Source organism: Salipiger mucosus DSM 16094 (assembly GCF_000442255.1).
In the GTDB taxonomy this organism is placed as follows: domain Bacteria; phylum Pseudomonadota; class Alphaproteobacteria; order Rhodobacterales; family Rhodobacteraceae; genus Salipiger; species Salipiger mucosus.
The window spans coordinates 124079-165091 of record NZ_KE557285.1 but is presented as its reverse complement, the minus strand read 5'-3'; the positions used below and the strand labels follow the sequence as shown (position 1 = coordinate 165091).

The 41013-nt window shown below is 71.2% G+C and carries 39 protein-coding genes; 20 read left to right on the top strand and 19 right to left on the bottom strand.

Annotated features, from left to right (window positions below):
- Positions 1-846 (bottom strand): magnesium chelatase ATPase subunit I (locus SALMUC_RS25040; protein ID WP_037372922.1); only part of this gene is annotated, 846 nt, incomplete at its 3' end.
- Entirely contained in the window at positions 843-1550 is a 708-nt protein-coding gene (gene crtA / locus SALMUC_RS25035) for a spheroidene monooxygenase (protein WP_037372907.1), read from the bottom strand. The genes crtA and SALMUC_RS25040, both read right to left, overlap by 4 nt.
- Positions 1551-1651: 101 nt before the next feature.
- Here crtA and SALMUC_RS25030 point away from each other — a divergent pair, with 101 nt between their 5' ends.
- The 3 genes from SALMUC_RS25030 to tspO are packed head-to-tail and all read left to right on the top strand — an operon-like array spanning position 1652 to position 4721.
- Positions 1652-3202: a phytoene desaturase gene (locus SALMUC_RS25030; protein ID WP_020042482.1), complete on the top strand. Its 1551-nt coding sequence runs from the start codon at positions 1652-1654 to the stop codon at positions 3200-3202.
- Complete coding sequence (gene crtB / locus SALMUC_RS25025; RefSeq protein ID WP_020042483.1) at positions 3199-4251, top strand: 15-cis-phytoene synthase; 1053 nt, start codon at positions 3199-3201, stop codon at positions 4249-4251. The genes SALMUC_RS25030 and crtB overlap by 4 nt, the downstream gene beginning before the upstream one ends.
- Positions 4248-4721 (top strand): tryptophan-rich sensory protein TspO, encoded by a 474-nt coding sequence (tspO, locus tag SALMUC_RS25020; RefSeq protein ID WP_020042484.1) that lies wholly within the window; start codon positions 4248-4250, stop codon positions 4719-4721. Before crtB ends, tspO begins: the two co-directional genes overlap by 4 nt.
- Before the next feature lie 7 nt (positions 4722-4728).
- On the opposite strand, the gene crtC is transcribed toward tspO, so the two are convergent.
- Both crtC and crtD read right to left on the bottom strand, forming a co-directional pair.
- Complete coding sequence (crtC, locus tag SALMUC_RS25015) at positions 4729-5568, bottom strand: carotenoid 1,2-hydratase (RefSeq protein ID WP_084514086.1); 840 nt, start codon at positions 5566-5568, stop codon at positions 4729-4731.
- On the bottom strand, positions 5556-7124 hold the full coding sequence (gene crtD / locus SALMUC_RS25010; protein WP_020042486.1) for a 1-hydroxycarotenoid 3,4-desaturase CrtD: 1569 nt from the start codon (positions 7122-7124) through the stop codon (positions 5556-5558). Before crtD ends, crtC begins: the two co-directional genes overlap by 13 nt.
- 115 nt (positions 7125-7239) lie before the next feature.
- Between crtD and SALMUC_RS25005 the strand changes: the two genes are divergently transcribed.
- The 13 genes from SALMUC_RS25005 to dxs all read left to right on the top strand — a co-directional run bounded on the left by SALMUC_RS25005 (position 7240) and on the right by dxs (position 20276).
- Entirely contained in the window at positions 7240-8103 is an 864-nt protein-coding gene (locus tag SALMUC_RS25005) for a polyprenyl synthetase family protein (RefSeq protein ID WP_020042487.1), read from the top strand.
- 28 nt (positions 8104-8131) lie between these two features.
- On the top strand, positions 8132-9235 hold the full coding sequence (locus SALMUC_RS25000; protein WP_020042488.1) for a methyltransferase: 1104 nt from the start codon (positions 8132-8134) through the stop codon (positions 9233-9235).
- Positions 9236-9338: 103 nt separating this feature from the next.
- Positions 9339-10280, top strand: a complete 942-nt coding sequence (bchC, locus tag SALMUC_RS24995) for a chlorophyll synthesis pathway protein BchC (RefSeq protein ID WP_020042489.1) — start codon at positions 9339-9341, stop codon at positions 10278-10280.
- The gene (locus SALMUC_RS24990; RefSeq protein ID WP_020042490.1) at positions 10277-11278 is read left to right on the top strand and encodes a chlorophyllide a reductase iron protein subunit X; all 1002 of its coding nucleotides are present in this window, start codon (positions 10277-10279) and stop codon (positions 11276-11278) included. The genes bchC and SALMUC_RS24990 overlap by 4 nt, the downstream gene beginning before the upstream one ends.
- A 36-nt stretch (positions 11279-11314) precedes the next feature.
- A complete protein-coding gene (bchY, locus tag SALMUC_RS24985; protein WP_020042491.1) occupies positions 11315-12877 on the top strand; it encodes a chlorophyllide a reductase subunit Y in 1563 nt (520 codons plus the stop codon).
- A 115-nt stretch (positions 12878-12992) separates the two neighbouring features.
- Positions 12993-14465, top strand: coding sequence for a chlorophyllide a reductase subunit Z (bchZ, locus tag SALMUC_RS24980; protein ID WP_020042492.1), 1473 nt, complete (start codon positions 12993-12995; stop codon positions 14463-14465).
- A gap of 2 nt (positions 14466-14467) precedes the next feature.
- Positions 14468-14692 (top strand): cytochrome PufQ, encoded by a 225-nt coding sequence (gene pufQ / locus SALMUC_RS24975; protein WP_020042493.1) that lies wholly within the window; start codon positions 14468-14470, stop codon positions 14690-14692.
- A 137-nt stretch (positions 14693-14829) separates the two neighbouring features.
- A complete protein-coding gene (gene pufB / locus SALMUC_RS24970) occupies positions 14830-14979 on the top strand; it encodes a light-harvesting antenna LH1, beta subunit (protein WP_020042494.1) in 150 nt (49 codons plus the stop codon).
- A gap of 13 nt (positions 14980-14992) precedes the next feature.
- Positions 14993-15160, top strand: coding sequence for a light-harvesting antenna LH1, alpha subunit (gene pufA / locus SALMUC_RS24965; protein WP_020042495.1), 168 nt, complete (start codon positions 14993-14995; stop codon positions 15158-15160).
- Between the two features lie 124 nt (positions 15161-15284).
- Complete coding sequence (pufL, locus tag SALMUC_RS24960; RefSeq protein ID WP_020042496.1) at positions 15285-16109, top strand: photosynthetic reaction center subunit L; 825 nt, start codon at positions 15285-15287, stop codon at positions 16107-16109.
- A 14-nt stretch (positions 16110-16123) separates the two neighbouring features.
- Complete coding sequence (gene pufM / locus SALMUC_RS24955) at positions 16124-17110, top strand: photosynthetic reaction center subunit M (RefSeq protein ID WP_020042497.1); 987 nt, start codon at positions 16124-16126, stop codon at positions 17108-17110.
- 3 nt (positions 17111-17113) lie between these two features.
- Positions 17114-18250, top strand: coding sequence for a photosynthetic reaction center cytochrome PufC (pufC, locus tag SALMUC_RS24950; protein ID WP_020042498.1), 1137 nt, complete (start codon positions 17114-17116; stop codon positions 18248-18250).
- Positions 18251-18350: 100 nt separating this feature from the next.
- Positions 18351-20276: a 1-deoxy-D-xylulose-5-phosphate synthase gene (gene dxs / locus SALMUC_RS24945; RefSeq protein WP_020042499.1), complete on the top strand. Its 1926-nt coding sequence runs from the start codon at positions 18351-18353 to the stop codon at positions 20274-20276.
- An 85-nt stretch (positions 20277-20361) separates the two neighbouring features.
- Here the strand turns inward: dxs and SALMUC_RS24940 are convergent, their stop codons facing one another.
- The 15 genes from SALMUC_RS24940 to bchF all read right to left on the bottom strand — a co-directional run bounded on the left by SALMUC_RS24940 (position 20362) and on the right by bchF (position 36360).
- Positions 20362-20805, bottom strand: a complete 444-nt coding sequence (locus tag SALMUC_RS24940; protein WP_020042500.1) for a c-type cytochrome — start codon at positions 20803-20805, stop codon at positions 20362-20364.
- 82 nt (positions 20806-20887) lie between these two features.
- Positions 20888-22102, bottom strand: coding sequence for a 5-aminolevulinate synthase (hemA, locus tag SALMUC_RS24935; RefSeq protein ID WP_020042501.1), 1215 nt, complete (start codon positions 22100-22102; stop codon positions 20888-20890).
- Positions 22092-22907 (bottom strand): putative photosynthetic complex assembly protein PuhE, encoded by an 816-nt coding sequence (puhE, locus tag SALMUC_RS24930; RefSeq protein ID WP_020042502.1) that lies wholly within the window; start codon positions 22905-22907, stop codon positions 22092-22094. Before puhE ends, hemA begins: the two co-directional genes overlap by 11 nt.
- 49 nt (positions 22908-22956) lie before the next feature.
- Positions 22957-24090, bottom strand: a complete 1134-nt coding sequence (gene acsF, locus SALMUC_RS24925) for a magnesium-protoporphyrin IX monomethyl ester (oxidative) cyclase (protein ID WP_021120963.1) — start codon at positions 24088-24090, stop codon at positions 22957-22959.
- Positions 24087-24383: a hypothetical protein gene (locus SALMUC_RS24920; RefSeq protein ID WP_020042504.1), complete on the bottom strand. Its 297-nt coding sequence runs from the start codon at positions 24381-24383 to the stop codon at positions 24087-24089. The genes acsF and SALMUC_RS24920 overlap by 4 nt, the downstream gene beginning before the upstream one ends.
- Positions 24383-24868 (bottom strand): photosynthetic complex assembly protein PuhC, encoded by a 486-nt coding sequence (puhC, locus tag SALMUC_RS24915; RefSeq protein ID WP_020042505.1) that lies wholly within the window; start codon positions 24866-24868, stop codon positions 24383-24385. Before puhC ends, SALMUC_RS24920 begins: the two co-directional genes overlap by 1 nt.
- Positions 24869-24881: 13 nt before the next feature.
- On the bottom strand, positions 24882-25514 hold the full coding sequence (gene puhB, locus SALMUC_RS24910; RefSeq protein WP_020042506.1) for a photosynthetic complex putative assembly protein PuhB: 633 nt from the start codon (positions 25512-25514) through the stop codon (positions 24882-24884).
- Positions 25515-25530: 16 nt separating this feature from the next.
- Positions 25531-26304 (bottom strand): photosynthetic reaction center subunit H, encoded by a 774-nt coding sequence (gene puhA / locus SALMUC_RS24905; RefSeq protein WP_020042507.1) that lies wholly within the window; start codon positions 26302-26304, stop codon positions 25531-25533.
- Between the two features lie 27 nt (positions 26305-26331).
- A complete protein-coding gene (locus tag SALMUC_RS24900; RefSeq protein ID WP_021120961.1) occupies positions 26332-27771 on the bottom strand; it encodes a PucC family protein in 1440 nt (479 codons plus the stop codon).
- Positions 27768-28448, bottom strand: a complete 681-nt coding sequence (gene bchM / locus SALMUC_RS24895) for a magnesium protoporphyrin IX methyltransferase (protein ID WP_020042509.1) — start codon at positions 28446-28448, stop codon at positions 27768-27770. The genes SALMUC_RS24900 and bchM overlap by 4 nt, the downstream gene beginning before the upstream one ends.
- 58 nt (positions 28449-28506) lie before the next feature.
- Positions 28507-29403, bottom strand: a complete 897-nt coding sequence (gene bchL / locus SALMUC_RS24890) for a ferredoxin:protochlorophyllide reductase (ATP-dependent) iron-sulfur ATP-binding protein (protein WP_020042510.1) — start codon at positions 29401-29403, stop codon at positions 28507-28509.
- Between the two features lie 106 nt (positions 29404-29509).
- Positions 29510-33076 (bottom strand): magnesium chelatase subunit H, encoded by a 3567-nt coding sequence (locus SALMUC_RS24885; protein WP_020042511.1) that lies wholly within the window; start codon positions 33074-33076, stop codon positions 29510-29512.
- The gene (gene bchB / locus SALMUC_RS24880; RefSeq protein ID WP_020042512.1) at positions 33066-34598 is read right to left on the bottom strand and encodes a ferredoxin:protochlorophyllide reductase (ATP-dependent) subunit B; all 1533 of its coding nucleotides are present in this window, start codon (positions 34596-34598) and stop codon (positions 33066-33068) included. The genes SALMUC_RS24885 and bchB overlap by 11 nt, the downstream gene beginning before the upstream one ends.
- Positions 34595-35875, bottom strand: a complete 1281-nt coding sequence (locus tag SALMUC_RS24875; RefSeq protein WP_020042513.1) for a ferredoxin:protochlorophyllide reductase (ATP-dependent) subunit N — start codon at positions 35873-35875, stop codon at positions 34595-34597. Before SALMUC_RS24875 ends, bchB begins: the two co-directional genes overlap by 4 nt.
- Positions 35872-36360 (bottom strand): 2-vinyl bacteriochlorophyllide hydratase, encoded by a 489-nt coding sequence (gene bchF / locus SALMUC_RS24870; protein WP_020042514.1) that lies wholly within the window; start codon positions 36358-36360, stop codon positions 35872-35874. Before bchF ends, SALMUC_RS24875 begins: the two co-directional genes overlap by 4 nt.
- Before the next feature lie 328 nt (positions 36361-36688).
- Between bchF and SALMUC_RS24865 the strand changes: the two genes are divergently transcribed.
- The 4 genes from SALMUC_RS24865 to SALMUC_RS24850 all read left to right on the top strand — a co-directional run.
- The gene (locus SALMUC_RS24865) at positions 36689-37489 is read left to right on the top strand and encodes a cobalamin B12-binding domain-containing protein (protein WP_020042515.1); all 801 of its coding nucleotides are present in this window, start codon (positions 36689-36691) and stop codon (positions 37487-37489) included.
- A gap of 36 nt (positions 37490-37525) precedes the next feature.
- Positions 37526-38965: a transcriptional regulator PpsR gene (gene ppsR / locus SALMUC_RS24860; RefSeq protein ID WP_020042516.1), complete on the top strand. Its 1440-nt coding sequence runs from the start codon at positions 37526-37528 to the stop codon at positions 38963-38965.
- Between the two features lie 128 nt (positions 38966-39093).
- Positions 39094-39999: a chlorophyll synthase ChlG gene (chlG, locus tag SALMUC_RS24855; protein ID WP_021120957.1), complete on the top strand. Its 906-nt coding sequence runs from the start codon at positions 39094-39096 to the stop codon at positions 39997-39999.
- Positions 40000-40003: 4 nt separating this feature from the next.
- Positions 40004-41013: BCD family MFS transporter (locus SALMUC_RS24850; protein ID WP_037372903.1), on the top strand; the 1010-nt coding region annotated here is incomplete at its 3' end.

Sequence of the window (41013 nt, the reverse complement as noted above, 5' to 3'; positions counted from 1 at the left end):
CGCCGCGCGCAGCAGCGTCAGCTCGCCCCGCAGCCCGTCCGTGCCAAGCGCCAGGCTCAGCGCCGCGCAGTCGCGCAGCACCGCCTCGGGCGCCGTCACCAGGGGCAGCGCAGCGCGCGCCCCCACGATGGCCGCGCGCACCTTCGCGTCCTCGGCCTGCCAATGCGCCATGAAACACGCGGGGTCCGTCTCGAAGGCATGCCGCCGCCGGATCACCTCGATCCGCTGCTCGATGTCGGCGGGCGAGCCCACCTCGACCGAGAGCCCGAAGCGGTCCAGCAGCTGCGGCCGCAGCTCGCCCTCCTCGGGGTTGCCCGAGCCCACCAGCACGAAGCGCGCGGCGTGGCGCACCGAGAGCCCCTCGCGCTCGACCGCGTTCACGCCGGTCTGCGCCACGTCGAGCAGCAGGTCGACGATGTGATCCTCCAGCAGGTTCACCTCGTCGATATAGAGGAACCCCCGGTTCGCCCGCGCCAGCAGCCCCGGCTCGAAGGCCTTCTCGCCCCGCGTCAGCGCCCGCTCGATATCCAGCGCGCCGGTCACGCGGTCCTCGCTCACGCCCAGCGGCAGGTCGACCACCGGCGTCGGCACCTCGATCATCCGGCCCGGGCGCGCGGGCGCCCAGTCGGGGCAGTCCTCGGGCGCGGGCGCGTTGACCGGGCAGCCCTCGACCACGGCGATCGGCGGCAGCAGCGCCGCCAGCGCCCGCACGGCCGTCGACTTGCCCGTGCCCCGGTCGCCGAAGACCAGCACGCCGCCGATGCCCGGATCGACCGCGCAGAGCACCAGCGCCAGTTTCATGTCGTCCTGACCGACGATGGCGGAAAAGGGGAAGGCTGCGCTCATGCCGCCGCCTCCGCGCCGCGCAGCGGGCTGCCCCTCGCCCATGTGCCGGCCTCCTCCAGCACGGCGAAGCGGGCGTAGAGCTCCTCGCGGAACCAGCCGCCCTCCCGCACCGCGCGCACGGCGCGGGCATGCGGGCCGTCGGCCCGGGCAAAGCGCGCCATCGAGGCGGCATCGGGCCAGACCGAGAAGGTCACCTGGTGCAGCAGCGGCACCTCTCCGATGCCGATCTTGAACAGCACCTCGCGGTTGGCGCCGATGGCTGCGCTGACACCGGGCGCCCTCCGCCAGAATCGCACTGCCTTCGCCGGGCGCAGCGTCGCCCGCGTCAGGGCCGCGACCGGCCCGCCGGCAGGCGCGGGGCCGGGACGAAAGGGCCGCACCCCCGACCAGGCCCCGCGTGCCGAGACCGGACCCAGGAACAGCGTCCAGGCCTCGCAGGCGCGGCGGCGGAACCTCTCGAAGCCGGGGCTGTCGGCCACGCGCATACGCGCCGTCGCAAGATCGGGCCAGGTCGCGAGGATGGCATAGACCGAGGTTTCGGGCAGGGGGGTGAAGCCCTCTCCGGTGCCCGAGCCGCAAAGCTTCCAGAAGCCAAGGTCCGGCGTGCGGCGCAGCGCGGGCCGGGCGAGGCCCATCAGCGCGAAGGCCCGCAGCCGGTCCATCCCGGCATGGAAGCGAAAGAGGCTGAGGCTGACCGTCTGAATGGCTCGTCTCCCTGTTCGACCACCCTGACACGGGCAGGGCCGTCCTCCAAAGGCTTTCTGTGCCTATTGTCATAATTCACGGACGGGTCTACTGTCTACATATGTTGACACATGATCCGGACCTCGCCAAGACGGCACGCGCGGGCCGCCCGCCGCACGCGGTGGTCGTGGGCGCCGGTCTCGGCGGGCTCGCGGCGGCGATGCGCCTCGGCGCGCGGGGCTACCGGGTCACGGTGCTCGACCGGCTCGACGGGCCGGGCGGGCGCGGCTCCTGCCTCTGGCGGGACGGCCACCGCTTCGACCTCGGGCCCACCATCGTCACCGTGCCGCAGGTCTTCCGCGACCTCTGGCGCGCCTGCGGGCGCGACTTCGATACCGACATCGACCTGCGACCGCTCGACCCCTTCTACCAGATCCGCTGGCCCGACGGCAGCCGCTACGCCGCCCGGCAGGACCCGGAGGCCATGCGCGCCGAGGTCGCCCGCCTCTCGCCCGGCGACCTGCGCGGCTTCGCGCGGTTCCTGCGCGACAGCGCGGCGCGCTACCGCTTCGGCTTCGAGGATCTCGGCCGCCGGCCCATGCACCGCGCCGCGGACCTGCTCAAGGTGCTGCCCCGCTTCGCCGCCCTGCGCGCCGACCGCTCGGTGTATGCCCATGTCGCGCGCCGCGTGCGCGACCCGCGCCTGCGCATGGCGCTCTCGTTCCATCCGCTCTTCATCGGCGGCGACCCGTTCCGCGTGACCTCGATGTACACGCTGGTCAGCCACCTCGAGTCCGCCTTCGGCGTGCACTACGCGATCGGCGGGGTCGCGGCGATCGCCCGCGCCATGACCCGCGTGATCGAGGGGCAGGGCGGGCTGCTGCGCTTCGGCGCAGAGGTCGACGAGATCCTCCTGCGCGAGGGCCATGCCGCCGGGGTCCGCCTGACGGGCGGCGAGATCCTCGGCGCCGACATCGTGGTCTCGAACGCCGACGCGGGGCACACCTACGACCGCCTCCTGCGCAACGCCCCGCGCCGCCGCTGGACCGCCCCGCGCCTCGCGCGGGCGCGCTGGTCGATGGGGCTCTTCGTCTGGTACTTCGGCACCCGCGGCACCCGCGATCTCTGGCCCGACGTCGGCCATCACACCATCCTCAACGGCCCGCGCTACGGCGGCCTCGTGCGCGACATCTTCCGCGAGGGGCGGCTGGCCCAGGACATGTCCCTCTACATCCACCGCCCCAGTGTGACCGAGCCCGGCGTCGCCCCCGAGGGCGGCGACAGCTTCTACGCGCTGAGCCCGGTCCCCCATCTCGGCCATGCCGATCCGGTCGACTGGGCGACGCGGGCCGAACCGTACAGAAAAGCCGTACAGGACGTACTTGAAGCCCGGCTCCTTCCGGGGCTCGGGCAGCACCTGTCGGCCAGCGAGGTCTTCACCCCCGAGACCTTCCGCGACCGCTATCTCAGCCCGCACGGCGCGGGCTTTTCCATCGAGCCGCGCATCCTGCAAAGCGCCTGGTTCCGCCCCCACAACGTGAGCGAAGAGGCCCGCGGCCTCTACCTCGTGGGCGCCGGCACCCATCCCGGCGCGGGCCTGCCCGGCGTCATCGCCAGCGCCGAGGTGCTCGAGCGGCTGGTTCCCGATCCCGTCACCGCGAGGGCCCCATGACCACACCCGCCGACATGGCCCATTGCGCCGAGGCGATCCGCCACGGCTCGCGCTCCTTTCATGCCGCCTCGGGCCTGTTGCCGCGCCGCCTGCGCGAGCCCGCGCTGGCGCTCTATGCCTTCTGCCGGCTGGCCGACGACGAGGTCGATCTCACCCCCGACGGCAAGGCCCGCGCGGTCGCGGGCCTGCGCGCGCGGCTTGACCTGTGTTACGCAGGAACGCCCCGTAACGCCCCGGAAGATCGTGCTTTTTCCGACATCATCCAGGGCTTCGGGATGCCCCGGGCGCTGCCCGAGGCATTGCTCGAGGGGCTGGCATGGGACGCCTCCGGACGGCGCTACGCCACGCTGCCCGAGCTGCGCGCCTACGCCGCGCGGGTGGCCTCTGCGGTGGGGGCGATGATGTGCGTGCTGATGCGCGTGCGCGACCCCCACGCGCTGGCCCGCGCCTGCGACCTGGGCGTCGCGATGCAGCTCACCAACATCGCCCGCGACGTGGGCGAGGACGCCCGCGAGGGCCGTCTCTACCTGCCGCTCGACTGGCTCGAAACGACGGGCCTCGACCCTGCTGCCTTCCTCGCGCAACCCGCCATGTCGCCCGAACTCGGCGCACTGGTCCAACGCCTGCTGCGCGAGGCCGACGCGCTCTACATCCGCGCCGAGGCCGGCATCCGCGCGCTTCCCCTCGACTGCCGCCCCGGCATCTTCGCCGCCCGCTACATCTACGCCGGCATCGGCACCCAGCTGCGCCGCGCGCACTGCGATCCGGTCAGCCAGCGCGCCCGCACCACGGGCGCGCAGAAGCTGGGCTGGCTCATGCAGGCCGGGCTGCGCGCAGGCCTCGCCTCGGTCATGCCGCGCTCGCCTGTGATCTACGCAAGGCCCTTGCCCGAAACGGTTTTCCTGGTCGAGGCGGCGGCGGATCGCGCCGCGCGCGGCCCCGCGCCGGGGGACGTGCTCTTCTCGGCGCTCGCCCAGATGAAGGCCCGCGACGCGGCCGAGCACGCCGCGTTGGTCGGACGCGCCGGCCGCGCTAGCTCTGCTGCATGATCTGGATCTGCTTCGCCATCTTCCTTGCCGCCTGTTTCGGCGCCGGCGCCACCGGCGGCCTCTTTCCGCCCGGCAAGTGGTACGAGGGGCTCGCCAAGCCGTCGTGGACGCCGCCCAACTGGCTCTTCCCGGTCGCCTGGACGACGCTCTACCTCTGCATGGCCGCCGCCGGGGCGCGCGTCGCGGTGGCGCCGGGCAACGGCATCGCCATGGCGCTCTGGTCGCTGCAGATCGCGCTCAACGCCTTGTGGACGCCCGTCTTTTTCGGATTGCGCCGGATGCGGCTGGGGCTGCTGGTGCTCTGCGCGCTCTGGCTCGCGGTTGCGGCGACGATGGTGGCGCTCTGGTCGGTCGACACCGTCGCGGGGCTGCTCTTCGTGCCCTACCTCGCCTGGGTTTCGGTCGCGGGCGCGCTGAACTATTCGGTGATGCGCCTCAACCCCGAAGAGGCCCGCGCCCCCGCCGAGTGAGGCGCGCTCAGTCGAAACGCCAGCGCGCCCGGCGCGGCACCCGCAGCGCCAGCATCGGCTTCAGCAGCGGCGAGCGAAAGCGCCGCAGGTCCAGCGCCTCGTGCACGCCGGTGGTCTCCTCGCCGTCGATGCAGGTCCGCACCGCCGCGCGGCAGTAGAACGGCGCGTCGAGCATCGCCTTCACCTGCCGGGGCGCATAGCCGGCATCCGCCCGCGTCTCGCGCCGCAGCGCCCAGAGGCTGCGCGGCAAGCGGGCCGGCGGCGGAGGCGTCACGGCCTCGGCCTTGCCCTCGGCATCGAAGCGAAAGCCCGCCGCCAGACGGCTGCCGTCGCGCCGCCGCGCGTCGTAGAAACAGGTCGCGCCGCCGCCCGTGGGGAAGCGGCCCCAGGTCCAGTCGGTGAAGTCGCGCTCCAGCGCGCGAGTGCCGAAATTGGCGTCGAAATAGCCGTGCCCGGACCAGTGCCAGCCTGCCGCTTCCAGCGCGACCTCGATACTGCAGGACGGGGCGAAGGGCCGCCAGACATGCGCGCCGTCGGGCGTGAGCGGCAGCTCGACCCCGGAAATCGCCTTTGGTGTCAGCACGATGTGCCCGCGCAACCGGCCGAAGAGGGGCGGCGCGCCGCGCTCGTCGATCTCGATCTCCAGCCTGTCGCCGCGCCAGTGCATGGACGAAGGGCCCACGGTCAACGCGTCGCGGCTCTGCCGCAGGGCGCCGCGTCCACGGTCGGTCATGGCAAAGCGCCCGCCGGGTCCGTAGGTGGCGACGTTCAGGCAGACATGGTTCTCGGGCGCGCGCCGGCCGGACCAGGCGTACCAGGGCGAAAAGACCGACCCTATGAAGCCGATGACGCTGACGGCCCGCGCCCCGTCGTGGCTGAGCCCGTCGACGTACCACCAGGCGTAGCCGTCGGGCGGGACGGCAAGCGAGAAGTCCGGTCGCTCAAGATCGCCTCGGCCGCGTGCCGGGCGGAGAGCGCCGCCATCGGCAGGCCCGCCCCCGGGTGCGTCCCCCCGCCCGCGAGGTAGAGCCCCGGCAGCGCCGTCCGCGCCGTCGGGCGCCGGAACGCCGCCATCAGGCCATGCGGGCTTTGCCCGTAGAGCGCGCCCTCCGAGTGCGGGAAGAGCCGCGCGAAGCCCTCGGGCGTGGTCAGCGCCGCGTCCGGTGGATGCGGTGTCAGCTGCAGGCCGAAGCCCGCGAGGGTTCCGAAGATCCGGGTCCGGCATTGGGCGGGCTCCTCTGCTGGGGCGCCTGTCGTGAGGGGCGGGGCGTTGGCGATGATCTCGAAGCGCTCGAGGCCCTCGGGCGCGTCACCCTCGGCGCGGTCCATGGCGCAGAGGTAGAGCGTTGGCCGGGGCGCGCGTTCGCCCCGCGCCAGGGCCGCGAACTCCGTCGCCGGATCGTCGCGGAAAAAGACGTTGTGATGCGCAAGCTCCGGTCCCTCGGCCCGCGCGGCGAAGGCCCAGACATCGGCCGAGAGGCTGCGCGGCGCGGCGCGAGTTTGCGGCGCGAGCAGCGCGGCCTCTGACCCCAGCGCCCCCATTGCCAATGCGCGGGGATCGCCGTTGAAGAGCACCGCCTCGGCCGCGATGCGCTCGCCCGTCTCCAGGACGACGCCGGAGGCGGCGCCGTCGCGCGTCTCGATCCGGGCGACGTGGGCGCCGTAGTGAAAGACCGCGCCGCGCGCCTCGGCCAGCCCGGCCAGCACGATGGCCAGCCGGTGCAGTCCGCCGCGAAGCGTCCAGACGCCCGAGGCCTCGGCGTGCCAGATCAGCGCAATCAGCGCGGGGCTGTGAGCAGGCGTGCCGCCGACATAGGTGGCGTAGCGCCCGAAAAGCTGCGCGAGGCGGGGATCGCTGAAGCTGCGCTGCAGGAGCCGTGCGAGGCTCGAGAGCGGTGCCATCGCCGGGATCAGGCCCGGCGCGCGCGCCATGCGGGTGGCGACCGCTGGCAGGCTCGGGCGTTGCGCCTGCATGACCGGCGCGTCGAAGGCCTCGAAGAGCCGCCGGGCCCGTCGGTCGAAGGCGGCGAACTCGCGCGCGGCGCGGGCTCCTGCGAAAGTCTGGATCGCGCGTCGCGTGGCGCCCGCGTCTGCGTGCAGGTCCAGTCTGCTTCCGTCCGGCCAGAAGTGGCGCGCCAGCACCTCCTGGGGCACCAGCTCGACATGATCCTCCAGCCGCTCGCCGAGCGCGGCGAAGAGCGCGTCGAAGACACTGCGCAGGGTCAACACTGTCGGGCCGGCGTCGACCGGCCCGGCTGCGGAGGGCAGGGCGCGCAGCTTGCCGCCCGGCTTGGCGTGGCGTTCGAGAACGGTCACCGCGCAGCCCGCCTGCGCCAGCCGCGCGGCGGCGGCGAGCCCGGCGATGCCCGCCCCGACGATCGCGACGCGATCGCCCCGTCGCATTGGCTGTGGCCCGGCTGTCATGTCGCAATTCTTGACTCGCGGGCGGCAATTGTCCAGTTTGATTTACACATGTCGCGTATCGGTATCGTGACACATCCGCAGCGAGGACACCGCCATGGCCATCAGGGAACGCATCGAGGCCTCGATTGCCGGGGCGCTGGAGGTCTCGCGCGACGGTCCCGCGCCACCGCGGCTGGCCGAGGCGCTGCGCTATGCCGTGCTGCCCGGCGGGGCGCGGATCCGGCCGACCATCCTGCTCTCGGTGGCCACCGCCTGCGGCGACGACCGCCCGGCGCTGGCCGATGCCGCGGCGGCGGCGCTCGAGCTGATCCACTGCGCGAGCCTCGTGCATGACGATTTGCCGTGTTTCGACGACGCCGACCTGCGGCGGGGCAAGCCCTCGGTCCACGCGGCCTATTCGCAGCCGCTGGCGGTGCTGACGGGCGATAGCCTCATCATCCTCGCCCACGAGGTGCTGGCACGGGCGGGCGACGATCTGCGCGCCCTGCGGCTGATCCGGGCGCTGACCCGGCGCACCGGCATGCCGCACGGCATCTGCGCCGGGCAGGGCTGGGAGAGCGAGCCCGAGATCGACCTCGTTGCCTACCACCGGTCCAAGACCGCCGCGCTCTTCATCGCGGCGACCGAGATGGGGGCCATCGCGGCAGGCCACGAGGAGGAGGCCTGGCACGACCTCGGGGCGCTCATCGGCGAGGCCTTCCAGGTGGCCGACGACCTGCGTGATGCCCTGATGGACGCCGACACGCTGGGCAAGCCCGTGGGGCAGGACGCGCTGCACGACCGGCCGAGCGCCGTGTCCGAGCTGGGCGTCGAGGGCGCCTTCGCGCGGCTCGACGACATCCTCGCGGGGGCCATCGCCTCGATCCCGTCCTGCCCGGGCGAGGCCGCGCTGGCGCGGCTCGTGCATCTTCAGGCGGACCTCATCGTGCCCAAGGCGCGCGCGGGCTCACGGGCCTGAGGCGGCGCCGGTGTCCGGGGCGCCGCTCATGGGCCGGGCCTGGCCGCTGCGCTGGGACCGGCTGGTCGCCGACAGCCGCTTCCAGGCGCTGGCCGCGCGGCTGCCCTTCGGCCGCAGCCTGGCGCGGCGCGACGGCCGGGCGATCTTCGACATCCTTCAGGGCTTCGTCGCGGCGCAGGTGCTGGGCGCGCTGGTCGAGACCGGCCTGCTGCGCCGGCTGCTCGCAGCCCCGGCGCGCGCCGATGCGCTGGCGCTGGCCATCGGACTGCCGCCCGAGCGGGTCGAGATCCTGCTGCGCGCGGGCGTGGCCCTGCGTCTGCTCAAGCGCCGTCGTGACGGGCGCCACGCGCTGGCGCGGCGGGGCGCGGCGATCCTCGGCGTGCCGGGCCTCGAGGCCATGATCGCGCACAACCGGGCCTTCTACGCCGACATGGCCGACCCCGTGGCGCTGCTGCGCGGGCCGGAGGAGACGGAGCTTTCGCGCTTCTGGCCCTATGTCCTGTCTGGCGGCGATGGCGTGGGACGCGAGAGCGCCGAGCGCTACTCGGATCTCATGGCGCAGTCGCAGGTGCTGGTGGCGCAGGACACGCTGCGGCAGGCGCCGCTGGCGCGGCTGCGTTGCCTGATGGACGTGGGCGGCGGCTCGGGCGCCTTCCTGTCCGAAGTGTTGCGCGCGCGTCCGGGCCTGTCGGCGATGCTCGTGGATCTGCCCGAGGTGATTCCCGCCGCCCGGGCGCGGCTGGCGCGGGCGGGGATCGCGGATCGCGTCACCCTCTGCCCGCAGAGCTTTCGCGACGGTCCGCTGCCAAGGGGCGCCGATGCCATCAGCCTCGTGCGGGTGCTCTACGACCACGACGACGCGAGCGTGCGGGCGCTGCTCGCGCGCTGCTTTGCGGCGCTGCCGCCGGGCGGGCGCCTGATCGTCTCCGAACCCATGTCCGGCGGCGACCGGCCCGACCCGGCGACCGACGTCTATTTCGCCTTCTATACCATGGCGATGGGCACCGGGTGCACGCGGTCGGCGACGCGCATTTCGGAGATGTGCCGGGAGGCCGGCTTCACGCGCCTGCGCCGCCCCCGGCCGCAGCGGTCTTTCGTCACTTCGGTGGTCACGGCTGTCAAGCCGGACTGACGTTGTCTGCGACGTTTTGTGTAAACATAGATTGACATAGATCAATGTCCGCCTAAACTGACAGCTGAGGAATTCCCGGCAAACGACCGGGAGGGAGGCGATCATGCAAACCCGCGCTGTGGTGCTGAACGGTCCAGGAGAGCTGGTGCTGACCGACCTCGGCCTGACCGCGCCGGACGCGGGCGATGTCGTGGTCGAGACCCGGCATTCCGGCATCTCCACCGGCACCGAAAAGCTGTTCTGGACCGGCCGCATGCCGCCCTTTCCCGGCATGGGCTACCCGCTGGTGCCCGGCTATGAGGCGGCGGGCGAGGTTGTCGAGGCCGGGGCGGAGAGCGGCCTGCGCCCCGGGGATCATGTCTTCGTGCCCGGCGCCAACTGCTACGAGGGCGCCTTCGGGCTCTTCGGCGGTGCCGCCGGGCGGCTGGTCACCCCGGCCGCGCGCGTCGTGCGCATCGATCGCGGGCTGGGCGCCGAGGGCGCGTTGCTGGCGCTGGCGGCCACCGCGCGTCACGCCATGGCGGGGCTCGACCGCGCCATGCCCGAGCTGATCGTGGGCCACGGCACCATGGGCCGCCTGCTGGCCCGGCTGACCGTGGCCGCCGGCGCACCGCCGCCCACCGTCTGGGAGAGCGCGGCCTCCCGCCGGAGCGGGGCGCAGGGCTATGACGTGATCGCCCCCGAGGACGACCCGCGCCGCGACTACGCCGCGATCTACGACGCCACGGGCGATGCTGGCCTGCTCGACATCCTGATCGGCCGGCTTTGCAAGGGCGGCGAGATCGTGCTGGCGGGCTTCTACCCCGAGGGCGTGCGCTTTGCCTATCCGCCCGCCTTCATGGCCGAGGCGCGACTGCGCGTCACGGCGGAATGGACCCGCGACGACCTGCTGGTGACCGCGGCCCTGGTCGAGAGCGGCGCGCTCTCGCTGGGCGGGCTCATCACCCACGAGGCCCCCGCCGCGAACGCGGCCACGGCCTACGCCCGGGCCTTCGGCGATCCCGAATGCCTGAAAATGGTTCTGAACTGGAAGGAAGCGGCATGAAGGACGACGTCCCCGATCTCAAGGACTTCGACCAGCGTCTGCGCGACGAGGCGAGCGAGGATCTCGCCGATCTCGTGACCGAGGAGCCGACGAAGAAGACCCAGATCATCGCGATCTACGGCAAGGGCGGTATCGGCAAGTCCTTCACGCTGGCCAACCTCAGCCACATGATGGCCGAGCAGGGCAAGCGCGTGCTGCTGATCGGCTGCGATCCGAAATCCGACACGACCTCGCTGCTGTTCGGCGGGAAGGCCTGCCCGACGATCATCGAGACCTCGACGAAGAAGAACCTCGCGGGTGAGCAGGTCGCCATCGGCGACGTCTGCTTCAAGCGCGGCGGCGTCTTCGCGATGGAGCTGGGCGGCCCCGAGGTGGGGCGCGGCTGCGGCGGACGCGGCATCATCCATGGCTTCGAGCTGCTGGAGAAGCTGGGCTTCCACGACTGGGATTTCGACTACGTTCTGCTGGATTTCCTGGGCGACGTGGTCTGCGGCGGCTTCGGCCTGCCGATCGCGCGGGACATGGCGCAGAAGGTGATCCTCGTCGGCTCGAACGACCTGCAGTCGCTCTACGTGGCGAACAACGTCTGCTCGGCGGTGGAGTATTTCCGCAGGCTTGGCGGCAATGTCGGCGTCGCGGGGCTGGTCATCAACAAGGACGACGGCTCGGGCGAGGCGCAGGCCTTTGCCGAGGCGGTGGACATTCCCGTGCTGGCCGCCATCCCGCAGGACGACGACCTGCGCAAGAAGTCCGCCAACTACCAGATCGTCGGCACCGCCGAGAGCCCTTGGGGCGAGCTGTTCGCCGGGCTGGCCGAGGCGGTCTCGGGAGCGCCGCCGGTGCGCCCGGCGCCGCTGGACCAGGACGGGCTGCTGGGGCTCTTCGACGGTTCCGATACCGGCGAAGGCGTGGTGCTGGAGCCCGCGACGGATGCCGACATGCGCGGCAAGTACGCGGTCGCCAAGGAGAGCCTGGAGGTGATCTATGACGACGCCTGAGCGCATCTTCCTCCTGGCCGCCGGGCAGGGGGCGACATGAGCGGCGAGGTCACATACGACGGCGCCGCCGGGGCCGAGGTCATCCGGGGCGAGCCGGCTTCCGAGGGACCGGCCCCGCAGGGCAGCGCGTCGGGTGGCTGCCACTCGGGCGCCGAGATGGAGAAGGCCGCGCGCATGGCCGGCCGGTCGGAGCTGCTGGAGCAATACGCCGCCGACTATCCGCAGGGCCCGCACGACAAGCCGCAGAGCATGTGCCCCGCCTTCGGCAGCCTCCGCGTGGGGTTGCGCATGAAGCGGGTGGCGACGGTGCTCTCCGGCTCGGCCTGCTGCGTCTACGGGCTGACCTTCGTGTCGCACTTCTACGGTGCGCGGCGCTCGGTGGGCTACGTGCCCTTCAACTCCGAGACGCTGGTCACCGGCAAGCTCTTCGAGGACATCCGCGCGGCGGTGCACGAGCTGGCCGACCCCGATCGTTTCGACGCTGTGGTGGTGACGAACCTCTGCGTGCCGACCGCCTCGGGCGTGCCGCTGCGGTTGCTGCCCGACGAGATCGACGGCGTGCGCGTCATCGGCATCGACGTGCCGGGCTTCGGCGTGCCGACCCATGCCGAGGCCAAGGACGTGCTGGCCGGCGCCATGCTGAGCTATGCCCGCAAGGAGGTGGCTGCGGGCCCGGTGCCGGCGCCCGAGAGCCGGGTGACCGACCGTCCGACCGTCGCCCTGCTGGGCGAGATGTTCCCTGCCGACCCGGTGATGATCGGCCAGATGCTGGCGCCCATGGGGCTCGCGGCCGGGCCGGTGGTGCCCTGCCGGGAGTGGCGCGAGCTCTACGCCGCCCTCGACTGCGGCGCAGTGGCGGCGATCCATCCGTTCTACACCTCGGCCATCCGCGAATTCGAGGCGGCGGGCCGGAGCGTGCTGGGGTCGGGGCCCGTGGGGGTCGAGGGCACGGAGGCCTGGTTGGCCGGGATCGGCGCGGCCTTCGGGCTGCCCGCGGACAAGGTGGCGGCGGCGCAGAACGCGGTGCTGCCCGCAATCCGGGGCGCGCTGGCGGCGGCGCCGATCGAGGGGCGCATCACGCTTTCGGGCTACGAAGGCAGCGAGCTTCTGGTCGCGCGCCTGCTGATCGAGAGCGGCGCCGAGGTGCCCTACGTCGGCACCGCCTGTCCCCGCACGCCCTGGTCAGAGGCCGACGCCGACTGGCTGCGCGCGCATGGCGCGACCGTGCGCTTCCGCGCCTCGCTGGAAGACGACTGCGCCGCGATGGAGGCGCTGGAGCCGGACCTTGCCATCGGCACGACGCCGGTGGTGCAGAAGGCCAAGGAACGCGGCACGCCGGCGCTCTATTTCACCAACCTGATCTCGGCGCGGCCGCTCATGGGGCCCGCCGGCGCGGGCAGCCTGGGCGAGGTGGTGCGCGCCGCCATCGCCGGGAAGGACCGCATGGACCGCATGCGCGCCTTCTTCGAGGGCGTGGGCGCCGATGAGACCGCCGGCGTCTGGGAGGGTGCCCCGAAGCTGCGGCCGGACTTCCGCGCGCTGAATCTCAAGAAGCTGGAAAAGAAGCGCCGCGCCGACAAGGCCGGGGAGATGATCTGATGGCGGGGTGCGGCGCATATGTCCGGACCGGCCCGCGTGCCGCCCTGCGGGCGGCGGGCGCCGGTGGCGCCCGATTGGATATTTGGAGCCAGAAGAAGCTCCGGGGGCGGGCGCCATGCTGATCCAGGACCATGACCGGGCCGGGGGCTACTGGGGGGCGGTCTATGCCTTCTGCGCGGTGAAGGGCCTGCAGGTCGTCATCGACGGGCCCGTCGGCTGCGAGAACCTGCCGGTGACCTCGGTGCTGCACTACACCGACGCCTTGCCGCCGCACGAGCTGCCCATCGTGGTGACGGGACTTGGCGAGGAGGAGCTGGGCCGCGACGGCACCGAGGGCGCGATGAAGCGCGCCTGGGAGGCGCTGGACCCGGCGCTGCCGGCGGTGGTGGTGACCGGCTCGATCGCCGAGATGATCGGCGGGGGCGTGACGCCGCAAGGCACCTCGATCCAGCGTTTCCTGCCGCGCACCATCGACGAGGACCAGTGGCAGGCGGCCGACCGGGCGATGACCTGGCTCTTCACCGAGTTCGGCATGACCAAGGGACGGATGCCGAAGGAGGCGAAGCGCGAGGAGGGCGCGCGGCCGCGGGTCAACATCCTCGGGCCGATGTACGGCACCTTCAACATGCCCTCGGACCTGGCCGAGATCCGGCGGCTGGTCGAGGGGATCGGCGCCGAGGTCAACATGGTCATGCCGCTGGGCGCGCATCTCGCCGAGATGCGGGGCCTCGTGAACGCGGACGTCAATATCTGCATGTACCGCGAGTTCGGGCGGGGGCTCTGCGAGGTGCTGGAGAAACCCTACCTGCAGGCGCCGATCGGGATCGAGTCGACCACGCTGTTCCTGCGCACGCTGGGCGGGCTTCTTGGGCTCGACCCCGAGCCCTTCATCGAGCGCGAGAAGCACTCGACGATCAAGCCGGTCTGGGATCTGTGGCGCTCGGTCACGCAGGACTTCTTCGCCACCGCCAGCTTCGGGATCGTCGCGAACGAGACCTACGCGCGCGGCATCCGGTATTTCCTTGAGGGCGACCTGGGGCTGCCCTGCGCCTTCGCGGTGGCGCGCGTGGCGGGGCGCAAGACCGACAACGACGAGGTGCGCGGGCTGATCGCGCGGCACCGGCCGCTGATCCTAATGGGCTCGGTCAACGAGAAGATGTACCTCGCCGAGGCCGGCGGCGGGCACGGGCCGAGGCCGGCCTTCATACCCGCGAGTTTCCCCGGCGCCGCGATCCGGCGCGCCACGGGCACGCCGATGATGGGCTACGCCGGCGCGACATGGCTGCTGCAGGAGGTCTGCAACGGCATGTTCGACGCGCTGTTCCACATCCTGCCGCTGGGCGCCGAGATGGACGCGGGCGCGGCCACCCCCACGCCGATGCGGCGCGATTTTCCCTGGGACGCCGATGCGAGCGCCGCGCTCGACCGGATCATCGCGCGGCACCCGGTGCTGACCCGGATTTCCGCGGCAAGAACCCTGCGCGAGGCCGCCGAGGCGGCGGCGCTGCGGCAGGGCGCGGATCGCGTCGTCCTGGAGACGGTGCAGGCGCTTTCGCCCGAGGTGGCGACGAACGAGGAGGAAGGCTGACAATGACCGACATGGCATCAAACCCGCCGCCGAGGCGCCGTCACGGGCGCCGGCGCGGGGCGGAATTCGCGCTCTACTTCACGCTGATCTTCCTGCTGGCGCTGCCGGCGGCCTGCTTCGGCTGGGCGCGCGACGTCATCCGTCGGCGGACGCTCAACATGCTCGGGCCGCTCGCGCGGGCCTGGGCGGAGGCGGATCGCATGACGCCCGTGATCTTCTCGGTCTGAGCCCCGCGGGGCCAGCACCGGGATACCGGCTGCCTAGCCCGAAAGGGCAGGCGGATGCCCGAGGGCCCGTGCGAGCGGACCCGACGGACCCGGCCGCGGGGCACGCGGCGTCAGCGTAACGTTCCGGAGGAAAGTTCATGGCTGATAATACCGACCTGTCCTTCACAGGTCTCACCGACGAGCAGGCCCAGGAGCTGCACTCCGTCTACATGAGCGGCCTCTGGCTGTTCGTGGCGGTGGCAGTGGTCGCGCATCTCGCGACCTACATCTGGGCTCCCTGGTTCTGAGGAAGGATCGCACATGTCCAAGTTCTACAAGATCTGGCTCATCTTCGATCCGCGTCGCGTCTTCGTCGCGCAGGGCGTCTTTCTCTTCCTTCTGGCCGTGATGATCCACCTGGTGGTTCTGTCCAACGGCGTGAACTGGTTCGAGAATGCCGCCCAATCGCGTGCGATGGCGGACGAGTGATCCGGGGCCCCGTGCTCTGACACCATCGCTGCGGGCGGGTCCGCCCGCCCGCGGCCACCATGACGATCACACGCCGGCCGGCCGGGCCCATGCCCCGCCGCCGACCGGCCGGGAGGCTGGAACCATGGCGCTACTCAGTTTCGAACGAAAATACCGGGTCCGCGGAGGAACGCTGATCGGCGGCGATCTCTTCGACTTCTGGGTCGGGCCCTTCTACGTCGGATTCTTCGGGGTCACGACGATCTTCTTCGCCGCGCTGGGCACGATCCTCATCCTGTGGGGCGCGGCACACCAGGGGACCTGGAACCCCTGGCTCATCAACATCGCGCCGCCGGACCTGTCCTACGGCCTTGGCGCGGCACCGTTGATGGAGGGCGGGCTCTGGCAGGTCATCACGATCTGCGCCACCGGCGCCTTCATCAGCTGGGCCCTGCGTGAGGTCGAGATCTGCCGCAAGCTGGGGATCGGCTACCACGTGCCCTTCGCCTTCGGCTTCGCGATCCTGGCCTATGTCACGCTGGTCATCTTCCGGCCGCTGCTGATGGGGGCCTGGGGCTACGGCTTTCCCTACGGGATCTTCAGCCACCTCGACTGGGTCAGCAACACCGGCTACGCCTACCTGCACTTCCACTACAACCCGGCGCACATGCTGGCGGTCTCGCTGTTCTTCGCGACCTGCCTCGCGCTGGCGCTTCACGGCGGGCTGATCCTGAGCGCGGCCAACCCCGAGAAGGGGGAGGCGATGAAGACGCCCGACCACGAGGACACCTTCTTCCGCGACTTCATCGGCTACTCGATCGGCACGCTGGGCATCCACCGGCTGGGCTTCCTGCTCGCGATCAACGCCGTGTTCTTTTCCGCCGTCTGCATCATCATCTCGGGCCCCGTCTGGACCAAGGGCTGGCCCGAGTGGTGGAACTGGTGGCTCGACCTGCCGATCTGGCCGTGAAGGGGGACTGACCGATGGCCGAATATCTCAACATCTTCACGCAGGTGCAGGTCCAGGGAGCCCCGGAGACGGGCATGGACGACCACGGCACCCTCACCGAGGAACGCATCTTCCAGCCCGGCTTCAGCCGGCTGATCGGATGGCTCGGCAACGCGCAGCTCGGGCCGATCTACCTGGGCTGGACGGGCATGGTGTCGGTGGCGACCTTCATCCTGTGCCTCAACATCATCGGGCTCAACATGCTGGCGCAGGTGGACTGGAACATCGCCGAGTTCCTGCGGCAGGGCTTCTGGCTCGCGCTCGAACCGCCCAGCCCCGAGTACGGGCTGACCATCCCGCCGCTTCAGGACGGGGGGTGGTACATCATCGCCTCGTTCCTTCTGCTGGTCAGTGTCATGAGCTGGTGGGCGCGGACCTACCTGCTCGCGCAGGAGCACCGGATGGGCAAGCACGTCTTCTGGGCCTTCGGCTCGGCGATCTGGCTCTTCCTGGTGCTGGGGCTCTTCCGGCCGATCCTGATGGGCTCGTGGTCCGAGGCGGTGCCCTACGGCATCTTCCCGCACCTCGATTGGACCACGGCATTCTCGATCCGCTACGGCAACCTCTACTACAACCCGTTCCACTGCCTCTCGATCGTTTTCCTCTACGGCTCCTGCCTGCTCTTCGCGATGCACGGGGCGACGATTCTGGCCGTCAGCCGCTTCGGCGGAGACCGCGAGCTCGAGCAGATCGTCGACCGGGGCACCGCCTCGGAGCGGGCGGCGCTCTTCTGGCGCTGGACCATGGGCTTCAACGCCACGATGGAGGGCATCCACCGCTGGGCCTGGTGGTTCGCGGTCCTCACGCCGATCACCGGCGGGATCGGCATCCTGCTGACCGGCACGGTCGTCGACAACTGGTTCATCTGGGCGCAGGACCACAACTTCGCGCCGATGTACGACGGCTCCTACGGCTACGAGAGCTACGGCTCCTACGAGGCCTTCATCGGACAGGGGGACTGAGCGATGTTCGACTGGTTTGGCAAATGGAACCGCGAGAACCCGGTGGATGTCGAACGTCCGGCGATCCTCTTCGGGGTGGTGGGCGTGGCGGTGGTGGCGGCGACGGCGCTGGTCGCGCTGGGCCAGCCCTGGGCCACCGACAGCCTGCAGACCGGCCCGCGCGGCACCGGCATGATGGTGACCGAGTTCGAGGCCGATCTCGCCACCCCCGATCCCACCATCGAGGCGATCTTTCCCGATCCGCCCTATCCGCCCGAGGAGGGCGAGGAGCTGGCCGGTGACATCTATCAGAACGTCCAGGTGCTGGGCGGGCTGACGGATGCCAACTTCAACCGGGTCATGGGGGCCATGACGCGCTGGGTGGCGCCCGAGCAGGGCTGCGCCTACTGCCACGGCGACGGCGGCCCCGAGACCTACGGCGAGGATGCGCTCTACACCAAGGTTGTCGCGCGGCGGATGCTGCAGATGACGCAGAGCATCAACGAGGGCTGGGACGGGCACGTCAACGCCAACAAGCAGGTCGGCGTGACCTGTTACACCTGCCACCGGGGCCAGAACGTGCCCAGCGACATCTGGTTCATCAACACGCCCACCGTGCAGGCGGCCGAGGGCTGGGCGGCGGTGCAGAACCGCGTGACGCCGCTCAGCAGCTACACCTCGCTGCCGTCCGATGCGCTCGAGGCCTACCTGCTCGATGACCAGGTGATCGGCGTGCACGATCTCGACAGCCGGGTCGCCGGTGTGCCGGGACAGGACGGCTATGCCTCGATCCAGAAGGCCGAGCGCACCTACGGGCTGATGAACTACGTCGCCAACTCGCTGGGGGTGAACTGCACCTTCTGCCACAACACCCGCGCTTTCTACGACGGGGCGCAGGTGACGCCGCAGTGGAGCACCGAGAGCCTCGGCATCCAGATGGTGCGCGAGATCAACAACGACCACCTGCTGCCGCTCAAGGACCAGCTCCCGCCGGAGCGCCTGGGCCCTCAGCACGCGGACATGCCCAAGGTCGGCTGCCGCACCTGCCACAAGGGCTACCAGCAGCCGCTGCAGGGCACCAACGTGATCGGCGACTGGCCGGAACTGGCCACGACCGGCACGCCCGACTACGGCAGCGGCGAAGACGCGCTCTCGCAGTGAGCCAACCGGCCGGGCGCGCCACCGCGCCCGGCCGCGCATCGCGCCTGCCGCGGCCATCCCCGTCGCGGGCGGCGCCAGAGCCAGCCGGAAGGGGGCAGCGATGACACAGACCCGTACCGACACGCCGTTTCTTGACCGGATCGCCGGACCCGCCGACCTTCGGCGCCTCGGCGATCGCGAGCTTGCCGCGCTGGCGCGCGAACTGCGCTCCGAGCTGATCTCGGTCGTCTCCGAGACCGGCGGGCACCTGGGCTCCTCGCTGGGGGTGGTCGAGCTGACCGTCGCGCTGCACGCGGTCTTCAACACGCCTATGGACAAGCTGATCTGGGACGTGGGCCACCAGTGCTACCCGCACAAGATCCTCACCGGGCGGCGCGACCGGATGCGCACGCTGCGCAAGAAAGGCGGACTCTCCGGCTTCACCAAGCGCGCGGAAAGCGCCTTCGACCCCTTCGGTGCGGCACATTCCTCGACTTCGATCAGCGCGGCTCTGGGCTTTGCCGTGGGCCGCGACATGGGGCAGGCCACGGGCGATGCCATCGCGGTGATCGGCGACGGCGCGATCAGCGCGGGCATGGCCTACGAGGCGCTCAACAACGCGGGCGCCGAGGGGCGGCGGCTCTTCGTGATCCTCAACGACAACGAGATGAGCATCGCGCCGCCCGTGGGCGCCATGTCGGCCTACCTCGGACGGCTCTACCGGCAGGCGCCCTTCGCGCGGCTGGCCGAGGCCGCCGAGTCCGCCATGCCCGCACCGATGCGCGAGGGCGCGCGGCGGGCGCGGCAGCTGGTCCGGGGGATGCCCGGCGCGGGCACGCTCTTCGAGGAACTGGGCTTTGACTACGTGGGGCCGATCGACGGGCACGACATGGGCCAGCTCCTGCCGGTGCTGCGCGCGGCGCGGGCGCGGGCGACGGGGCCGGTGCTGATCCACTGCTGCACGGTCAAGGGCAAGGGCTATGCCCCGGCCGAGAAGAGCGCCGACAAGTACCACGGCGTGTCGACCTTCGACGTGACGACCGGCGCGCAGGCCAAGAAGGCGGGCGGGCCGCCGAGCTACACCTCGGTCTTCGGCAAGGCGCTGACCGAGGAGGCCGCGCGCGATCCCGACATCGTGGCGGTGACGGCGGCCATGCCCGCGGGCACCGGCGTCAGCGTCATGGCCGAGCGGTTCCCCGCGCGGGTCTTCGACGTGGGTATCGCCGAGCAGCATGGCGTGACCTTCGCCGCCGGCATGGCGGCCAGCGGGCTCAAGCCCTTCTGCGCGATCTATTCGACCTTCCTGCAGCGCGGTTTCGACCAGGTGGTGCATGACGTGGCGATCCAGGGCCTGCCGGTGCGCTTCGCCATCGATCGCGCCGGGCTGGTGGGCGCCGACGGCGTGACCCACGCGGGCGCCTACGACGTGGCCTACCTGACCTGCCTGCCGGGCTTCACCGTCATGGCGGCCGCAGACGAGGCCGAACTCACGCACATGGTCGCGACCGCCGCCGCGCATGACGCGGGGCCCATCGCGTTCCGCTACCCGCGCGGGGCCGGGACCGGTGTCGCGCTGCCCGAGCGCGGCGAGGTGCTGCAGATCGGCCGCGGCCGCGTGCTGCAGGAGGGCGAGGACGTGGCGCTCCTGTCCTTTGGCGCGCAGCTGGCCGAGTGCCTTGCCGCGGCCAAGGCGCTGGAAGACGAGGGGCTCTCGGTCACTGTCGCGGATGCGCGTTTCGCCAAGCCGCTGGACACCGGGCTGGTTCTGCGGCTGGCGCGGCGGCACCGGGCGCTGGTCACGGTCGAGCAGGGGGCCGAGGGCGGCTTCGGCTCGGTTGTGATGCACGCGCTGGCGCGGGGCGGGGCCTTCGACCGGGGGCTGGCGCTGCGCACCATGTGCCTGCCGGACCGCTTCATCCAGCAGGCCTCGCCGGCCGAGATGTATGCCGACGCGGGCCTGACCGCCGCCGACATCGCCGCCACCGCGCGCGGGGCGCTCGGCATCGCCGACACGCAAACGGTCGTCCCGATCCCCCTGGCGCGCTGAGCCGCCGCACTTCCCTCCCGGGATCGGACGGCAAGGGGGCCGCGCCCGGGCGCGGCCCCTTGCAGTTGCGCGGCGGTGCGTCCGGTCAGCTGCCGCCGTCGGGCCCGACCGAGACGAGATAGGCCCAGATGTCCGGCGCCTGCTCGGCGTTGCGCAGGCGGAAGGTCATCTTGCCTCGCGCCGAGCCGTCGCCGGTGTAGTCCTGCAGGAAGCCGCTCGGGCCCTGCACGTAGGGGGTGAAGTCCTCGAGGTTCCACATGAGTCCCTGTTCGCCCGCGGCGACCATGTCATCGGAATAGTTGAAGCCCTCGACCGTGCCGGCCTGTCGGCCGTCGACTCCGTAAAGATTGGGGCCCACCTGGCCGCCCTTGACGATCGCCTCGCCGTCGGGGCCCAGGATCGAGTGGCAGGACCGGCACTGCCGGAAGTCGCGCTCGCCGGCGTCGGGATCGCCCGCGTCCTGCGCCAGCGCCGCGGACGCCAGCAGGCACAGGCCCAGCCCGGAAAGGCCGGATATCGGTAATTTCATGGTGCTCTCCATTTTTCGCGTGGTCGCGGCCGGGCGCCGCGCGCGGCGCGGTCCCCGGTCAAGGATCGCGGTCAGCCCGCGATCACGCCACCGCATGGGCGATGGCGCATTGCTTCCAGAGCACGGACAGCGCCTCGACCAGGTGGTCGATGTCGGCGTCCTCGTGCAGGGGCGAGGGCGTGAAGCGCAGCCGCTCGGTGCCCTTGGGCACCGTGGGGAAGTTGATCGGCTGCACGTAGATGCCCCAGTCGTTCATCAGGATGTCCGCCAGCATCCGGCATTTCACCGGATCCTTGATCATCACCGGGATGATGTGGCTGGGATTGTCCATGTGCGGGATGCCGCGCGCGTCCAGCGCGGCGCGCAGGCGGGCCACCTGCCGCCGCTGGCGCAAGCGCTCGGTGTCGCTCTGCTTCAGGTGCCGGATCGAGGCGCGCGCCCCCGCGGCCACCGCCGGCGGCAGCGCCGTCGTGAAGATGAATCCGCTCGCGAAGCTGCGGATGAAATCGCACAGCGGGGCCGAGCCGGTGACGTAGCCGCCCATGCAGCCATAGGCCTTGCCCAGCGTGCCCTCGATCAGCGTGATGCGATCGGCCAGTCCCTCGCGCTCCGAGATGCCGCCGCCGCGCGGGCCGTAGAGGCCCACCGCATGCACCTCGTCGAGGTAGGTCATCGCGCCGTGCTTCTCGGCGACCTCGACGATCTCCTGCATGGGGCAGATGTCGCCGTCCATCGAGTAGACGGACTCGAAGGCCACGATGCGCGGCGCGTTGGCGGGCAGGGCCGCGAGCTTGCGGTCGAGGTCCTCGGGATCGTTGTGGCGCCAGATGACCTTCCGGGCGCGGGAATGGCGGATGCCCTCGATCATGCTGGCGTGGTTGAGCGCATCCGACAGGATCACCGCGTCGGGCAGGCGGCTGCCCAGCGTCGAGAGCGCCGCCCAGTTCGACACGTAGCCCGAGGTGAAGAGCAGCGCCGCCTCCTTGCCGTGCAGGTCGGCGAGTTCCCCCTCGAGCTGCACGTGCTGGTGGTTGGTGCCCGAGATGTTGCGCGTGCCGCCGGCGCCCGCGCCGCAGCGGTCGATGGCCTCCTTCATGGCCTCGCGCACCACCGGGTGCTGGCCCATCCCGAGGTAGTCGTTCGAGCACCAGACGGTGACCTCGTCGGGGGCGGCCTCGTCGCAGGACCGGGCGCGGGGGAAGGCGCCGCAGCGGCGCTCCAGCTCGGCGAAGATGCGGTAGTTGCCGTCCTGCCTCAGCGTGTCGAGCTGCGCGGTGAACATGGCGTCATAATCCATGGGATCCCTCCGGTCGGGCCGTCTCTTGCGGCTGTTTGGGCGCGGGAAGCATCCAGCGCCAGAGTTTCGCGTCGGGCAGCGGCAGCACCATCAGCCAGTGCTCGAGCAGGGCAAGCGCGGTGAGCGCGGCAAGCAGCGCGTAGCCGGTCGTCTCGCCCGGTGTCGTGGCGGCCCCGAGGCGGTGCAGCCAGAGCGCGCCCGCGCCGGTGAGCGCGGTGATCGAGAGCGGGAAGACCCAGTTCAGCCGCGACACGCGGAAGTGGCTGGCAAGATGCGCCAGCGCGCCGGGCAGGAACTCGGTGTTGATGTGCGGCACGCCGAAATAGAGGTTCAGCTTGGCCGAGACCCGCGCGCCGTAGAGCACGGCAAAGGTCCAGAACCCGAAGGCGGGCGCGGTGCCCTGTCCGTGGGTCCAGAGCGCGATGAGCAGCGCCAGAAGCAGCATCTCGTGGTAGGCCACGGTGCCCCAGGCGCGGATGAAGCGCTCCCATTCCGGCAGGTGCGGCGGGCAGGGGCGCAGGTTGGGCCCGGTCACGAGGCCGGTCAGGAAGGCCAGCTCGACCCAGGCCCAGATCGCCAGCGCCGCGAGGAAGGCGCCGTAGACCGCCGCGGGTCCGCTGCCGCCCAGCGTGGCGTGGATGCCCCAGAGCCCTGCGCCCAGCAGCGGCAGCGCCGCCAGCGTGCAGGCCAGCGGCGCGCGGCGCCCGGCGCGCTCGGCGTGGCGCACGGCCAGCAGGATCGCCCCGGTGAGGAACCACCAGAGGAACAGGGCGACGAGCGCGGCAATCCAGGGGCTCGCGGTCATGCGCCGCGCGCCCCCGGTGCCGCGCCAGGGCTTCTATGCGGGCGCCGGCTCAATAGGCCGGCTCCATGCGCGGGCTCTCGGGCACGCGGTGCTTCTTTGCCGGGATCATGTAGAGCGCGGCAAAGGCCGTCGCCGCGCGGGCCCGTGCCGTCATGCGCCCGAGGAAGGCGCCCAGGCCCGACTTGTCCGTCGCCGCCGCGAGATCGGCATTGGCCTTCTGCAGCCGCTTGAGGCCGGCGGTCCAGCGCGGGTTGTCGATGTCGAGCGTGATCGGGAAGACCTGCGTCGAGATCGCCGAGGTCTTGGTGAAGACTTCGTGCCCGTACCAGTCGGGATCGACGCCGAGTGCCTCGTGGAAGGCCGGGCGCTGGTGATCGCGCACGTACATCGTGGCGAAGACCGCCGTGAGGAAGAACTTGATCCAGAGCACGTTGACGCCCGAGGTCAGCTTGGGGTCGGTCTTCATCAGCAGCGCGAAGGCCTCGCCGTGGCGGAACTCGTCGTTGCACCACTCCTGGAACCACTTGAAGATCGGGTGGAAACGATGCTCGGGATGCGCCTCGAGGTGGCGGAAGATCGTGATGTAGCGGGCGTAGCCGATCTTTTCCGACAGATAGGTGGCGTAGTAGATGAACTTCGGCCGGAAGTAGGTGTATTTCTTGGAATTCGTGAGAAACCCGAGGTTCACCGCAACGCCCGCCTCACGCAGGGCGTCGTTGATGAAGCCCGCGTGGCGTGCCTCGTCCCGCGCCATGAGCTGGAAGAGCTGCGTCACGTCGGGGTTGGCCCCGCGCCGCTTCATCTCCTTGTAGAGCACGCAGCCCGAGAACTCGGCCGTGCAGGAGGAGATCAGGAAGTCGATGAACTCCTTGCGCAGCTCCGGCTCCATGTTCTCCCAGTCGACCTGGTCCCAGTCCTCGTTCTTGCGGAAGTGCCCCTTGTTGGGGTCCGCGACCATCTCGGCGATGAGCGCGTCCCAGTCGGCGCGCACGGGGGTCACGTCGATCGCGTCCAGTTCGTCGAAATCGGTGGTGTAGAACCGCGGCGTGAGCAGCGTGTTCTGCATGGCGACGGCGGTGGCCGCCGCGCTGTCCATCTTCGCCTGCGCCTCCTGGATGGCGAGACCCTCCTCGGCGGTGGTGGCGTCGGCGGTGTGGGTCGGGGGTAGGGTATGGGCGTTCACAGCGTGGCCTCCTCGGAGAACGAGAATTCGCAGAGCTCCATGACCTCGACGTCGCCGGTCAGGCGGGTCCAGAGCTGTTCCAGCTTCGAGGCGCGCACGATCGTCGCCTGCCGCGCCTCGCGCACGATCTCGCCGAAGGGCGCCATGATCTCGGGGCCCTGGACGCGCACCTCGTCACCGGGGTTCACGGTCGCGCCGTTGTCGAAGCGCACGTGCGCGTGCAGGCTCTCGAAGCAGTGACTGACCTCCACCGTGCAGGGCGCGTGTTCGATTTCCTTGGTAAGCCATCCCATCATTGGCCTCCTTCCGGTTGGGCCAGGAGCCGTGCGAAGGCCCTGGCGTTGTCCGCGCCGAACCCCATGAGGTCGGCGCTCCACCCCGTCGCGGGGTCGTGGATCGAGACGCGGCCCGAGCGGTGCCCGAGCAGCGTGACCGGCCCGTCGAGCGGGACGCGGTGGTTGATGCGTTCGCGGCGGATGACCCGCCAGACGCCCGAGACGAAGCCGCCTTCCTCGGGGCCGAGCTCGGCGATCGGCCGGCCATCGGGGGCCGTGACGCTGGCTGCGCCCGAGAGGTCGCCCGAGAGGATCACGCTGCGCTCGACGGCGATGTCGCCCTGCGGCGGGGCCGCGATCACCGGGCGGTCGGTCAGCCGGTAGAGCGTCACCAGCGCCAGCACCGACAGCACCAGCGCGCCCACGGCGCGGACCAGAGCGCGGGGCACCAGCTCGGTGTCGCGGGGGCGGTGTCGGCGGGGCGTGGCGTCGGCGTGGATCATCGCGGGGCCTTCCTCATTCGGCCGCGAACGGCGCCGGTTCGGGCCGGCGGTCGATCTGCGGGGTGGAGATCCGCGCCTCGGCGGCCTCGGACAGGACGCGCGCGACGTTGGCGGCGTCGGGAATGCAGCGCAGCGCGGGCTGCGGCTCGCGCAGGCGCCAGGGCCGGACGTGCGGCCAGCAGACGAGAAACGACAGCCGCGTGTCGCCCATCAGCTCCAGTGCGATGGTGCCGGTGCCGTCGCGCCGCAGCGCGAGCCCCGCGCCCGCGACCTGCCGGAAGGGCAGGTTCAGCGTCAGCGTCAGCGCGGCGCCGATGCGCATGGCAACGCGGCGGTTGGTGATCGTGTAGACCGTGGCGCGTGCCTGGACGAAGGCCACCAGCCAAAGCAGCGCGCAGACCACGGCGCCCATCAGGACGAAGGGCGTCGCCCCCGCCAATGCGGTGCCCGCCGGTGCCTCGGACAGCATCGCGCCGAAGCGCCATGCCGCCAGCAGGCCGAAGTAGCCCGCGACCCAAGGCAGGTTCAGAGCGTCCCGCGCCAGCGCGAAGGCATCGGGCCGGCCCTGCCAGAGGATGACCTCCTCCTCGGGCAGGCGCTCGGGCAGGCCGGGGACGGGCTCGAAGGCGAAATCGTCGTGGCTCATGGCGTGCTCCTCTCCGTCAGCCCCACTTGGGCTCCAGCCGCGCCTCGCTCGCGTAGAGCGTGCCGCCGGCGTAGTAGCCCGCGATGCGGTCCTCCTCGAGCAGGGTCACCTGCCGGGGCGAAGCGTGTTTCGGCACGCCCGCGAACTGGTGGGCGTAGAGGCTGCGCACCCGCACGCGGTCCTTCCGGATCCGCGTCATGGTGATCGGCACCAGCCGCGTGCCGCCGCCGTGCGCCGTGTCCAGCTCGTACTCGAGGTAGCGCACCAGCTGCTCGGGCTCGTCGATCCACATGTCGGTGACCACGCCCACGGCCTCGCCGTCGCCCGAGACCAGGGGCAGCCCGCGCGGGTCGCGTCCGGCCGAGACGCGGACCTGCTCGATGGCCGACATCGGGACGATCTTGGGATGCCCCGCGCCGTCCAGCTCCGGCACGTCGCGGCGCGGCGCCCAGGAGGCCGGGCCGACCCCGTCGGTCATGGCATCGCCCGTGGGTTCGAACGGGAAGCCGTTGCCCGCCGCCGTCTTGGCCAGCGCCAGCTCGGCGCGGTCCGGGTTCTGGCCCGAGGGCACCGTCAGCGTGCCGCGGCCGTGGGGCAGCACGAAGGTCTTGTCGTCGGGGACAGGGAACAGGCCCTGGTTGGCCGAGGCGCGCCCGTCGTCGTCCTCGAGCGGGTAGCCCTCGCGCATGTTCTCGCGCTGGAGATACCAGATCAGCAGCGCGAAGAAGATCCAGAAGAGCCAGAGCGCCACGCTGGCGAGGTCGACCTCTGCGAAGAATGTTCCGGTCATGGGTTCGGTCCTTTCCGGGTGGCGGCGTCAGGTTGGGAACTCGGCGAGGCCGAGCCGCGCCGGTCCCTCCTTGGTTCGGGTGGCGGCGCGCGCCCGGCGCATCAGCGACCCGAAGGCCGCGAGCGTCACGAAGAGCAGCGCGATCTCGATGTGGTAGACGACGGAATAGCCGGTGGCGTGGCTGTCCAGCGCGGCGCCCCAGGCGCCCGATGTGGCCATGGCGTCGACCGCGTCGCGGATGCCGCCGCCGAAGGCCACGGCCAGCCCTGCGGCGGTGGCCTGCGCCGCGCCCCAGGCCCCGAGCGCGAGCCCGTGCCCGGCGCGGCCCGTGGCGGGCAGGGTCATCGCGGCGGTCAGCGTGGCCACCGCGAAAAGGCCCGCGCCGAGCCCGATCAGCGTGGCGCCGGCAAAGAACAGCGCGGCCGAGCCCATGGGGGCGGCGAAGATCACCGTCGAGAAGGCCGCGATGCCGGTCAGCAGCCCGCTCGCCGCGATGCGGTAGGGATCGCGCCCCCGTGCCAGCCTCCGCCCGGCGAGGACGAACCCCGCCAGCGCGCCCAGGGCGTAAACCGCCGTGAGCAGCGTCGTGGAGGAAACCGAGAGGCCCAGGATCTCGCCGCCGTAGGGCTCGAGCAGCACGTCCTGCATGTTGAAGGCCATGGTGCCGAGGAAGACCACCGCGAGCAGGCGCCCGGCGGTACCTCCCGCCAGCAGGTCGGCCCAGGCGTCGCGGAAGCGCGGGCGCGGGGCGGCGCGTTCGGCGCGGCTCATCGGGCGGACCTTCTCCTGCTTCCAGAGCGCCACGAGGTTCAGCGCGATGCCGACGACGGCGGCGCCCTGCACGACACGGATCAGCGCGAGCGGGGTGAAGTCGCTCAGCAGCCAGCCCACGATGACCGCCGAGACCGCCATGCCCAGCAGGAACATCACGTAGAGCAGCGCCACCACGCGCGGGCGCGTCTCCTCGTCCGCGCGGTCGGTCGCCAGCGCCAGCCCGGCGGTCTGCGTCATGTGCAGCCCCAGCCCGGTCATCAGGAAGGCCAGCGCGGCCAGCACCTCGCCGGCCCAGTCCGGCCCGACGACCTGCTGCCCCGAGAGCACGAGCAGCGCGAAGGGCATCACCGCGAGGCCGCCCATCTGCCAGAGCGAGCCGAACCAGAGGTAGGGGATGCGCTTCCAGCCGATGGCGCTGCGGTGGGTGTCCGAGCGGAAGCCCAGAAGCGCGCGCATCGGCGCGATCAGCACCGGCAGGGCGATCATCACGGCGACCACCGTGGCGGGCACCGAAAGCTCGACGATCATCACCCGGTTCAGCGTGCCGAGCAGCAGCACCGTCGCCATGCCGACAGAGACCTGGAAAAGTGACAGCCGCAGGAGCTGCGCCATGGGCAGGCCCTCGCTCGCCGCGTCGGCGAAGGGCAGGGCGCCCAGCGGCAGCTTCGACAGCATGGCGCGGCCGGGGATCATGGCGCGTACTCCATCGCCTGCGAGATGTAGAAGCCGCTGCGCACCCGGCCGAGGTCGCTCAAGCGGCCCGGCGCGCGCTGCGCCCGCAGCGCCGCGGCCAGCGCGGCGGGGTGATGCGGCACCATGCGCGGCGAGCGGTCGCCGCGCGGAAAGAGCTTGCCCGCGCTCCACATCGCCATCAGCAGCGGCGTGCGCGGGGCGACGGTGAAGACGACGCTGTCCCGCGTCCGTGACCCCAGCCCCGCCAGCGCGTGGGCCACGTCGCGGCGGCGGTAGTAGAGCAGGCTGTCCATCGCCATGACGTGATCGAAGCGGCCCAGCCCCGCGTCCAGCATGTCGCCCGCGCGGAAGTCGACCTGGGCCCGCAGGGCCTCGGGCAGGCGCCGCGCGGCGATCTCCACCAGTGCCGGCGATATGTCGACGGCCACCACCTCGGCGCCGCGCTCGGCCAGCGCGCGGCTCATCTGCCCGGCGCCGCATCCCGCGTCCAGCACCCGCGCGCCGCACAGGTCATCGGGCAGCCGCCCCAGCATCCGTTCCCGCATCTCGTCGCGCCCCCGCCGCACCGTCTCGCGGATGCGCGAGACCGGCGCCTCGCTGGTCAGCCGCTCCCACTGGCGGGGCGGGGGGGGGGCGAAGTATGTCTCGACGCGGGTGAGGGTGCGGGCGTAGCTCATCCCCGTGGCCTCCCCGGAAGGCGCCGCACCGGATGCGTGTTGTGCACGGCGCTCTCCATCAGTCGAACCCCAGCAGCTCGAAGATGTCGCGATCCTCCATCGGCGCCGGCGCCAGCGGGTCGGTGCCGCGCCAGAGCGCCTCGGCCAGGCGCAGGTATTCGGCGCGGCAGGCCTCGATGTCGGGCTCGTCGGCCATCTCGAAGAGCGTCTTCTTCTTGAGCCGCGAGCGGCGGATGGCGTCGACGTCGGCCATGTGCGCGATCCGGCGGAACCCGACCTTGCCGCAGTAGCGGTCGACCTCGTCGGTGTCCTTCGAACGGTTGGCCACGCAGCCCGCCAGCCGCACCTTGTAGTTCTGCGACTTGGCCTGCACCGCGGCGATGATCCGGTTCATGGCGTAGATCGAGTCGAAGTCGTTGGCCGTCACGATCAGCGCCCGGTCGGCATGCTGAAGGGGCGCCGCGAAGCCGCCGCAGACCACGTCGCCCAGCACGTCGAAGATCACCACGTCGGCGTCATCGAGCATGTGGTGCTGCTTCAGAAGCTTGACGGTCTGGCCCACGACGTAGCCGCCGCAGCCGGTGCCGGCGGGCGGCCCGCCCGCCTCGACGCACTGCACGCCGCCCCACCCCTCGGTGACGTAGTCCTCGGGGCGAAGTTCCTCGGCGTGGAAATCCACCTCCTTGAGGATGTCGATCACCGTGGGCTGAAGCCGCCCGGTGAGGGTGAAGGTGCTGTCGTGCTTGGGATCGCAGCCGATCTGCAGCACTCGCTTGCCCATCCGGGCGAAGGCGGCCGAGAGGTTCGACGAGGTGGTCGACTTGCCGATGCCCCCCTTGCCGTAGACCGAAAAGACCTTGGCCCCCTCGATCCGAAGCTCCTCGTCCTGGTGCACCTGCACCGATCCTTCGCCGTCCTGTCCCCGCAGAACGGGTATCTCGTCGCGCGGGCTCATGGCATGTCCTTTCCGGGCCGCATCGGCGCGGACCCCTTGGTGGTGGGAATGCCCCCGCCTTGCGGGGGCGCGGCGCGGAGCCGCAGGGGGAGGGAGCGTGTCCGGGTCATTCCGCGGCGACCCCCTCCATCCGGTCTTCGAGTGCATCGGCCGCGTCGCGCAGTGCCGCGACGGTCGCCGCGTCGGGCTGCCAGTAGGCGCGGTCGTGGGCCTCGAGCAGGCGGTTTGCCATGCGCGAGGAGGCTGTCGGGTTCAGCGCCGCCATCCGCTCGCGCATCTCGGCGTCCAACACGAAGGTCTCCGAGATCCGCTGGTAGACCCAGGGCTCGACCTGGCCGGTCGTGGCCGACCAGCCCATGACGTTGGTCACATGGCTCTCGATCTGGCGGACGCCCTCGGCGCCGTGGCGCAGCAGCGCCTCGTGGAACTTCGGGTTGAGCGAGCGCGAGCGCGTCTCCAGCGCCACCTGCTCGGCCAGCGTGCGCACCTTGCCGGCGCCGCGCGTGGTGTCCGAGATGTAGACCGCCGCCTCCTGCCCGCCGCGGGCGCGCTTCACCGCGCGCGAGATGCCGCCCAGCGTGTCGAAGTAGTGATCCACCGTGGTCACGCCCAGCTCGACGGACTCGAGGTTCTGGTAGGCCAGGTCCACCGTCGCCAGCGAGGCCTGCAGCAGCGCGCCATTGCGCGCGGCCTTGCCGTCGATGCCGTAGGCAAAGCTCTTGCGGCTTTCGTAGCTGTCGGCCAGCTCGTCCTCCTCGGCAAAGGCCGAGGCGTCGACCAGCATGTTGACGTTGGACCCGTAGGTGCCCTCGGCGTTGGAAAAGACGCGCAGGGCAGCGGTCTGCAGGTCGCAGCCGGTGCGTTCGGCATAGGCCGTGGCATGGGCGCGGACGAAGTTGCGCTCGGGAGGTTCGTCGGCCGACGCGGCCTTGAGCGCGGCCTCGGCCAGCAGGCGGGTCTGCAGCGGCAGCAGGTCGCGGAAGATGCCGGAGAGCGTCATCACCACGTCGATCCGCGGACGGCCCAGCTCTTCGAGCGGGACCAGCTCGGCACCGCAGAGCCGGCCGAAGCTGTCGAAGCGCGGCCGTGCCCCGATGAGCGCCAGCGCCTGCGCGATGGCGGCGCCGTCGGACTTGATGTTGTCCGAGCCCCAGAGCACCAGCGCGACGGAGCGCGGCAGCGTCCGGTGTGCCTCTAGCAGCAGGCGGGCCTGCGCCTCGCCCTCGCGGCAGGCGAATGCGGTGGGCATGCGGAAGGGGTCGAAGGCGTGGATGTTGCGCCCGGTGGGCAGGATCTGGGGCGACCGGATCAGGTCGCCGCCCGGCACCGGCGGGGTGAAGCGGCCCTCGAGCGCCGCCATGAGCGCCGGGATCTCGGTGTCTTCCTGCAGCATCGCGTCGGTCCGGGCGCGGGCCTCGGGGCCTGTGTCCGCCATGAGGTCGAGGTAGCCCGCCCGCGCCTCGGCGCTCATCGGCGCTCCGACGACGTGCAGCCCCTCGGGGATCAGCGCCGCCTCGGTGTCCAGCAGCGTGAGCCAGAGCGCCTCCGGGTCGGTGCCGTGGAGGTCCACGGCCTCGGCCTGTTCCGCGATCAGTGCGGCGATCTCGGCACGTTCCGGCGCCTCGGGCGCGGCCTCGCGCCAGCGGGTCAGGCTCTCCTTCAGTTCGGCCAGCCCCTTGTAGAGCCCCGAGGCCGCGAGCGGCGGCGTCAGGTGCGACACGGTGACCGCGTTGGCCCGGCGCTTGGCGAGGGTTGCCTCCGAGGGATTGTTCGCGGCGTAGAGGTAGACGTTGGGCAGATCGCCGATCAGCCGGTCGGGCCAGTCCGCGCCCGAGGGTCCGGCCTGCTTGCCGGGCATGAATTCGAGCGCGCCGTGCATGCCAAAGTGCAGCAGCACGTCGGCGCGGAAGGCTTTCCGAAGCCAGAGATAGAACTGCGCGAAGGCATGGGTCGGCGCGTGGCCACGCTCGAACATCAGGCGCATCGGGTCGCCCTCGTAGCCGAAGGCGGGCTGCAGCCCGACGAAGACCTTGCCGAACCGCGCGCCCAGCACGAAGACGCCGGTGCCGTCCGACTGCTGCCGCCCGGGGGCGGGCCCCCACTGCGCCTCGATCTCCGGCAGCCAGGGCGTGCCCGCGACGATGTCGTCGGCGGGGACATGGGCGGCGACGTTGGCCTCCTGCCCGTATTGCGCGGCCGAGCCGCCCAGCACCGCCTCGCGCAGCGCCTCGACCGTCTCGGGCGGGCTCACGTCGTAGCCGCGCGCGGCCATGGCCTGCAGGGTGTTCAGCAGCGAGCGGAAGACGTCGAGATGCGCAGCGGTTCCTGCGGCGCCCGCGTTGGGCGGGAAGCCGAAGAGCACGATGCCGACGCGACGCTCGGCGACCTCCGAGCGGCGCAGCGCGACGCGGCGGGCCATGCGGTCGGCCAGCGCCTCGATCCGTTCGGGGCAGGGGGCCATGGCGCGCCGGGTGCCCTCGGGGCGGCAGGCTCGGGCGCAGCCGTCGCAGCCCTCGGCGCCGTGGCGTCCGGCAAAGACCGTGGGGGTCGTCGCGCCGTCGAGCTCGGGCAGGGCGATGAGCATGGTCGTCTCGATGGGCCCCAGCCCCTGCGCCGAGCCGGCCCACTGGCCCAGCGTCTGGAATTCCAGCGGGTGCGCGGCGACGTAGGGCACGTCGAGCGGGCTCAGCAGGTCGATGGCGGCGTCGTTGTCGTTGTATGCGGGGCCGCCAACCAGCGAGAAGCCGGTGAGCGAGAGCAGCGCGTCGATCCGTGCGCTCCGCGCGTCGCGGAAGTAGGCCTCCACCGCGGGTCGCCCGTCGAGCCCGCCCGCGAAGGCCGGCAGCACGCGCAGGCCCCGCGCCTCGAGCGCGCGGATCGCCGCGTCGTAGTGTGCGGTGTCGCCCGAGAGCACGTAGCTGCGCATCATGAGCAGACCGACGGTGCCTGTCGTCCCCTCGCGTGCGGGAAGTTCGGCGGCATCGGTGGCGATGCGGCCGGGCAGGTCGGGATGGTAGAGGCCGGTCTCGGGGTAGTCCAGCGGCGCCGGGGCGCCCACGCCGCACCAGTCGGCGTGACGGCAGTAACGCGAGATCAGGAAGCGGACCATGGCCTCGATGTTGTCGTCCGAGGCACCCAGCCAGTATTGCATGGTCAGGAACCAGGCGCGCAGGTCCTGCGCCTTTCCGGGGATGAGCTTGAGGAGCCGGGGCAGGCGCCGCAGCATCCGCATCTTGCGTGCGCCGTTGTCGGCCTTGCCCGACCCGCCGCCGCCGCGCAGCTTCTTCAGCAGCTTGCGCGTGCCGCTTTCCGGCGCCTGCATGTCGAGCGTGCCCATCCGCGTGAGCTTCACGATCTGGGCGTCGGCGATGATGCCCGCCATGGCGTCGCAGTGCTCGCGCCGCGCCTCGAGGTCGGGGCGGATCGCGGCGATGTGCTCGTCGAGGAAGATGAGGCTCGCGATGACGATGTCTCCGCGCGCGATGGCCCGCCGCGCACGGTCGAGCGCGCCCGGATCCTCGCCCCATTCCGCCGCCGGGTGGATCGAGATCTCGAGGCCGGGGAAGTCGGCCGCCAGCCGCTCGGCGGCGCGGGCGCAGGGGCCGGCGGCGTGGGAGTCCAGCGTCAGGATCACGACCCGGTAGGGCGCAGGGATATGGGCGTCATCGCGCATAATGGGCCTTGGCCTCGTAGAGGGTGTCGACGCCGATCTCGTGCAATCCGCGCTCTGCTGCGAAGCTCTCGGTGTTGCGGCGCGCCTTGCCGCGCACGAAGAAGGGCACCTTGCGCAGCTCGCGCTCGGCCTCGTCGAGCCAGATCACCTCGCCGCCTTCCGGCGCGGCGGGGGCTTCGCCCCCGGCCCCTGGGCGGTCCACGGACCGGTGGGCCTGCGCGCCGTGATGGCTGGGCCCGGCCTCGTCGTGGAACTCGAAATCCTCGCGGAACATGTGGAGCAGGTGTTCTTCGAGGCCCATGACCAGCGGGTGCACCCAGGTGTCGAAGATGACGTTCGCGCCCTCGAGCCCCATCTGCGGGGCATAGCGCGCGGGGAAGTCCTGCACGTGCACCGGCGCGGAGATCACCGCGCAGGGAATGCCTAGGCGCTTGCCGATGTGGCGCTCCATCTGGGTGCCGAGGATCAGCTCGGGGGCGAGCCGGGCGATGGCCTCTTCGACATCGAGGTGATCGTCGGTGACGATCGCCTCGAGCCCCATCTCGCGGGCCAGCGCGCGCACCGGGCGCCCCGCCTCGCGGTTGTAGCAGCCGAGGCCCACGACCTCGAAGCCCATCTCGTCGCGGGCGATTCGGGCGGCGGCGGTGACATGGGTGCCGTCGCCGAAGACGAAGACGCGCTTGCCGGTCAGGTAGGTGGAATCCACGCTGGCCGAGTACCAGGGCAGGCGCAGGCGGGCCTCGTCCAGCGCCGGGGTAACGCCGGCGAGCGCCGCCACCTCGGCCACGAAATCGCGCGTGGCGCCGACACCGATCGGCACCGTTCTGGTGAAGGGCTGGCCCAGCTCGCGTTCCATCCAGCGGCAGGCGCTTTCACCGGTCTCGGGATACATCAGCACGTTGAAATGGGCCGCGCCCAGCCGCGCGAGATCCTCTGGCGTCGCGCCGTAGGGGGCGACGACGTTCACGTCCACGCCCATGTCCGACAGCAGCGCCGTGACCTCGGTGATGTCGTCGCGGTGGCGGAACCCCAGCGCGGTCGGGCCGATCAGGTTGGCCGAGACGCGCGCCGTGCGCTCTATCGGCCGCGCCAGCGCGCGCACCAGCCGGAAGAGCGTCTCGTCGGCGCCGAAGTTCTCCTTGCGCTGGTAGCTGGGCAGTTCGAGCGGGATCACCGGCACCGGCAGGCCCATGGTCTCGGCCATGCCGCCGGGGTCGTCCTGGATCAGCTCGGCGGTGCAGGAGGCGCCCACGATCATCGCCTGCGGGCGGAAGCGGTCGTAGGCCGCCTGGCATGCCTCGCGGAAGAGGTTCGCGGTGTCCGAGCCCAGATCGCGAGCCTGGAAGGTGGTGTAGGTCACCGGCGGACGGTGGTCGCGCCGCTCGATCATGGTGAAGAGCAGGTCCGCATAGGTGTCGCCCTGCGGCGCGTGCAGGACGTAGTGCAGGCTCTTCATGGCGGTGGCGACGCGCAGGGCGCCGACATGCGGCGGGCCCTCGTATGTCCAGACCGAGAGCTTCATTCCGCCGCCTCCAGCCGGAGCGCGGCGCGCCGGCGCAGCGGGCGCGAGAAGAGCCCGGCGAGATCGCCCGCCTGCTCGTAGAAATGCACCGGGGTGAAGACCAGCTCGATCGCCCACTTGGTCGCCAGCCCCTCGGCCTCGAGCGGATTGGCGAGCCCCAGCCCGCAGACCGTGAGGTCGGGCCGCGCGGCCCGGCAGCGGTCGAGCTGGCGTTCCACGTCCTGCCCCTCGGCCAGCACCGGGCCCTCGGCCAGCAGGTCGAGGTCGGGGCCGACCACGCGGCGGTGGATGTAGGGGGCGGCGACCTCGACGGCCTCCATCCCGCACTCGCGGGTCAGGAAACGCGCCAGCGGGATCTCGAGCTGGCTGTCGGGGAAGAAGAAGACCGAGCGGCCCTTCAGCCCCTCCGAGGCCCGGGCCACGGCGCGGCGGGCGCGGGCGCGGGGCGCTTGTGTGACGGCGTCGAACCGCGCGGGCTCGACGCCGAATTCCCGTGCCACGGCGCGAAGCCACAGGGTCGTGCCTTCCTCGCCGAATGGGAAGGGCGCGGGAATGTGACGGGCGCCGCGCCGCTCCAGCGCGGCGAGCGTGCCGCCCAGGAAGGGCTGCGTGAGCGCGAATACGGTGTTCGGACCGATGGCGCAGTCGTCCTCGGCGCGGCGGGCGGGCAGCACGCGCACGGGCCCTATGCCGAGCTCGGCCAGCAGGGCCAGTGCCTGATCCTCGACCACGTCGGGCAGGGCACCGACCAGCAGCAGCTCGCGCGCCTGCGTTTCGGGCAGGGCGGGCACCATGGCGGCAAGGCAGGCATCCTCGCCCTCGGTGAAGGTGGTCTCGATGCCGGAGCCGGAGTAGTTCAGCACCCGCACCTGAGGGCCGTAGCGGGCCGAGAGCCGTTCGGCCGCGCGGGCAAGGTCCAGCTTGATGACCTCGGAGGGGCAGGAGCCCACGAGAAAGAGCTGACGGATGTCGCCGCGCCGCGCGAGCAGGCGATCGACCTCGCGCTCCAGCTCGGCCTGCGCGTCGGCCATGCCGGCCAGGTCCGTCTCCTCGAGGATCGCGGTGCCGAAGCGCGGCTCGGCGAAGATCATGACGCCCGCGGCCGACTGCAGCAGGTGCGCGCAGGTGCGTGAGCCCACGACGAGGAAGAAGGCGTCCTGCATCTTGCGGTGCAGCCAGATGATGCCGGTCAGCCCGCAGAAGACCTCGTGCTGGCCGCGCTCGCGCAGCACCGGGGCGTTGCGGCATCCGGTCTCGGGGGCGGCCGCGCAGCTCATGGCGTCACCGCCGCCTGCAGCCGCGCGGTGCGCAGCTTCAGCAGGAACTGCCCGGCATTGACCGCGTAGGCGGCATAGGCCGCGAGCGCGAGAACCATGAGGCCCGCTGGCGTCAGCGCACCGGCGAGCAGGGTCCAGAGATAGGCCGCGTGCAGCGCGATGACCCCGAAGCTCACCACGTCCTCCCAGAAGAAGGCCGCGGCGAAGAGGTATTGCCCGAAGACCACCTTCTCCCAGATCGCGCCGGTCACCATGATGAGGAAGAGCACGCCGGTCTTGGCGACGATCGACAGCGTCGCGGCGGCGTATCCCTCGCCGGTGGCGAGGAAGCGCAGCACCAGCGCGAGCGAGATCAGAAAGACCAGGAACTGCGCCGGCGCGAGGATGCCCTGCACGGTGGTCCATACGCTGGCGTCCCGCCGCGCGCGCTGCGCCTCGGTGTAGAGGGCCGGGCGGGCCTGTCCTGTCGACGCACGCTGTATCATGGAGCCCTCGCCAGTCTGCCTATGACTGGATGCTAGGGGCTGGGCTTCAAAAGTGTCAACATAAATTTACACACGGATGCGGCGAAGGCTGTCAGTCGATCTGTACGATGAAATGCCAGCCATTCTGACCCTTTGCAGTATCGCCTGCTTGGCCATGCGATGCATGAAATTTATTACGGACGCGTTTCCAGTGCGTTGGGGTCGTATTCCTTCGCGCGTATGTCAACAAAAATTGACAGGCGCCAATGACGGGTGCAGACTGACCCAACTCCGCGCTGAGATCGTAAAAGACCGAAAGGCAATATCCACTGTGTCCGGGGAGGGGCCAATGGGTAACATGAATGATCACGACGGCTCCGGTGTTCAGCCGGAGCGGGCGCCTGCGATCCGCTTTCTCGTGGAGTCCGCGCTGCGCAAGGTGAACTCCAGCCGCGCGGGCCAGACACCGCGCCATCGCGGCGAATGGGTCGAGCTTTTCGTCGAGGCGCTGATGTCGGAGTCCGAGACCAGCCACAAGAGCGTGCTCGCCTCGCTGATGGCGAACGGGATCGGCAGCCAGGAGCTCTACGACTACTACGTGCCCGAGGCGTCGCGTCGGCTGGGCGAGCTCTGGGTCAAGGACCGGGCGAGCTTTGTCGACGTGACGGTCGGCGCCGCGCGGCTGCAGGCGCTGTTCCGCAATCGCCCCGACGGCGCCTCGGGCCGTTTCGACCGGTCCATTCCGCTGGGCGAGAGCTTCCTGATGATCGTGCCCACCTTCGAGGATCACTCGCTGGGCGCCTTCGTGGCCGCCGACCAGCTCAGGCGGCACGGGGTCTGGGTGCATATGGGCATCGGCATGTCGCCGCAGGAACTTGTCGACTTCATCGGGGCGCGTCGTTTCTCGGCCCTCGGGATTTCCGCCGCGACATGGAATACGCTTGAAAAGGTGACCGAACTCGTAGATTACTGCCGGTCGAAACTGGATCACGTCCCGCCGGTTGTCGTCGGAGGTCGCGCCGTCTCGCACTACGCGAAGGTGACCGAGAGGACCGGGGCGGATTTCGCGGTCAAGACGGCGAGAGAGGCGGTCGAGCGATGTGGTCTTTCGACGGTCGCGACAGAGCTTGATTTCGACGGGCCGAGATAGCGACACGAGCGCGGCGGCCGATGCGAGGAGCGAGACGTGACACGACAGGAGAGGACTCCCCAGCCTCTGAACGCAGGTGTCCTGCCGTCCAACGACAGTATTGCCAACCTGTTCGAGCAGGCCGCCGACATCGCGCTTCACGTCGATGGTGAGGGCGTCGTCGCCGGTATCTCCGTCAATCCCGACTGTCCCTCGCTGGGCTGCCTCGACCACTGGGTCGGCCGCCGGCTCGACGGCTTCCTGACCGAGGAGAGCCGCGTCAAGTTCTCCGAGCGGCTGACGGCCATGCGCGCCGATCCGGCCCGCGTGCCACGGCCGGTCGAGCTGAACCACATCGACAACGCCACCTGGGAATTTCCTGTCCGCTACACGCTGCACCGCGTCGATGGCGGCGACAGCATCCTGATGCTTGGCCGCGACATGCAGCCCATCGCCGAGATGCAGCAGCGGCTCGTGCGCGAGCAGATGGCGCGCGAGCGCGACCAGCAGAAGCTGCGCGGCGAGACCACCTTCTTCCGCGTCGTGCTCGAGGCCTCGGAAACGCCGCTGGCCATCGTCGAGCCGCAGAAGGGCCGCATCCGCGATCTCAACAGCGCCGCCGCGAGCCTGCTGGGCAGCAAGGTCGAGACCCTGTCCGGCAACGCCTTCGCCCAGGCCTTCGAGGGGCGCCGCCCGACCGAGTTCATGGAGACGCTGCAGGCCGCCGCCAGCGCCGAGGAACTGCGCGGGGTCGAGGCCATCGCGCGGCGCAACGGCCATGTGATCATGGTCTACCCCGAGCTTTTCCGGGCCGCGGGCGATCTCTACATGCTCTGCCGCCTTAACGAGGTGGACGAGGAGGGCGCCACGGGCCCCGAGGCCGCGCAGTTCCTCTCGGCGCTCTTCGCCGAGACCAGCGATGCGGTGGTCCTCACCGACAACCAGGGTGTCATCCGCGAGGCCAACGAGGCCTTCCTCGTGCTGGCCGATGCCGCGCAGCTGCGCGACGTGCGCGGGCGTTCGCTGGCAGACTTCCTCGTGCGGGGCGGGATCGACCTCAAGCTGATCCTCGAGGCCGCCTCCAAGAAGGGACGCATGCGCAGCTATTCCGCGCAGGTCGCCAGCGTCAACGGCACCCGCGCCGGGGTCGACATCTCGGCCGCGCGACTGATCCAGCGCGGCGGCGACCTAGGCTACGGCTTCATCATCCGCGATGTCACCCCGAACGAGATCTTCGACCCCGAGGCCGGCCACATGGCCGTCAGCGAAGAGGCCATGAAGAACGTCATGGACCTCGTCGGCACGGCCTCGCTGAAGGACCTCGTCTCGGCCACCTCTGACGTGATCGAGAAGATCTGCATCGAGACGGCGATCCAGCTCACCGGCAACAACCGCGTCGCCGCCGCGGAGATGCTGGGCCTCTCGCGCCAGAGCCTCTACGTCAAGCTGCGCAAGCACGGGCTGCTCTCGACGGATTCCGGCGACACCGCCGACTGAGGCGCGGCCGCGGCCGGGCGCGCCCGGCAGGTGATGCAGCATCATTCTCTCCCGCGATATGACGGTGTGCGTCCCGCCGGGTGAGAAAACGCTTTCCCGACTCCCGGATGTATAGTTTAATTGACACTATGAGTGTCACATCTGACTTACATTCCGCCCGGTCGACGCCGCACCCGCGCGCCGTGCTCACGCTGGTCAAGCCGATCACATGGTTTCCGCCGGTCTGGGCCTATCTCTGCGGCGTCGTCGCCTCGGGCGTGAGCCCCTGGTCCGCGCCGGGGCCGGTGCTGCTGGGCATGGTGCTGGCGGGGCCGGTCGTCTGCGGTATGAGCCAAGCGGCCAACGACTGGTGCGACCGGCATGTCGACGCGATCAACGAGCCTGACCGCCCGATCCCCTCGGGCGCGATCCCGGGTCGCTGGGGCCTCTGGATCGCGCTGGCGATGAGCGCGCTCGCGCTGCTGCTGGGCACCGCGCTCGGGCCCTGGGGCTTCGGCGCCACGGTCTTCGGCGTCGCGGCAGCCTGGGCTTACTCGGCGGAGCCGGTGCGGCTCAAACGGTCCGGCATTCTCGGGCCCGGCCTCGTCGGCCTCTGCTACGAGGGGCTGCCCTGGTTCACCGGGGCTGCCGTTCTGTCGGCGGGCGCGCCCGCGGCGCCGGTCGTGGCACTGGCGCTGCTCTACGCGCTCGGCGCGCACGGGATCATGACGCTCAACGATTTCAAGGCGCTGGAGGGCGACCGCCAGACCGGTGTGCGTTCGCTCCCGGTAACGCTGGGACCGGCGCGCGCGGCGCGTGTCGCCTGCTGGACCATGGCCCTGCCGCAGCTCGCCGTGGTGGCGCTGCTGGCGGGCTGGGACTGGCCCTGGCACGCCGGCGCCATCGCCGCGCTGCTGGCGCTGCAACTGGCCGCGATGCGCGTGCTGCTGCGCGACCCGAAGGGCCGCGCGCCCTGGTACAACGCGACCGGCGTATCTCTCTACGTCGGAGGCATGATGGTCGCGGCCTTCGCGCTGCGCGGGACGGGAGGATAGCGACATGGCCGGATGGATCACGATCATCCGCCTCGGACTGGTGCAGATGGCGCTCGGCGCCATCGTGGTGCTCACGACCTCGGCGCTGAATCGGCTCATGGTGGTCGAGATGGCGCTTCCAGCGGTGTTGCCGGGCGCGCTGGTGGCGCTGCACTACGGCATCCAGATCACGCGGCCCAACTGGGGGTTCCTCTCGGACGTCGGCGGCCGCCGCACGGTCTGGATCCTGCGCGGCATGGTTGCGCTGGCCCTCGGCGCGATGGGCGCGGCGGCAGGCGTGGTGCTCTTCGGGCAGGCCTTCGGGGCGGCGCTGGCGCTCTCGATCCTGTCCTACGCGCTGATCGGCCTCGGCGTCGGCGCCTCGGGCACCTCGCTGCTGGCGCTGCTTTCGGCGGTGGTGCCGCCCGAGCGGCGCGCGGCGGCCGCCACGATCACCTGGCTCATGATGATCGCCGGCATCGCCCTGACGGCGGCCGGTGCGGGGGCCTTCCTCGATCCCTATTCGCCGGCGCGGCTGCTGGTTATCGTGGCTGTCGTCGCGGGCGGGGCCACGCTGCTCTCCGCGATCGCCGTCGCGGGCATCGAGCGCCGCGCGCAGGGTGCCGCGCCCCGCCCGCAGGAGCGCACGCGCTTCCGCGAGGGTCTGCGCGAGATCTGGGCCGAGCGCCAGGCGCGCAACTTCACGGTCTTCGTCTTCCTGTCGATGACCGCCTATTTCATGCAGGAGCTGATCCTCGAGCCCTACGCGGGCCTAGTCTTCGGCTTCACGCCGGGCCAGTCGACCGCGCTCTCCGGCGCGCAGAACGGCGGCGTCTTCCTCGGTATGCTGACCGTCGGCATCGCCGCGACGGGTCTGCGCCTCGGCTCGCTGCGCGGCTGGGTCGCCGCCGGTTGCCTCGGCTCGGCCGCGAGCCTCGCCGCGATCTCGGCCTTGGGCGCCACGGGGCAGGGCGGCGCGCTGCTCGCCGCGGTCGTGGCGCTGGGGGTCTGCAACGGCATGTTCGCCGTCGCCGC

Bases quoted from the DNA above. Each gene is read 5' to 3' on its own strand.
- pufL (WP_020042496.1), top strand. From the start codon at position 15,285: ATGGCGCTACTCAGTTTCGAACGAAAATACCGGGTCCGCGGAGGAACG.
- hemA (WP_020042501.1), bottom strand. From the start codon at position 22,102: ATGGATTATGACGCCATGTTCACCGCGCAGCTCGACACGCTGAGGCAG.
- crtD (WP_020042486.1), bottom strand. From the start codon at position 7,124: ATGCGACGGGGCGATCGCGTCGCGATCGTCGGGGCGGGCATCGCCGGG.
- puhB (WP_020042506.1), bottom strand. From the start codon at position 25,514: ATGAGCCACGACGATTTCGCCTTCGAGCCCGTCCCCGGCCTGCCCGAG.
- crtB (WP_020042483.1), top strand. From the start codon at position 3,199: ATGACCACACCCGCCGACATGGCCCATTGCGCCGAGGCGATCCGCCAC.
- pufM (WP_020042497.1), top strand. From the start codon at position 16,124: ATGGCCGAATATCTCAACATCTTCACGCAGGTGCAGGTCCAGGGAGCC.
- SALMUC_RS24875 (WP_020042513.1), bottom strand. From the start codon at position 35,875: ATGAGCTGCGCGGCCGCCCCCGAGACCGGATGCCGCAACGCCCCGGTG.
- bchL (WP_020042510.1), bottom strand. From the start codon at position 29,403: ATGAGCCCGCGCGACGAGATACCCGTTCTGCGGGGACAGGACGGCGAA.
- bchF (WP_020042514.1), bottom strand. From the start codon at position 36,360: ATGATACAGCGTGCGTCGACAGGACAGGCCCGCCCGGCCCTCTACACC.
- bchC (WP_020042489.1), top strand. From the start codon at position 9,339: ATGCAAACCCGCGCTGTGGTGCTGAACGGTCCAGGAGAGCTGGTGCTG.
- bchM (WP_020042509.1), bottom strand. From the start codon at position 28,448: ATGAGCTACGCCCGCACCCTCACCCGCGTCGAGACATACTTCGCCCCC.
- SALMUC_RS24990 (WP_020042490.1), top strand. From the start codon at position 10,277: ATGAAGGACGACGTCCCCGATCTCAAGGACTTCGACCAGCGTCTGCGC.
- bchB (WP_020042512.1), bottom strand. From the start codon at position 34,598: ATGAAGCTCTCGGTCTGGACATACGAGGGCCCGCCGCATGTCGGCGCC.
- tspO (WP_020042484.1), top strand. From the start codon at position 4,248: ATGATCTGGATCTGCTTCGCCATCTTCCTTGCCGCCTGTTTCGGCGCC.
- bchY (WP_020042491.1), top strand. From the start codon at position 11,315: ATGAGCGGCGAGGTCACATACGACGGCGCCGCCGGGGCCGAGGTCATC.
- pufB (WP_020042494.1), top strand. From the start codon at position 14,830: ATGGCTGATAATACCGACCTGTCCTTCACAGGTCTCACCGACGAGCAG.
- pufQ (WP_020042493.1), top strand. From the start codon at position 14,468: ATGACCGACATGGCATCAAACCCGCCGCCGAGGCGCCGTCACGGGCGC.
- pufC (WP_020042498.1), top strand. From the start codon at position 17,114: ATGTTCGACTGGTTTGGCAAATGGAACCGCGAGAACCCGGTGGATGTC.
- puhA (WP_020042507.1), bottom strand. From the start codon at position 26,304: ATGACCGGAACATTCTTCGCAGAGGTCGACCTCGCCAGCGTGGCGCTC.
- dxs (WP_020042499.1), top strand. From the start codon at position 18,351: ATGACACAGACCCGTACCGACACGCCGTTTCTTGACCGGATCGCCGGA.
- SALMUC_RS25030 (WP_020042482.1), top strand. From the start codon at position 1,652: ATGTTGACACATGATCCGGACCTCGCCAAGACGGCACGCGCGGGCCGC.
- SALMUC_RS25005 (WP_020042487.1), top strand. From the start codon at position 7,240: ATGGCCATCAGGGAACGCATCGAGGCCTCGATTGCCGGGGCGCTGGAG.
- SALMUC_RS24900 (WP_021120961.1), bottom strand. From the start codon at position 27,771: ATGATCCCCGGCCGCGCCATGCTGTCGAAGCTGCCGCTGGGCGCCCTG.
- puhE (WP_020042502.1), bottom strand. From the start codon at position 22,907: ATGACCGCGAGCCCCTGGATTGCCGCGCTCGTCGCCCTGTTCCTCTGG.
- SALMUC_RS25000 (WP_020042488.1), top strand. From the start codon at position 8,132: ATGGGCCGGGCCTGGCCGCTGCGCTGGGACCGGCTGGTCGCCGACAGC.
- puhC (WP_020042505.1), bottom strand. From the start codon at position 24,868: ATGATCCACGCCGACGCCACGCCCCGCCGACACCGCCCCCGCGACACC.
- SALMUC_RS24865 (WP_020042515.1), top strand. From the start codon at position 36,689: ATGGGTAACATGAATGATCACGACGGCTCCGGTGTTCAGCCGGAGCGG.
- chlG (WP_021120957.1), top strand. From the start codon at position 39,094: ATGAGTGTCACATCTGACTTACATTCCGCCCGGTCGACGCCGCACCCG.
- pufA (WP_020042495.1), top strand. From the start codon at position 14,993: ATGTCCAAGTTCTACAAGATCTGGCTCATCTTCGATCCGCGTCGCGTC.
- SALMUC_RS24885 (WP_020042511.1), bottom strand. From the start codon at position 33,076: ATGCGCGATGACGCCCATATCCCTGCGCCCTACCGGGTCGTGATCCTG.
- bchZ (WP_020042492.1), top strand. From the start codon at position 12,993: ATGCTGATCCAGGACCATGACCGGGCCGGGGGCTACTGGGGGGCGGTC.
- SALMUC_RS24940 (WP_020042500.1), bottom strand. From the start codon at position 20,805: ATGAAATTACCGATATCCGGCCTTTCCGGGCTGGGCCTGTGCCTGCTG.
- SALMUC_RS24920 (WP_020042504.1), bottom strand. From the start codon at position 24,383: ATGGGATGGCTTACCAAGGAAATCGAACACGCGCCCTGCACGGTGGAG.